Annotated in this window: 44 protein-coding genes, 1 other RNA gene and 2 pseudogenes; 24 read left to right on the forward strand and 23 right to left on the reverse strand. The window is 63.0% G+C overall.

The window, feature by feature from the left end:
- The 3 genes and pseudogenes from ACT5M9_RS00005 to ACT5M9_RS00015 all read left to right on the forward strand — a co-directional run bounded on the left by ACT5M9_RS00005 (position 1) and on the right by ACT5M9_RS00015 (position 3,136).
- Positions 1–1,815, forward strand: coding sequence for a terminase large subunit domain-containing protein (locus ACT5M9_RS00005; RefSeq protein ID WP_457978869.1), 1,815 nt, complete (start codon positions 1–3; stop codon positions 1,813–1,815).
- Complete coding sequence (locus tag ACT5M9_RS00010; protein ID WP_457978867.1) at positions 1,812–2,828, forward strand: phage portal protein; 1,017 nt, start codon at positions 1,812–1,814, stop codon at positions 2,826–2,828. Before ACT5M9_RS00005 ends, ACT5M9_RS00010 begins: the two co-directional genes overlap by 4 nt.
- A 60-nt stretch (positions 2,829–2,888) precedes the next feature.
- Positions 2,889–3,136, forward strand: a pseudogene (locus tag ACT5M9_RS00015) (ogr/Delta-like zinc finger family protein).
- Between the two features lie 115 nt (positions 3,137–3,251).
- Here the strand turns inward: ACT5M9_RS00015 and ACT5M9_RS00020 are convergent.
- The 3 genes and pseudogenes from ACT5M9_RS00020 to ACT5M9_RS00030 form a co-directional block, all read right to left on the reverse strand.
- Complete coding sequence (locus ACT5M9_RS00020) at positions 3,252–4,295, reverse strand: hypothetical protein (protein ID WP_457978866.1); 1,044 nt, start codon at positions 4,293–4,295, stop codon at positions 3,252–3,254.
- Positions 4,296–4,824: 529 nt separating this feature from the next.
- Entirely contained in the window at positions 4,825–5,547 is a 723-nt protein-coding gene (locus ACT5M9_RS00025; protein ID WP_457978865.1) for a hypothetical protein, read from the reverse strand.
- Between the two features lie 208 nt (positions 5,548–5,755).
- A pseudogene (locus ACT5M9_RS00030) lies at positions 5,756–7,024 on the reverse strand (replication endonuclease); the annotation flags it as partial.
- A gap of 303 nt (positions 7,025–7,327) precedes the next feature.
- On the opposite strand from ACT5M9_RS00030, the gene ACT5M9_RS00035 reads away from it, so the two are divergent.
- Complete coding sequence (locus tag ACT5M9_RS00035; RefSeq protein WP_457978863.1) at positions 7,328–8,401, forward strand: phage integrase; 1,074 nt, start codon at positions 7,328–7,330, stop codon at positions 8,399–8,401.
- Between the two features lie 181 nt (positions 8,402–8,582).
- Here ACT5M9_RS00035 and ACT5M9_RS00040 read toward each other — a convergent pair whose 3' ends face one another.
- Positions 8,583–10,076, reverse strand: coding sequence for an alanine/glycine:cation symporter family protein (locus ACT5M9_RS00040; RefSeq protein ID WP_457978862.1), 1,494 nt, complete (start codon positions 10,074–10,076; stop codon positions 8,583–8,585).
- A 334-nt stretch (positions 10,077–10,410) separates the two neighbouring features.
- Here ACT5M9_RS00040 and ACT5M9_RS00045 point away from each other — a divergent pair, with 334 nt between their 5' ends.
- A complete protein-coding gene (locus ACT5M9_RS00045; protein ID WP_457980566.1) occupies positions 10,411–10,848 on the forward strand; it encodes a GNAT family N-acetyltransferase in 438 nt (145 codons plus the stop codon).
- An 18-nt stretch (positions 10,849–10,866) separates the two neighbouring features.
- The gene (locus ACT5M9_RS00050; protein WP_457978861.1) at positions 10,867–11,682 is read left to right on the forward strand and encodes a M90 family metallopeptidase; all 816 of its coding nucleotides are present in this window, start codon (positions 10,867–10,869) and stop codon (positions 11,680–11,682) included.
- A gap of 87 nt (positions 11,683–11,769) precedes the next feature.
- Here the strand turns inward: ACT5M9_RS00050 and ACT5M9_RS00055 are convergent, their stop codons facing one another.
- From ACT5M9_RS00055 to ACT5M9_RS00090, 8 genes are all read right to left on the reverse strand, one after another.
- Positions 11,770–12,366, reverse strand: a complete 597-nt coding sequence (locus ACT5M9_RS00055) for an acetate uptake transporter (protein ID WP_438551232.1) — start codon at positions 12,364–12,366, stop codon at positions 11,770–11,772.
- 792 nt (positions 12,367–13,158) lie between these two features.
- The gene (locus tag ACT5M9_RS00060; RefSeq protein WP_457978858.1) at positions 13,159–16,107 is read right to left on the reverse strand and encodes a DUF748 domain-containing protein; all 2,949 of its coding nucleotides are present in this window, start codon (positions 16,105–16,107) and stop codon (positions 13,159–13,161) included.
- 264 nt (positions 16,108–16,371) lie between these two features.
- Complete coding sequence (locus tag ACT5M9_RS00065; RefSeq protein ID WP_438551230.1) at positions 16,372–16,785, reverse strand: MerR family transcriptional regulator; 414 nt, start codon at positions 16,783–16,785, stop codon at positions 16,372–16,374.
- Positions 16,775–17,767 carry a hydroxymethylglutaryl-CoA lyase gene (locus ACT5M9_RS00070; RefSeq protein ID WP_457978857.1) on the reverse strand — a complete coding sequence of 331 codons (993 nt, stop codon included), beginning with the start codon at positions 17,765–17,767 and terminating at the stop codon, positions 16,775–16,777. Before ACT5M9_RS00070 ends, ACT5M9_RS00065 begins: the two co-directional genes overlap by 11 nt.
- Entirely contained in the window at positions 17,764–19,740 is a 1,977-nt protein-coding gene (locus ACT5M9_RS00075; RefSeq protein ID WP_457978855.1) for an acetyl/propionyl/methylcrotonyl-CoA carboxylase subunit alpha, read from the reverse strand. The genes ACT5M9_RS00070 and ACT5M9_RS00075 overlap by 4 nt, the downstream gene beginning before the upstream one ends.
- Positions 19,741–19,840: 100 nt before the next feature.
- Positions 19,841–20,665, reverse strand: a complete 825-nt coding sequence (locus ACT5M9_RS00080) for an enoyl-CoA hydratase-related protein (protein WP_457978853.1) — start codon at positions 20,663–20,665, stop codon at positions 19,841–19,843.
- 10 nt (positions 20,666–20,675) lie between these two features.
- Positions 20,676–22,298, reverse strand: a complete 1,623-nt coding sequence (locus ACT5M9_RS00085) for a carboxyl transferase domain-containing protein (protein ID WP_457978851.1) — start codon at positions 22,296–22,298, stop codon at positions 20,676–20,678.
- A complete protein-coding gene (locus ACT5M9_RS00090) occupies positions 22,295–23,443 on the reverse strand; it encodes an isovaleryl-CoA dehydrogenase (RefSeq protein WP_457978849.1) in 1,149 nt (382 codons plus the stop codon). Before ACT5M9_RS00090 ends, ACT5M9_RS00085 begins: the two co-directional genes overlap by 4 nt.
- Before the next feature lie 288 nt (positions 23,444–23,731).
- Between ACT5M9_RS00090 and ACT5M9_RS00095 the strand changes: the two genes are divergently transcribed.
- From ACT5M9_RS00095 to ffs, 9 genes are all read left to right on the forward strand, one after another.
- Positions 23,732–25,255 (forward strand): CoA-acylating methylmalonate-semialdehyde dehydrogenase, encoded by a 1,524-nt coding sequence (locus ACT5M9_RS00095; protein ID WP_457978847.1) that lies wholly within the window; start codon positions 23,732–23,734, stop codon positions 25,253–25,255.
- A 38-nt stretch (positions 25,256–25,293) separates the two neighbouring features.
- Positions 25,294–26,451: an acyl-CoA dehydrogenase family protein gene (locus ACT5M9_RS00100; RefSeq protein ID WP_457978845.1), complete on the forward strand. Its 1,158-nt coding sequence runs from the start codon at positions 25,294–25,296 to the stop codon at positions 26,449–26,451.
- A 29-nt stretch (positions 26,452–26,480) separates the two neighbouring features.
- Complete coding sequence (locus tag ACT5M9_RS00105) at positions 26,481–27,287, forward strand: enoyl-CoA hydratase (protein WP_438551222.1); 807 nt, start codon at positions 26,481–26,483, stop codon at positions 27,285–27,287.
- 62 nt (positions 27,288–27,349) lie between these two features.
- Positions 27,350–28,468 (forward strand): enoyl-CoA hydratase/isomerase family protein, encoded by a 1,119-nt coding sequence (locus ACT5M9_RS00110; protein ID WP_457978842.1) that lies wholly within the window; start codon positions 27,350–27,352, stop codon positions 28,466–28,468.
- 63 nt (positions 28,469–28,531) lie between these two features.
- Positions 28,532–29,464, forward strand: a complete 933-nt coding sequence (gene mmsB, locus ACT5M9_RS00115) for a 3-hydroxyisobutyrate dehydrogenase (protein ID WP_457978840.1) — start codon at positions 28,532–28,534, stop codon at positions 29,462–29,464.
- A gap of 103 nt (positions 29,465–29,567) precedes the next feature.
- A complete protein-coding gene (locus tag ACT5M9_RS00120) occupies positions 29,568–30,329 on the forward strand; it encodes an SDR family oxidoreductase (RefSeq protein WP_457978839.1) in 762 nt (253 codons plus the stop codon).
- Positions 30,330–30,714: 385 nt separating this feature from the next.
- The gene (gene arcD / locus ACT5M9_RS00125; RefSeq protein ID WP_457978837.1) at positions 30,715–32,151 is read left to right on the forward strand and encodes an arginine-ornithine antiporter; all 1,437 of its coding nucleotides are present in this window, start codon (positions 30,715–30,717) and stop codon (positions 32,149–32,151) included.
- 92 nt (positions 32,152–32,243) lie between these two features.
- Positions 32,244–33,032 (forward strand): sulfite exporter TauE/SafE family protein, encoded by a 789-nt coding sequence (locus ACT5M9_RS00130; RefSeq protein ID WP_457978836.1) that lies wholly within the window; start codon positions 32,244–32,246, stop codon positions 33,030–33,032.
- Positions 33,033–33,133: 101 nt separating this feature from the next.
- Positions 33,134–33,230, forward strand: an RNA gene (ffs, locus tag ACT5M9_RS00135) — signal recognition particle sRNA small type.
- A 477-nt stretch (positions 33,231–33,707) separates the two neighbouring features.
- Here ffs and ACT5M9_RS00140 read toward each other — a convergent pair.
- The 4 genes from ACT5M9_RS00140 to ACT5M9_RS00155 all read right to left on the reverse strand — a co-directional run bounded on the left by ACT5M9_RS00140 (position 33,708) and on the right by ACT5M9_RS00155 (position 36,462).
- The gene (locus ACT5M9_RS00140) at positions 33,708–33,851 is read right to left on the reverse strand and encodes a hypothetical protein (RefSeq protein ID WP_457978834.1); all 144 of its coding nucleotides are present in this window, start codon (positions 33,849–33,851) and stop codon (positions 33,708–33,710) included.
- A gap of 19 nt (positions 33,852–33,870) precedes the next feature.
- Positions 33,871–34,767 carry a LysR family transcriptional regulator gene (locus tag ACT5M9_RS00145; RefSeq protein WP_457978832.1) on the reverse strand — a complete coding sequence of 299 codons (897 nt, stop codon included), beginning with the start codon at positions 34,765–34,767 and terminating at the stop codon, positions 33,871–33,873.
- Between the two features lie 362 nt (positions 34,768–35,129).
- Positions 35,130–35,894, reverse strand: coding sequence for a hypothetical protein (locus ACT5M9_RS00150; protein WP_457978830.1), 765 nt, complete (start codon positions 35,892–35,894; stop codon positions 35,130–35,132).
- A 355-nt stretch (positions 35,895–36,249) separates the two neighbouring features.
- A complete protein-coding gene (locus ACT5M9_RS00155) occupies positions 36,250–36,462 on the reverse strand; it encodes a hypothetical protein (protein ID WP_457978828.1) in 213 nt (70 codons plus the stop codon).
- A gap of 524 nt (positions 36,463–36,986) precedes the next feature.
- Between ACT5M9_RS00155 and ACT5M9_RS00160 the strand changes: the two genes are divergently transcribed.
- Positions 36,987–38,021: an MBL fold metallo-hydrolase gene (locus ACT5M9_RS00160; RefSeq protein WP_457978826.1), complete on the forward strand. Its 1,035-nt coding sequence runs from the start codon at positions 36,987–36,989 to the stop codon at positions 38,019–38,021.
- Between the two features lie 77 nt (positions 38,022–38,098).
- Here the strand turns inward: ACT5M9_RS00160 and ACT5M9_RS00165 are convergent, their stop codons facing one another.
- Positions 38,099–38,983, reverse strand: a complete 885-nt coding sequence (locus ACT5M9_RS00165) for a LysR substrate-binding domain-containing protein (RefSeq protein WP_457978824.1) — start codon at positions 38,981–38,983, stop codon at positions 38,099–38,101.
- A gap of 160 nt (positions 38,984–39,143) precedes the next feature.
- Here ACT5M9_RS00165 and ACT5M9_RS00170 point away from each other — a divergent pair, with 160 nt between their 5' ends.
- From ACT5M9_RS00170 to ACT5M9_RS00180, 3 genes are all read left to right on the forward strand, one after another.
- Complete coding sequence (locus tag ACT5M9_RS00170) at positions 39,144–39,920, forward strand: formate dehydrogenase accessory sulfurtransferase FdhD (RefSeq protein WP_457978822.1); 777 nt, start codon at positions 39,144–39,146, stop codon at positions 39,918–39,920.
- A complete protein-coding gene (locus tag ACT5M9_RS00175; protein WP_457978820.1) occupies positions 39,904–42,201 on the forward strand; it encodes an FdhF/YdeP family oxidoreductase in 2,298 nt (765 codons plus the stop codon). Before ACT5M9_RS00170 ends, ACT5M9_RS00175 begins: the two co-directional genes overlap by 17 nt.
- A gap of 252 nt (positions 42,202–42,453) precedes the next feature.
- Complete coding sequence (locus ACT5M9_RS00180; protein ID WP_457978819.1) at positions 42,454–43,587, forward strand: BamA/TamA family outer membrane protein; 1,134 nt, start codon at positions 42,454–42,456, stop codon at positions 43,585–43,587.
- Between the two features lie 29 nt (positions 43,588–43,616).
- On the opposite strand, the gene ACT5M9_RS00185 is transcribed toward ACT5M9_RS00180, so the two are convergent.
- The 3 genes from ACT5M9_RS00185 to ACT5M9_RS00195 form a co-directional block, all read right to left on the reverse strand.
- On the reverse strand, positions 43,617–45,197 hold the full coding sequence (locus ACT5M9_RS00185; protein ID WP_457978817.1) for a sensor domain-containing diguanylate cyclase: 1,581 nt from the start codon (positions 45,195–45,197) through the stop codon (positions 43,617–43,619).
- Positions 45,198–45,423: 226 nt separating this feature from the next.
- Entirely contained in the window at positions 45,424–46,479 is a 1,056-nt protein-coding gene (locus ACT5M9_RS00190) for an NAD(P)-dependent alcohol dehydrogenase (RefSeq protein WP_457978815.1), read from the reverse strand.
- Positions 46,480–46,657: 178 nt separating this feature from the next.
- Entirely contained in the window at positions 46,658–47,545 is an 888-nt protein-coding gene (locus ACT5M9_RS00195; protein ID WP_457978813.1) for a LysR family transcriptional regulator, read from the reverse strand.
- A 139-nt stretch (positions 47,546–47,684) separates the two neighbouring features.
- On the opposite strand from ACT5M9_RS00195, the gene ACT5M9_RS00200 reads away from it, so the two are divergent.
- The gene (locus ACT5M9_RS00200; protein WP_457978811.1) at positions 47,685–49,118 is read left to right on the forward strand and encodes a glycoside hydrolase family 1 protein; all 1,434 of its coding nucleotides are present in this window, start codon (positions 47,685–47,687) and stop codon (positions 49,116–49,118) included.
- A 99-nt stretch (positions 49,119–49,217) separates the two neighbouring features.
- Here ACT5M9_RS00200 and ACT5M9_RS00205 read toward each other — a convergent pair whose 3' ends face one another.
- The gene (locus tag ACT5M9_RS00205; protein WP_457978809.1) at positions 49,218–49,976 is read right to left on the reverse strand and encodes an SDR family NAD(P)-dependent oxidoreductase; all 759 of its coding nucleotides are present in this window, start codon (positions 49,974–49,976) and stop codon (positions 49,218–49,220) included.
- Between the two features lie 125 nt (positions 49,977–50,101).
- Between ACT5M9_RS00205 and ACT5M9_RS00210 the strand changes: the two genes are divergently transcribed.
- Positions 50,102–51,025 (forward strand): LysR family transcriptional regulator, encoded by a 924-nt coding sequence (locus ACT5M9_RS00210; protein ID WP_457978807.1) that lies wholly within the window; start codon positions 50,102–50,104, stop codon positions 51,023–51,025.
- On the opposite strand, the gene ACT5M9_RS00215 is transcribed toward ACT5M9_RS00210, so the two are convergent.
- Positions 51,005–52,015, reverse strand: coding sequence for a helix-turn-helix transcriptional regulator (locus ACT5M9_RS00215; RefSeq protein WP_457978805.1), 1,011 nt, complete (start codon positions 52,013–52,015; stop codon positions 51,005–51,007). The two genes, ACT5M9_RS00210 and ACT5M9_RS00215, sit on opposite strands and share 21 nt — an antisense overlap.
- Before the next feature lie 230 nt (positions 52,016–52,245).
- Between ACT5M9_RS00215 and ACT5M9_RS00220 the strand changes: the two genes are divergently transcribed.
- The 3 genes from ACT5M9_RS00220 to ACT5M9_RS00230 all read left to right on the forward strand — a co-directional run bounded on the left by ACT5M9_RS00220 (position 52,246) and on the right by ACT5M9_RS00230 (position 56,305).
- Positions 52,246–54,297 (forward strand): glycoside hydrolase family 3 protein, encoded by a 2,052-nt coding sequence (locus ACT5M9_RS00220; RefSeq protein ID WP_457978803.1) that lies wholly within the window; start codon positions 52,246–52,248, stop codon positions 54,295–54,297.
- 125 nt (positions 54,298–54,422) lie between these two features.
- Positions 54,423–55,268, forward strand: a complete 846-nt coding sequence (gene nfo, locus ACT5M9_RS00225; protein WP_457978801.1) for a deoxyribonuclease IV — start codon at positions 54,423–54,425, stop codon at positions 55,266–55,268.
- A 38-nt stretch (positions 55,269–55,306) separates the two neighbouring features.
- Positions 55,307–56,305: a Gfo/Idh/MocA family protein gene (locus ACT5M9_RS00230; protein ID WP_457978799.1), complete on the forward strand. Its 999-nt coding sequence runs from the start codon at positions 55,307–55,309 to the stop codon at positions 56,303–56,305.
- Between the two features lie 120 nt (positions 56,306–56,425).
- Here the strand turns inward: ACT5M9_RS00230 and ACT5M9_RS00235 are convergent, their stop codons facing one another.
- Complete coding sequence (locus ACT5M9_RS00235) at positions 56,426–57,325, reverse strand: LysR substrate-binding domain-containing protein (RefSeq protein ID WP_457978797.1); 900 nt, start codon at positions 57,323–57,325, stop codon at positions 56,426–56,428.
- Positions 57,326–57,408 lie beyond the last annotated feature (83 nt).

A 57,408-nucleotide genomic window follows, 5' to 3' on the forward strand; every position in this document is an offset into this window, starting at 1 on the left:
GTGGCGTACCCCGAAGAGATCCGCAATGCAGCGAAGGGACTCTACCTTAAACGATGGACACCCCAGGAGATCAAGGACGAACTGGGGCTCAACTCCTGTCGCATCATCTACTACTGGGCCGAAAAGCTCGGCTGGCGCGACCTGCTGACCGAGGACGCGGTCGAGGACGCCATCAATCGCCGGGTGCAGGTGTTGCTGCACCGGGAGAAGAAAACCCCGGGCGAGCTGGACGAACTGGACCGGCTCATCGGCCATCATGTCAGCCTCAAAGAGAAGGCCATCAAGTGGGCCGAGCGCGAGCAGGCGCTCAAGGCCCGAAGCGATGGCGACGAGCCGGCGGCAGAGCGCCCCCGTCGTGGTCGTGGCGCTCAGGAGGGCATCAGCAGGGGTAAGGGTGGCAAGAAGACGAAGAACGAGGTCGGGCACCTGACCGAGGCGGATTTCAGCGAGTGGCTGGGCACCCTGTTTGGCTACCAGCTGCGCTGCCGTGAGGCCAAGAACGACCTGGCCCTACCGCGCACCCGCAACATCCTCAAATCTCGCCAGATCGGCATGACCTACTACTTCGCCGGCGAGGCGTTGGAAGATGCGGTGCTGACCGGCGGCAACCATATATTCCTGTCCGCTACCCGGGCCCAGGCGGAGGTGTTTCGTTCCTACATCTGCAAGATTGCCCAGACCTTCCTCGGCGTCACCCTGACCGGTAACCCCATCGTCCTGTCGAACGGTGCAGAGCTGCATTTCTGTTCCACCAACTCCAACAGCGCCCAGTCCCGCTCCGGGAACGTCTACATCGACGAATATTTCTGGATCCCCAACTTCGAGAAGCTCTCGGATGTGGCCAGCGCCATGGCGACCCAGGCTCGCTGGCGCAAGACCTACTTCTCGACGCCATCCAGCAAGGTGCATGAGGCGTACCGGTTCTGGACCGGGGATCGCTGGAAGGGGCAGCGTCCGAGCCGGGTGGCCATCGACTTCCCGGGCGAAGAGGAGCTGCGCGACGGTGGCTGCGTCTGCCCGGACAGGCAGTGGCGCTACGTCATCACCATCGAGGACGCCATTCGCCTTGGCTGCCACCTCATCGACATCGAGGAGCTCAAGGACGAGTACCCGGAGGAGGTGTTCGACCGCCTCTACATGTGCCGCTTTATCGACGATGCGCTGTCGGTGTTCAAGTTCCAGGACATGGAGCGGGCAGGGGTGGACCCGACCCGATGGGAGGACTACAAGCCCGGTTGCCCCGATCCGTTTGGCCGGCGCGAGGTGTGGCTGGGTTATGACCCTAGCCGCACCCGCGACAACGCCACCCTGGTGGTGATCGCCCCGCCCACCGTCGCCGGCGAGCGCTTCCGGGTGCTGGAAAAGCACTACTGGCGCGGGCTCAACTTCCAGTTCCAAGCGCAGGAGATCACCCGTATCGCCAAGAAATTCCGGGTTACGTACCTCGGGGTCGACGTCTCCGGCATCGGCGCCGGGGTGTTTGACCTCTTGAAGCCGGTGTTCAAAGGGGTGTGTCACCCCATCAACTACAGCATCGAGAGCAAATCGCGGCTGGTGCTCAAGATGATCGACGTGGTGGAGGCGAACCGCATCGAGTGGGACAGCTCGGATCGGGACATTCCTCTCGCCTTCCTCGCCATCAAGCGCAGCACCACCGGCGGCGGCCAGATGACGTTCCGGGCCGCCCGGGACAATGTGACCGGACACGCCGACGTGTTTTTTGCCATCGCCCACGCCGTGGTCAATGAGCCGCTCGATACCCACCGCAAACGCAAATCCACCTGGGCAACCAGCCAGGAGAAGAAGGCAGCATGACCAAGCGACACAAATCCCAACCGGCCCAGGCGGTCGCCTCACCCAACCGCGGCGCTGTGGCTTTCAGCATGCCAGAGGCCATCGACCCCACGGCCTGGATGACCGATTACACCGGGGTGTTCTACAACCCCTATGGGGAATATTACCAGCCGCCCATCGAGCGCAAAGGGCTGGCCAAGGTAGCCCGGGCCAACGCCCACCACGGGGCCATCCTGATGGCGCGCCGCAACATGGTGGCGGGGCGCTTCACCAACCAGCGCGCCACCATCACAGCGTTCGTGCACAACTACCTGCAGTTCGGGGATGCGGGACTGCTCAAACTGCGCAACGGTTTTGGCCAGGTGGTGGGGTTGCACCCTCTCTCCAGCGTCTACCTGCGCCGGCGCGAGGATGGCTGCTTTATCTACCTGCAGCAGGGCAAGCCGAACCTGATTTACCGGCCGGAGGATGTGATCTGGCTGGCCCAGTACGATCCCGAGCAACAGGTCTATGGCATGCCCGATTACCTGGGTGGCCTGCAGTCGGCCCTGCTCAACCAGGACGCCACTCTGTTTCGGCGCAAATACTTCCTCAATGGCGCCCACATGGGGTTCATCTTCTACGCCACCGACCCGAATATGGATGACGACACCGAGGAGGAGATGAAGGAGATGATCGCGAGCAGCAAAGGGGTGGGGAATTTTCGCTCCATGTTCGTGAACATCCCGGACGGCAAGCCTGATGGCATCAAGTTGATTCCTGTGGGGGACATCGCGACCAAGGATGAGTTTGCTGCCATCAAGGGGATCACCGCCCAAGATGTATTGACCAGCCACCGCTTTCCGGCGGCGCTGGCCGGCATCATCCTGACCAATGGCGGGGGAGGGCTTGGGGATCCCGAGAAGTACGACGCCACCTATGCCAGGAACGAGGTGCTGCCGCTGTGTGAGTTGGTGCAGGACGCCATCAACAGTGCAGGACTCCCTCGATCCCTCTGGGTCGATTTTCGGGAGAATGTAGGCCCCACTGTGTAAACAAACAGTGATCGCTATGGCAAAATAGGCTGTTGATTTTTATGGGGAAGGGGGGACCTGATGAGGGGTTATTGCAAAGTGTGTGGCCAGCTGGGCCGCATAACCAAGACCAACCGACTGAGCGATGATGTCTCCGATCTCTATTGCCAGTGTACCGATGCCGAGTGTGGCCACAGCTGGGTGGCCACCTTGTCGTTCGCCCACACCCTAAGCCCCTCGGCCAAGACCACGAACCAGCTAGTGCTGAGCTTGATGGGCTCGTTGACGCCAGAGGGCGGCAGCTTATCTTAAAAGGACTAGGGGCGTAATAGCGCCTCTACTTGTTCGGTAGTGTGATATATTGCTATTCGTCTTTTCATTACCTGACTTGGATCTCACTGGACGATGCGCAACTTTTCTCGCGGTGTACAGTGGACCGCAGGGTTAGACATTCTGCTGTCCCGCGAGTGGGATGCGAAGAACAGTCTCATGCTGTTCAAATCGATATTCGGTGATTTCTGAAAGGATCATATCCTGTAAAATTGCAATCAGTGCAGCTATTGCTCGGACTAGAGGAATAAAGTACTGCTCGTGATATAGGGCTACCTCTGGATTTTGCTCATGGGAGGTGTGTTCTCGCAAAATCGGATATGATCCGTGCGCGATAGTACTTCTGAGATTGTAGAACTCCTTCACCCAGTTCTGTTGCTTCGGTGGTGCACCAATGATGTTTGCAATTCGTCGTCCCAGGGTTTGTTGTTTTTGCTCCTCTTTCTTAACCAATAGGCCGTCCAGGGCTTGAGAGATGAGTAGCACCTCAGCAATATTGAAGTCCTCGTAGCGGGTCATCTCAAGCAAGGAAAATAGAGCTCGCTGCACAGGGGTAGCTGCGATATCCAAATCATGAACGCCACAACCCATTAGCCACAGCCATGCATTTTTGAATGGGATTTGACTATATTTTGGCCATTTTTCGTCTCGTCCAAAGCGTGCACAGTCCTCGAAGTAGAAACAGTACAATGAAGGCGGTGGCGAATCTTCGCGGTCTAAATCAGTGACCTTGTAGAACTTGCATGAGGCGGGTAGGCATAAATTTGCGGCAATGAAAATCTCTTGAAGCAACAGGTCGACTAGTCGCCGTGGCGTGTAAGGGCAGTCGATTGCCGGTTTGTTTATCGGCCTAAGCCGAAACACCAGCGTTATGCCACGTTTGAGGTTGGAGTAAAACTTTTCGAACTGCTCTGCACGGTCGCCACTTGTCGTCTCGAACTCATGAAGAAGACGAAGATCCTTAATGACTTGTGACGCATCCATATCAACAAGGTACTCGGCCACCTTAGATATATCATGAGTGCGGACAGCTATCTTGTAGCTTGAGAAGAACTCGTTAATCTGCTCCCAAAGAGCAATGATCGGCTCAATTGGAGTCCGAGCGTCTTCTGGTGAGATATTTACGGGTCCAACGCGTATCAAGAGTTCGGGTGCCATGCGTGAATACCAAAATTTCTAACGCTGCCAACGCACGCAGCTTTGTAGTGGAGGCGATGGTACAACGGAACAGTTGTCGCTGTACTTGGCCTTGTTAACTGGGTACATCATTTGTTGACGGTTGGAGTTATGTGTAAACCTAGGTCGCTTAGAACCGACTCCTGATCTGAATTGCTTAGCAACTCGCAATTGCATGGGTTATTAGCCTCTTCAAGATCATCGTTCGAATACCCTAGGTATAGACGAAGTGATTTTACTGCATATTCAAACGCAGTCTTAGCGTCAGTAAATCGATACATGGGAGAAGAAAATTCCGAGTACATCCCAGCGTAAGTCCCGTCGGTAATAAGCTCTTGCAAGTGAACAAAGAAACCGTTTTGTTCCTGCCGAAGCATTATGCGCATCTTCTTGTTGTTTGATTTAAAATCGATGTCTTGTAAAGGACTCATAGATTCTCCTAGAAAGTTAACGCTTTGCTCACCGGAAAATTAGGCGCGTAGCGAGTGATTTTTCCGCGTGCAGCAACTTGTTATGTATTTTCTTCTGGAGCTGCAAGCTCCCAAGAAATTGCTCGCATAGTTCCATTGTCGTTCACAATCTCTAATTCTGGCGAGCTCACCAAGTTAATATCTCTTAATTTAAGATCAGATAAACTCATAAAGGAGGCATCTCGAGTGCGTCGTTCAATAAATCTCAACATATTTGATATGTACTCATTTTTATTAGAAGCCCACCTCTCTTTCGTTACATGAATACAAACGATATCCGTTTCAGTGTTAATTACCATGTCACGAAATCTGTCCCTTTTTATACCTGATTCTGTAAAGTGATCTGGGTGACCGTCATATTCCATTGCCCATATACCAATAACTACCGACTCAGTATTTTTATCAAAGATTTCTATAGCCAGATCAACATACCAGTAGTCTTGCCTCTTTAAATTTTCTCCATTAAGCCTCAAAGGTTTAGGCACCCGATATTGAGGGTGGATCAATACTGGGTGACCATCTTGAGTTTTAGCTCTCAATATAACTTTGTTTGGCACAGTTTTGAAAGCATATAGCTCTATACCATTGAATTGTTTGAGCAATGCAGAAACAACATGAATTTCGACATCTGAAGTTCTGCTACTACCGTAAAGTGCAGTTGAAACTAATAGCCCATTACTTTTAGATAAGCTCTTTACCTTTTTTCTTTTTTTATTACTGAGATTCTTACTGAACTGCTCTAAAAACCTTTGTTCTGCTGTCATTAAAGACTCCTACAGCAAAAAAATACATAACAGTGATTAGATGGAAGGCGGTTTTAATCCGTTAATATAAATATCTATACCGCACCGTATCACTTCGGTTACCACCATAAATAAATCATTTCAAAATCATAATATTACTATCACATGCCAAGTGTCCATGTATATTCGTATGACCCCCTTACTTTGAGGCTGACATTCTGCTTTCCGTTCATACCCACTCCTCGCTGTAGTCTTCCTGTTCCTGCATCCACTCCGGCGCATCCAGCCCTTCCAGCACGCGCCACATCTCGGACTGATAGGGCTCCGGCAGCATCTCTATCCAACTGCGGGTGCCAGCGTGGCCCTGTGCCTGGTAGACCTCACCGCAGAGCTCAACAAGCGCAGGCCAGTCCTGGTCACCATCTGGGATCGCGTATTCATCCCTATCGGCCTGTGGCTGGCCATTGGGCATCAAATCCGGCTCGCTCGGGATCGCTCGGCTCGACTGCACCTGCCCGTTCTCCAGCCAGAGGGTGAAACCGTCCGCTCTGACACTGGCGCCAGCCCGCAAGCGGTCGATGGAGAAGGGCGATAAACCCCATTGCTCTGCCATTATCTGGTCCGCGAAAGCCTCTGGATCCGGCTGCGTACAGCTATTGTCAGAGCTCCAAGGTGCCGGGCTGTCGCCCGTCTTAACCCCAACCCCGCAAGCCGAACCCTCGGCGGCCTTGGTGGCCTCGAAGGTACCGGCAGGAACCACTTCCCACCCGGTCAAACGGGTGCGTACTCCTAGGCGAGCGGTGTGCAGGCCCATCAGGCGCTTGATGTCTTCGCCGTAAGAGTTGGCCTGCTCCTCGATGAGGTGGGCCAACTTGATGGGGTGTTCGGCCCGGGTCGCCAGGGCGCCGCCCATGGCCTGCAGGTAGCAGCGGAAAATGCCGTTATCCGCGGCAAAGCGGGCAGCCTCAAAGCGGGGGTCTTGCAACACCGGCTTGGGTGGCCCCACCAGATCGCCATGCTTCTTGGCGTTGCTGATGCGGCGCAGCTCTCGCCAGACTCCGACAGGGGCACCGCCGCTCTGCTGGAAGGTGCGGATCCCCCACCAACTGGCCCAGGCGCATGCATGCTGGGCCCCTTGATCAGCCGGGGTGTCAGACTCCTGATCACCATTCACATGCTCGCCATCGATGTTCTTGGCGATATAGGCGGCGATGTAGCCGGTGGCGTCGCCCTTGGCCGGGTCTATCTCTTTCCAGTCAAAGCGGGGAGTGATGTCGGTGAAGGGCGGGCGCCCCTGGATATCGCGCACCAGCTCCTGATGATCATCGGTGAGGGCATAGCGTTGCAGGGTGCTGATCACCCGCCATTTGTTGGCAGGGCGCATAAAGAGCAGCATGTGCCAGTGCGGGGTGCCATCGTGATGTGGCTCGCACACCCGAAAGCCGTTGACGGGGGGATCTGCCCGCTTGAGCGCGGCCCGGGTCAGGCTCCACAACTGTCAAACATCCCGTTATCCATGGGAGGGGGAGGGCTCGAATCACCGGAGGATGCACAAGCGGCTAGCATCAGTTGTACCGCTATCAGGCAAATTTTCCAGAATTTCATGACTATGTCCTCTACTGCTTCGCCTTGCCCAGTCGCCTGGCTGAATGAGCCGACCAAGCTGGACAAGTCGATCTTGAGTTTAGCCCACCCTCATTTCTCCACTTCCGGCGGCCTCTATGTATGAGGAAACCTCTGTTAAACACTGCCATTGGTGAATAATTGCTGTATAAATAAACAGTGGTTTGGTGGAGGGACTATGAACGACAGGGAGCAGTGGTTGGGAGCTGTGCCGGTGTATTGGCAGCGGGGGTGGATGAGTGCCTTCCTTTATGGGGGGGGAGCGATGAGCATCAAGTCCACCCCCGAGGGGTACCTGGTTGATATCCGCCCCCAAGGGCGGGAGGGCAAGCGGATCCGCAAGCGCTTCAAGACCAGGGCGGAGGCCCAGCAGTTTGAGCGTTGGGTCATCGCCACCGAGCACAACAAAGAATGGGTGGATCGTCCGGCAGACAACCGGCCGCTTTCCGAGCTTATCGAACTCTGGTGGCGCTACCACGGCCAGACGCTGAAATCGGGGGAAAATGCCATTACCCAACTGCGCAAATTGGATGGGGCGTTGGGCTATCCCCAGGCCCGGCAAATAAACCGCCTGTTGTTTGCAGAGTATCGGGCGCAGCGCCTGCAAGCCGGTTGCCAACCCAGTACTCTCAACTGGGAGCAGGATAGGCTCAGCGGTGTCTTTTCCGTGTTGATTGCATTGGGGCACTACCACAACGAGCACCCGCTCAAGGGTTTGAAAAAGGTCAAACAGGTTGACCGCGCCATGGGGTATCTCACCCATGAGGAAATTCGTGGCCTGCTGGCGTTGCTGACCGGTGACAACCTGAAGGTGGTCAAGCTGTGTTTGGCCACTGGAGCCTGCTGGAGCGAGGCGACACGGCTGCGGCGGGATGATGTGATTGCGAGCCGGGTGACTTACATCAACACCAAGAACGGCAAGAACCGGACAGTGCCCATCTCGGCTGCCCTGGCGAAGAAGATAACCCAGGGTATTCGACGTGGCCCGTTATTTCAGGATGTTGACTATCTGCAGGTACGTGACCTGATCAAGCAAGTTGCCCCAGATCTGCCAGCAGGGCAGGCAGTTCATGTGCTGCGCCATACGTTCGCTTCTCACTTCATGATGGCGGGGGGAAATATCCTGGCGCTGCAAAAAATTCTCGGTCATCACAACATTCATCAGACGATGACCTATGCCCACTTCGCACCGGATTATCTTAACGATTCGGTCCGCTTCAACCCGCTGGAAAACCACCTTCAGCCGGCTTGATCTTCCCGAAAACGGGCGGGGGAAAGTGTCCACATTTTGCCAATTTTGGTGTCTTTCCTCGTCCCATAGCGTCCCTTTGAGTGGCACCTAACTTATTGTTTTTTCTGTAAGCAATTGATTTAAAAAATAAAAATGGCAGTCTGGGCTGCCATTTTTGATCATCTCTTAATGAAGTACGGGATCAGGAGGGGGTGCGATCCGCCTCGAAGGGGTGACCGGCCTGCTCCTGCTCCAGATTCTGCTCGGAGCGACGGCCCGTCCAGTAGTCGGCGTTCTTGATGCCGAGCTTCTCCGGGTGGAACACGGGATCCAGCCCTTGGGCCTTCTGCGCCTCATAGTCGCGCAGGCAGGCAAAGGCGGGCTTTTGCAGCAACAGGATGGCGCCTATGTTGAGCCAGGCCATCAGGCCGACGCCGATGTCACCGAGGCCCCAGGCCAGATCGGCGGTCTTTACGGTGCCGTAGACGGTGGAGGCCATCAGCGCGAGCTTCAGCACGAACATCAGCCAGGGCTGCTTCATCTTGCGGGTGATGAAGGCGATGTTGGTCTCGGCGATGTAGTAGTAGGCGACTATGGTGGTGAACGCGAAGAAGAAGAGCGCTATGGCCACGAACATGCTGCCAAAGCCCGGCATCATGCTCTCCATGGCGGTCTGTACATAGCCGGGGCCCGCGGCCACGCCGGCGATGCCGGTGTAGAGAGCGGCGCCATCCGGACCTTGTACGTTGTAGAGGCCGGTGATGAGCAGCATGAAGCCGGTGGCGGAGCAGACGAACAGGGTATCGATATAGACGGAGAACGCCTGTACCAGACCCTGCTTGGCCGGATGGCTCACGGCGGCGGCGGAGGAGGCGTGAGGACCGGTCCCCTGACCCGCTTCGTTGGAATAGACCCCGCGCTTGACCCCCCACATGATGGCCAGGCCCAGAATGGCACCGAAACCTGCTTCCATCCCGAAGGCGCTCTTCCAGATGAGCATCAGTACGCCCGGCAGTTGACCGATGTTGAGGGCGATGATGACGCAGGCGACGATGATGTAGCCCAGCGCCATGAAGGGCACGACCGTGCTGGCGAAGTTGGCGATGCGCTTCACGCCGCCGAAGATGATGAAGCCGAGCAGGATCGCCAGCCCCGCAGCGGTGACGTTGGGATCGATATCAAAGGCGGTCTGCAGGCTGGCACCGATGGAGTTGGCCTGTACCCCTGGCAGCAGCACGCCACAGGCGAAGATGGTGGCGATGGCGAAGGTCCAGGCGTACCACTTGATGCCGAGCCCTTTCTCGATATAGAAGGCCGGACCGCCGCGGTATTCGCCGTTGATCTTCTCCTTGTAGACCTGACCCAGGGTGGACTCCACGAAGGCGGAGCTGGCGCCGAGGAAGGCAACCATCCACATCCAGAACAGGGCGCCCGGGCCGCCGAAGGTGATGGCGGTGGCGACCCCGGCAATGTTGCCGGTACCGACCCGACCCGCCAGGGTCATGGCCAGGGCCTGGAAGGAAGAGACACCGGCATCGGTGCTCTTGCCATCAAACATCAACCGGATCATCTCCTTGATATGACGCAGTTGCAAAAAACGGCTGCGCAGGGAGAAGTAGAGGCCGACTCCCAGGCACAGATAGATGAGCGCAGGGCTCCAGATCACACCATTGATGGCATTGACGATCTCATTCATGTACAACAACTCCTTTGTTGCGCTGTCTTGACGAGGTCTGTGCCTCGTTCCCTAAAATTGAATAGTGGGTAACAAGTAGGGTCACACCGATGTAGACGGGACTTTCGACTGCCAAGTCCGCGGGTTTTAACATATCGATTTGTACCAGCGCTTCCTAGCGAAATATGTTGCCGCACTGTTAATTTGTGAATTGACAGTAACAATTGGCAGCCAGGGCTGGACAAGATCCGGCGCTTGCCCATAGGGCTGAATTTCACGTGTCGTCCGGCCATGGGTCTGCACCCGTTATGCCCCCGAGGACACCCAGACAAGGAGAGCAAATTTGAGGCCAGAAATGACAGTGGATGGGTTGTCGTGCGGCGTCCGTCTCGCCGGCCCCCTCGACGGTGCGGCGCTGGCGAGCCTGTTCGTACAACTTGGCTACCCTACCGAGGAGGCCGGGGTGAGCCTGAGGCTGGAGCAGTCCGATCCGGCGCGGGAGGTGTTGGTGGCTTGCCTCGGGGAAGCCGTGGCCGGGGTGCTGGTGTGGCATCGTCTGCAGCCGCTGCACCTTGCACCGGCCTGGGGCCTCATCTCGGCGCTGGTCGTCGATGAGGGGGCAAGGGGGAGTGGCGTCGGTGCCCGGCTGCTGGCGGTGGCCGAAGAGCGGGCCAGGGCGGTGGGTTGCAGTCAGCTGGAGCTCTCCAGCAGCCTCAAACGGGAGGGGGCACACCGCTTCTATCTGGCTCAGGGTTATCTCGAGCGCCCCAAGCGGTTCGTCAAAGTCATCTGAAGTGAAACAGGAGAGTCTGTGTTCTGGTCGAGGTTGAGAAGTGCATTCGGTCGCCCTGCCCGGCGGGAGGAAAATGGCCCCGGGGCCCTGGAGTGGCAGCAGGCCCTGGCCGCCGTGCCCATCTTGCAGGGTTTTTCCCCTGCGGACGAGCTGCGGCTGATCGCCCTGGCAAAGCAGTTTCTGGCTCGCAAGACCCTGACCCAGATCGGGGTCGAGCTGACGGCGCGTCAGCAGGCGGTGCTGGCCCTGCAGGCTGTGTTGCCCATCTTGCACCTGGGGATGGACTGGTATCGCGGTTTTCACGAGGTGATCATCATCCCCGAGCCCGTCACCCGTCGCCAGGAGGTGCAAGACGAGTTCGGGCTGGTGAGCGAGTGGGAGGAGGAGAACGCTGGCGAGTCCTGGCCCCAGGGCCCCCTGGTGCTGGCCTGGAGCGAGTTGCAACAGGACGGGGACTGGGATGGCTTCAACCTGGTGATCCACGAGCTGGCCCACAAGCTCGACATGCTGGGGGGAAATGCGGACGGGGCGCCGCCGCTGCCGTCAGGCATGAGCCAGCCGCAATGGACCCGGGCCCTGCAGAGCGCCTTCGATGCCATGCAGGGGCAGCTGGCTCGCCATGAGGTGACCGATATCGATCCCTATGCCGCCGAACATCCCGCCGAGTTCTTCGCGGTATGCAGCGAGAGCTTCTTCACCGATCCCCTGCGCCTGCGCGCCGTCTATCCCGCCGTCTACGAGCAGTTCGAGCACTTCTATGGTCAGCAGCCGGCGGCGCGCTTCCCCGCCACCCGCTTGTTGGCAGGGGAGGATGAGGGGGATATGCAGGTGTGAGAACACCTTTCGGCAAACGCCAGAGAAGCAAAAAGGCACCCCAATGGGTGCCTTTTTTCATCATGGCTTGCGCCTGCTCACCGCAAATTATGCGGCAGCCTTGAGCTGCACGGCGGCGGCTTTCTTGTGGTCACCGATGGGCAGTACGGTGCGGCCGAACTGTTCGTTGATCACGGTGGCCATGGCCAGGTAGATGGCGCTGGCGCCGCAGATGATGCCTTCGAAACCGGCGATGGTGCCGATCAGAGTGCTGCCGGTGAAGTCACGGGCGGCCAGCAGGAAGAAGAGCACGGTCAGGGAGGCGAACACGAACTGCTTCACACGGGGGAAGTTGACGGTGCCCACCAGCATGAAGAGGGTGAACATGCCCCACATCAGCAGATACCAGCCCATGTAGGCGTGGGGAGTGGCTTCGGCCAGACCCATGCCAGGCATCATCAGCAGGAACACCAGGCTCCACCAGAAGGTGCCGTAGGAGATGAAGGCGGTCACACCGAAGGTGTTGCCACGCTTGTACTCCATGATGCCGGCGATGATCTGGGCGAGACCGCCATAGCACAGGCCCATGGCCAGGATCATGGCGCTGATGGGGAAGAAGCCTGCGTTATGGATGTTCAGCAGAATGGTGGTCATACCGAAACCCATCAGACCCAGAGGGGCAGGGTTGGCCAATTTTTCGCTCACGTGTGTTCTCCAACGATAGAGGTGGGGGTTGATAAAAGACGCGCGATTTTAGGCAGGTGCCGACCCTCCGGCAAGGGGGGCGAGAGAATAAATAGTAAAAAAACGACACCCAATATTACCCGGCTCGATATTCGTGGCAACGAGGTAGAAAACTGGTAAATGACTCCAGTTAACAAGGTTGTTTTTTTGTGTAAATGACGGCGTGGTGAAAATAAATAACGAGCTGGGAGGGGTAGAGCAGAGACCCCTGGATCTCTCTCCAGCGGGCGACTGACCTTGGGGCGGCGCCGGCGGTCAGGATGATGTGGCGGCTAAAAATCACTCTCATATGCCATCAGACTAAGTTATCGCATCCCTGTTTCGGGTCCACCCATCAATTTCTCTCTGTATCGGTTTGGCTTGGGTGGAATAGGCCAATGAGGGTCTCCAGACTGGCAGTGAAAAATAGCGATGCAGCGGGTGTCTGGCCGCGTCGGGGCGAATGCCGGGACTGTCTGGTTCGAGGGGGCGGCGAGATCTCTGGCCAACGAGAGGCGCTGTACGAGTGCGAAGACGTATCCAAGGGCCGGCGCTGCGAGGAGTGAGTGGATGATGTTCAGGCCGGGCATACGGATTGAGAGGATCAGGGCAGCGTTTCAGGAGGGGATAAGGGCGTTAGGGAAGAGGGGCTGAGGGGGTTTGCGTGAAGGAGAGAAATAGAGAAGAAGCCCTATAAGGGCATAGGAAGGCAGAAGCGTGGCGGGATGGCGCCAGCCCATGAAAAACCGGGGCGGCCTGAGCCGCCCCACGGTGTCAGTTGTCCAGGGTCAGGACCACCTTGGCCTCCTTGTCCGTCTCCTTCACCTGGCTGTCCAGCACGAACAGACGCTCCGGCGTGATGCCCTGGCTGTCCACCAGAAACTCCTTGGTGTTCTGGGCCCGGCGCATGGCCAGACTGCGCAGGGACTTGGCGGTGATGAGTTGCTGGTCTCGCAGCAGGATCACCGCCTGGGCACGCAGGGCCGGGCTCTGCTCCGCTAGCTTCAGCCTGTCGGCCAGATCGCCGAGATCTTCGTTGAACTTGGCCTCATAGGCGTCGGCCAGGGCGGCTTGCAGGGCGGGGTCTTGCTCCAGCAGATTGAGATCCACCGGCGAACCGGTGATCTTGGCCAGCACCCGCTCCAGTTTCTGGCGCTGCAGGATGGGGCGCTCCTCGTTGAAGTTGACCTTGCCGCGGATGTTCATGCTGAGCTTGGGTCGCTCCTTGAGGGCCTGGGCCAGTTTGCCGAGTTTGGTCTGCTGGCTCGGGCTGAGATCCGGGCTCCCCGCCAGGAAGGGCAGCTCGTCGAGATCCTGGGTGCCGCCGGCGAGGGAGGCCAGCAGGGAGAAGGGGGAGCTGATGGCCTTGGTCAGGGTGTTGCCGAGCACGTCCCAGAAGATGTTGCCCAGGCTGAAGTTCGGCTGATCCAGGTTTCCCTTCACCTTGAGGTTCATCTTGATGACGCCGCTCGAGTCGCTCAGCAGGGCGATGGCGAGACCGAGGGGCAGATCCCTGGCCTGCTCGCTCTTGACCTTCTCACCGAGTTGCAGCTTCTTGATGGTGATGTCGTTGTCCCCCTCCAGCCGGTTGCCCTGCAGCTTGTAGTTGAGCTTCATGGAGAGCTGGCCCTTGTCGATGGCATAGCCCGCATAGGTACTGGAGTAGGGGGTGAAGGTGGTGAGCTCCAGGTTGTTGAAGGCCACGGCGACGTCGAGCACGGGATCCTCGATGAGCAGGTTGGTGCCGCCGCGTATGGTCACGGGGGCGTACCTGTCCACCTTGCCGTTGAAGGCGAGTTCGGAGCGCTGGCCCGGGACATTGCTGATATGGCGGCTCTGGCCCGCGAGGGAGGCGATGTCCACCACGAACTCCGGGCTCAGGCTGCGGTCGGCGAAGCGCAGGTTGCCCTGCTCGGTGCGCACCTGATCGATGAAGATGTGGGGGGCAGGCCCGCTGCCGGTGCCCTTGTCATCCGGCTGGGGCAGCAGCAGCTGTTGCACGTTGGTGATCCCCGTTTCGCTGATCTCGATGCGGGCGAAAGGTTGGCGCAGCAGGATGTCGGCGATCTTCAGCTGCTGGCTCATGCCGTCGTAGTGCAGCCCGGTCAGCTCGAGGCGGCCGATCTGCAGCAACCGCTGGTTGTCGGCGCGATCCAGCACATACAGCTTGTCGACATCGAGCCCCCCCTCCAGCTTCAACTGGCTCAGGGCTCCGTTGGCGTCGGTGGCCAGGATCAGCTTGGTACGGCTGCTGAGCAGGCCATCTTGCACCTTGATCCTGAGCAGATCCTGCAGATAGGGCTGGGCCAAGCCAAGGGGCAGCGCCTGCTGCTTGATGGTGCCGTTCAGGGCAAAAGGCGCAGGCGTGAGGCTGCCATCGAAACTGACGGGACTCTCCTTGTTGAGGGTGGCGCTAAGGGTCAGGGGGCTGGGTTTGTCGGCCGCACTGTCGAGGGGGCCCAGGCTGAGGCTGAGCCCCGACAGTTCCCGCTGCAGGGGTTTGCCACTGCTCGATTCGGTCAGATTGAGAGCGCCCTCGCTGATGCGGGTCTGCTTGAGCTGCCAACGCCAAGGCTGGGCGGTCTGGGTCGACTTGGCCTTCTTGGTGGGCTTGTTCGTGGCCTTGGGGGCGGACTGGGGGATCAGCAGATCGGCGAGATCCAGTTGCTGCTTGTCGTCGAGCACGGCGCTGAGGGCGGGGGACTTGAGGGCGGCGCTGCCTATGGTGAGGGACTGCTTGGCCCCATCGACGCTGATCCCGGTCAGGGCGAGCTGGTTGAAACGGGCAAACTCGTTCCCCTTGGCGCGTTTGAGCTGCCAGTTGTTCAGGAGCAGTTTGCCCTTGGAGAGTTGCCACCCCAGCCCCTGCTTGCCCTGCACCATGCGGTAATCCAGCGCGGCGCTGGCATCCCCTCTGGCGAGATCGATCCTGAGATAGGGCGTCCAGAGGGGGGCGAAGGGGGCGAGGGCCAGCTTGTCGAGGCTTATTTTCCCCTTGCCGCTGCCGGTCAGGATGTCGAGTTCCCCTTCGGCCTTGAGGGGACTCTTCCGGTTGAGGGTGGCGCTGAGCCGATAGGGACTCAGGTACCCCTCGGCGGTGGAAAGATTGGGCAGTTGCAGATCGAGCTTGTCGAGGGTGAGGCTAGGGATCCACTCGGGACTGCATGGCTTGCGGCTATCCAGATAGCGGATTTGGCCCTGCTCCAGCGCCAGCTGGTCGATCTGCAGGGGCAGCGGCTGTGCCGGATCCGCCGGGGTGGCCGGTTCCGTCGTCGTCAGGCTGTCGAGCAGGGGGGCCAGCGCCTCGGTCAGGTTGAACCTCGCCTCGGGCTGCTTGTCCGGGCCCTTGCCATCGGGGAGGCGCACCAGGTTGGCGACGGGCTTGCGGAGGCTGGCTTCGGCCAGCACCAGCCCCTCTTGCTGCCAGCTCTCTTTGATCTTTGGGATTATCTGGAGCTGCTCGAAGGCCAGCAGGGTCTGTTGCTGCGGGTCGAGCAGAACCGTGGGGCCCAGGGTGAGGGAGGGGGTCTGCAGGCTGACTCTGATCTCCCCCAGATTGAGCTGCAATCCATAGTGTTTGGCCAGCCAGCCGGGAAGATAGCGCTGGGTGAGACCGGGGGCCTGCCAGAGCAGGATGACGAAGGCGATGAGCAGGATGGCGCAGAGATAGAGGGCATAGCGCAACAGGCGAGCGGGCAGAGGCTTGGGCATGGCGGTCTCCATTTGATGCGCACATGGTAGCAATTAATCAGCGCACTATCATGATCTCTCCCCTGAGCTGCGCCGGACTCTGACCGGCATTGGTGGCCATCTGTGCAATGGGCTGCCATGGGTGCCGCCATGAACCAGGTTCGGCGAGGAAGGGGCAGGCAGGGGGGCCCTCCTTTCCCCAGCCATCCTCTCCGCATTTCTCTCTCTCCCAACATCACGCAGGTTGCGCAACTGAGGGGCCCTGATGGATAAGGTGGGGCGCCTGTCCCGCGCCCATTAGTCCGCCCCGGCTTTCAACTCGTTGAGGGAATGGATGCAGCGTTGCTCGGCCACCTCCAGTTCGGCCATCACCATCTGGATGTCTTCGAGCTGTTGGCGCAGGGAGTGGCGCCTCGCCTCGATGATCTGGATCATCGAGTGCAGCTGGGTCCGGCTGGTCTTGTCGGTGTCGTAGAGATCGAACAGCTCGCGGATCTCCGCCAGGCTGAAGCCGAGCCGCTTGCCCCTCAGGGTGAGCTTGAGGCGGATCTTGTCCTTGTGGCTGTAGATCCGGGTCTGCCCCTCCCGGGTCGGGGTGATCAGCCCCTCGTCCTCGTAGTAGCGGATGGTGCGGGGGGTGACGTCGAACTCCTGGGCCAGCTCGGAGATGCTGTAGGTCACCTCCTTGCTGGCGAAGCGGTTAGGGACCATGACAGGCTCCTTGTGTGATCTCGTCCCGTGTAGTCTGTGCTCGCCGGGCCAGGGCCCTGGCGTGCAGGGCCTGACCGACCCGGGAGCCGTTGGCCCGCCCCAGCTGCTCGCTCACCCACTGGCCGGTGGCGGCGAGCTTGTCCAAGTCCACCCCTGTGCTCATGCCGAGGCCGTGGAGCAGGTAGACCACCTCCTCGGAGGCGACGTTGCCGGAGGCGCCGGGGGCATAGGGGCAGCCGCCGAGCCCGGCCACCGAGCAGTCGATGGTACGGATGCCGCGCTCCAGCGCCGGCAGCAGGTTGGCCAGCCCCTGGCCATAGGTGTCGTGAAAGTGCACCGCGAGCCGCCCGGCCGGCACCTCGTGCAGCACGGCATCCAGCATGGGCGCGACGGTACCCGGGGTACCGACGCCTATGGTGTCGCCGAGCGAAATTTCGTGACAGCCGAGATCCAGCAGCCGCTCGGCCAGGGCCGCGACCCGCTTCGGCCGGGTGGGGCCTTCATAGGGGCAGGCGATGACGGTGGAGAGGTAGCCCCGCACCTTGATGCCGAGGCTGCGGGCCTCGGCCACCAGGGGGGCGAAGCGCACCAGTGACTCCTCCACGCCGATGCCGATATTGGCGCGAGTGAAACCGTCGGAGCAGGCGGTGAAGAGGCCTATCTCGTCGACCCGGGCACTGATGGCGGCCTGCAACCCCTGCAGGTTCGGCACCAGGGCGCCGTAACGCACCCTGTGATGCCCCACCTCGGCACGGCGGGGCAGGGCATCCAGCAGGGCGGCGGAGTCCGCCATCTGGGGTACCCGTTTGGGGGAGACGAAGGCCCCCACCTCGATGCGCTGCAGGCCGCTCTCGGCGAGCCGTGCTATCAACTCGAGCCGCTGGGCCAGGGGCAGTATGCGCGCCTCGTTTTGCAGACCGTCCCGCGGCCCCATCTCCACCAGGCTCACCCGATCGACGGGCCTTCCCTGTTCCTTGCTCATGATTTACCCGCCAGTATCTGTTGATCCACGTTTGGGGCGAGCTGCACCAGGACGCTGCCCTGGCTCACCTGCTCACCCTGCCGGCAGTGCAGGGTCTCGATCACCCCGTCCTGCTCGGCCCTGAGGTTGTGTTCCATCTTCATGGCCTCCAGCACCAGCAGGGGTTGCCCCTTGCTGATCCGCTGGCCTGCCTCCACCAGCAAGGCCACGACGATGCCGTGCATGGGGGCGCGTATGTCCCCCATGCCGCTCCCATGCTCGTGATCAGGCCGAGCTTGATGTAGGGGATCATCCTCGCAAAATGGCAGGCTTCGTCCCTGGATGCTCAGCACGAAATGCTGCCCCTCAGCCTTGACAGGATAGCGTTGCCAGATGTCGCCTTGCTTCAGGCGCAGATGATCCTGTCCCGCCTCATAGGTGAGGGGCATGCCCTGCCACTGGATCCTGCCGGCGGTCTCGATGAGCGTCAGTTTGCGACTCTCCCCTCCCATCCGCACCGCCGCGCGCCAGTGTCTGTGGCCGCCGAGGCGAAAGCCGTCAGACTGCTGCCAGGGACCGGCGCCTTGCATCTGCTGTCGACTGGCGAGCCAGAGGGTGGCCAGGGGCCAGGCGAGCTCAGGCACGGGCAGGGGAGCGGTGGGGATGGGCCACTGGGTGTGATGGCGCACCTCGAGCACATCCGGCTCCTGACACAGGCGCAGCAGCAGGGGGCCGTTGTGCACCAGGGGGCCGAGTGAGAGTGCCGCCAGCGCCTCGGCCAGCCTCGCAAAGGCCTCGGCGCGGCTCTGACCGTGGACGATGAGCTTGGCAATCATGGGGTCGTAATAGGGGCTCACGGCGTCACCGGCGCCGACGCCGGTATCGATGCGGATCCCGCCCGGCCAGTGCAGCCAGTCGATGGGACCGCTGGCGGGCAGGAAGCCCGCCTCCACATCCTCAGCGTAGAGCCGCGCCTCCACCGCGTGGCCGTGCAACACCACCTCTTCCTGTTTGAGGGGCAGGGGTTTGCCTTCGGCGACAGCGAGCTGCCAGGCCACCAGATCCTGGCCGGTGACGCACTCGGTGACCGGGTGCTCCACCTGCAGCCGGGTGTTCATCTCCATGAAGAAGAATTCCCCCCCGCACAGCAGGAATTCGATGGTGCCGGCGCCGCGATAATCGATGGCGCGGGCGGCGGCCACGGCGGCCTCCCCCATGGCCCGGCGCAAGGGGGCGGGGATGTCGGGGGCCGGGGCCTCTTCAATCACCTTCTGATGGCGGCGCTGCAAGGAGCAATCTCTGTCCCCGAGATAGATGGCGTTGCCGAGACTGTCGGCAAACACCTGCACCTCCACGTGGCGGGCGAGAGGCAGGTAACGCTCCAGCAGCACATGATCGTCCCCAAAGGCGGCCAGGGCCTCGCGCTTCACCGCCGCCAGGGCCGAGTCGAACTCGGCCAGGGTATCGACCCGGCGCATCCCCTTGCCGCCGCCGCCGCTGGCGGCCTTGATCAGCAGGGGGAAGCCCACCAAGCTCGCCTGATCGCGCAAAAAGTCGGGGCGCTGATCCGCGCCGTGATAGCCGGGTAGTACGGGTACCCCCGCGGCCTGCATCAGCGCCTTGGCGCCGGATTTGTCTCCCATGGCGAGGATGGCGGCGCCGCTCGGGCCGATAAAGCGGATGCCCTCTGCCTCACAGGCGCCGGCAAAGTCGCTGTTTTCCGACAGGAAGCCGTAGCCCGGGTGAATGGCATCGGCTTTGGCCTCACGGGCGATGGCGAGTACCTTGGCGCCGTCGAGGTAGCTCTCCCGCGCGGGCGCCGCTCCCAGATGCCAGGCCTCATCGGCACCGCGCACGTGCATGGCGCCAACGTCGGCATCGGAGTAGAGGGCTATGGTGTGGATGCCGAGGCGGCGGGCCGTCTTGATGATCCGCACCGCAATTTCACCGCGATTCGCTATCAACAGGCGCTGGATGGGGGGGCTGACAGTCATGGGTGTTCCTCGCCGGCGCTCTGGTGGGAGATGAGATGGAGAGCAGCACTCCGCCGAGCCTCGTCGAGGCTCGCTATGGATAAGCTGGTTATGGGTTTGATCATGTCTCGTCCTTGAAACGGGGGCGCCAGCTGGGGGGGCGCTTGTCGAAGAAGGCCTGCATCCCTTCCTGGGCTTCGAGACCGACCCTGACCCGGGCTATGGTCTCGACCGTGTGTTCTTCATGGTGGCGGCCGCCGTGCGCGTCTAGCTCGGCCAGCAGCCGTTTGGTCTCTTTCATCGCCTGAGGGCCGTTGCGACACAGGCGCAGGGCCTGACGACGCCCCTCGTTGAGCAGCTCGGCCGGGGTGGTCATCAGATGAACCAGGTTGAGGCGGCAGGCGGTGATGGCGTCGAAGGGTTCGGCGCTCAGCATATAGCGACGGGCCTGACGCATGCCCAGGGTGCGCACCACGTAGGGGCTGATCACCGCAGGCACCAGCCCCAGGCTCACCTCGGAGAGGCAGAAGCGGGCGTTGTCGGCGGCGAGCACGATATCGCAGGCGCAGATGAGGCCGAGTGCACCGCCATAGGCCGCCCCCTGCACCAGGGCCAGGGTGGGGAAGGGGAGCTCGTCCAGGGTCTGCATCAGCCGCGCCAGCAGCCGGGCGTCCTCACGGTTCTGCTCGAAATCCGCGTGGGCCAGGCTGCGCATCCAGTCGAGATCGGCGCCGGCGCAAAAATGCTTGCCCTCGGCCCGCAGGATCAGCACGTGGGGCCGGTCCGGGAGATGCACCAGTTCGTGGAGGCTGTCGAGCAGCCCCTGCATCAACTCGGCATCGAATGCGTTGTGACGGGCCGGGCGGGCCAGAATGAGCTCAGCCAGGGGGCCGTGACGCTCCAGCCGGTAACTGGCGGGAGGATCGCTAAAGAGAGGATCTGTCATGGTGCGCTCCTTACATCCGGAAGATGCCGTATTGCTCCGGCCCGGACTCTGCGCCCTGACAGGCGGCCAGGGCCAGGGCCAGCACGGTACGGCTCTGGGCGGGATCGATGACGCCGTCGTCCCAGAGACGGGCGCTGGCGTAGTAGGGGTGTCCCTGCCGCTCATATTGTTCTATCACGGGAGCACGGATGGCCGCAGCCTCCTGATCGCTCAAGATGTTGCCCTCGCTCGTCAGCTTGTCACGGCGCACCTGCACCAGGACGCCGGCGGCCTGCTCGCCCCCCATCACGGAGATGCGGCTGTTGGGCCAGCTGAACAGGAAGTCGGGCTCGTAGGCGCGGCCACACATGCCGTAGTTGCCGGCGCCGAAGCTGCCGCCGACGATCAGGGTGATCTTCGGCACCCGGCTGCAGGCCACGGCGGTGACCAGCTTGGCACCGTGCTTGGCGATCCCCTCCCGCTCGGCTTGGCTTCCCACCATAAACCCCGTGATGTTCTGCAGGAACAACAAAGGAATAGAGCGCTTGTTGCAGAGCTGGATGAAGTGAGCCCCCTTCTGGGCGCTGTCGCTGTGCAGCACGCCGTTGTTGGCGAGGAGCCCCACCTGCATGCCCTGGATGCGGGCAAAGCCGGTGACCAGGGTGGTACCGAACAGCGCCTTGAACTCGTCGAACGCCGAGCCGTCCACCAGGCGGGCGATGAGCTCCCGGGCATCGTAGGGGCGCTTGAGATTGGTGCCCACCAGGCCGTAGAGATCCTCGATGGGGTAGCAGGGCTCCTCGAAGGCCGGATGGGGTTGGGCTTCCTGATTGCCAGCCCCCGGGTTGCTGACTCCTAAGTTGCTGACCAAGGTGCGGGCGATGGCCAGCGCATGGGCATCGTCCTCGGCCAGGTGATCCGCCACCCCTGAGTGGGCGCAGTGCACCAGGGCGCCGCCCAGAGCCTCGGCGCTGATGCTCTCGCCGGTGGCGGCTTTGACCAGTGGGGGGCCCGCCAGGAAGATGGTGGCCTGATTCTTGACCATGATGGACTCGTCCGCCATGGCGGGCACATAGGCGCCGCCGGCGGTACACAGGCCCATCACCACGGCGAGCTGGGGGATGCCCTGGGCCGACAGGCGGGCCTGGTTGTAGAAGATGCGGCCGAAGTGCTCCCGGTCCGGGAAGACCTCGTCCTGCATGGGCAGGAAGGCGCCGCCGGAATCCACCAGATAGAGGCAGGGCAGGCGCAGCCGTTCGGCGATGGCCTGGGCCCTCAGGTGTTTCTTCACCGTGAGGGGGTAATAGGTCCCCCCCTTGACGGTGGCATCGTTCACCACCAGCAGGCAGAGCCGACCCGAGATACGGCCTAGCCCGGTGATGATGCCGGCGGCGGGCACAGCCTCGTCATAGACCTGCCAGGCGGCCAGGGCGGAGAGCTCGAGGAAGGGAGAGCCGGGGTCGAGCAGCTGATCGATGCGTTCGCGGGGCAGCAGCTTGCCCCTGTCCCGGTGGCGGGCCTGATTGGTGGCGCCGCCGCCAAGGGCAATCTCGTCCAGGCGGGCATGGAGATCCTTGACCAGGGCCGCCATGGCCGCGCGGTTCTCGGCAAATTCCGGGCTGGCCGTGTCGAGGCGGGAGAAAATTCGGCTCATGCCTGCTCTCCCATCAGCTCACGGCCGATGAGCCAGCGGCGGATCTCCGAGGTGCCGGCGCCTATCTCGTAGAGCTTGGCATCCCGCAGCAGGCGACCCGTGGGGTATTCGTTGATGTAGCCGTTGCCCCCGAGCAGCTGGATGGCATCGAGCGCCATCTGGGTGGCGTTCTCGGCGGCCAGCAGGATGGCGGCGGCGCAATCCTTGCGGCTGGTGTGGCCCGAATCGCAGGCCGCGGCCACCGAATAGACCAGGGCGCGGCTGCTGGCGAGGCGGGTATACATGTCGGCCAGCTTGCCCTGCACCAGCTGGAATTCACCGATGGCCTGGCCGAACTGCTTGCGCTCGCGCACATAGGGCAGCACCACGTCCATGCAGGCCTGCATGATACCGAGGGGCCCGGCCGCCAGCACGATGCGCTCGTAATCTAGCCCGCTCATCAGCACCTTGACCCCGCCGTGGAGGGGGCCGAGCAGATTCTCTTTGGGCACCTTGCAATCCTCGAACACCAGCTCGCAGGTGCTGGAGCCACGCATGCCGAGTTTGTCGAGCTTCTGGGCCGTGCTAAAGCCCGGTGTGCCCTTCTCCACGATGAAGGCGGAAATGCCCTTGGGGCCCGCCTTGGGATCCGTCTTGGCGTAGATGACGAAGGTGTCCGCGTCCGGTCCATTGGTGATCCACATCTTGTTGCCGCTCAGCAGGAAGTGATCGCCCCGATCTTCCGCGCTCAGGCGCATGGCGACCACGTCGGAGCCGGCCCCCGGCTCGCTCATGGCGAGTGCCCCCACGTGTTTGCCGCTGACGAGATCAGGGAGGTAGCGCGCCTTCTGATCAGGGGTGCCGTGGCGGTGGATCTGGTTGACGCAGAGGTTGGAGTGGGCGCCGTAGGAGAGGCCGACCGAGGCGCTGGCGCGGCTCACCTGCTCCATCACCAGCACGTGGGCGAGGTAGCCCAGGCTCACGCCGTCATAGGCCTCCGCCACCGTGATGCCGTGCAAGCCCAGCGCACCCATCTGGGGCCAGAGATCCCGGGGGAAGGCGTTGCTTCTGTCTATCTCCTCGGCGCGGGGGGCGATCACTTTCTGGCAGAAGGCCTCGACCTGTTCGGTCAGGGCCTGGAGGGTCTCATCCATCAGGGCATGCATCCTTGCTCTCCTTATCAAGCGGGTGATGGGGCGGACTGTCGCTCCCCGGGTTCATCTCAGAAAAGGGGGGGAAATACTGGTCAGTCCATCAATGAATCAAGTTTACGTTAGCGTAAACGTAAATGAATTGTTAGTCTAAGGTAAATTCGTTGGCCGCCAACCGCAAGGGGATATCCAGGGAGGCGGTCGAATCCAGGGAGTGAGCAAGATGATCCACAACTGCACCCAGCACGTCGCCCATGGAACCGGGCTCCATATCCAGATCGCCGTCAACGGGAGGAGGGCGTCATGACCAACCACAGCGGTCACCCGCAAACCCGGTTCGGGGATCTGCCCCTCCATATCGGGGGGGAGGCTTATCCATCCGCCAGCGAGCAGTGGATAGAGGTCACCAATCCGGCGGATCAGAGCCTGCTGGCGCGGGTACCCAAGGCCACCCCGGCCGAGATAGAGCACGCGGTGCGCACGGCCCACGACGCCTATCTACAGTGGCGAGAGGTACCCGCCTCCGAGCGGGCGCGCGTCATGTTCAACTACCAGCACCTGCTGAAAGTGCATCACGACGAGCTGGCGGCCCTGCTGGCCCAGGAGACCGGCAAGAACCTCGCGGATGCCAAGGGGGATGTGTGGCGCGGCATCGAGGTGGTGGAGCAGGCCTGCTCCATCGCGAGCCAGACTCTGGGGGAGACCATGGGCAACGTGGCGCGCCGGGTCGATGGCCACTCCTGGGTACAACCCCTGGGGGTGTGCGTGGGGATCACCCCGTTCAACTTCCCGGCCATGATCCCGCTCTGGATGTTTCCGCTGGCGGTGGCCTGCGGCAACGGCTTCGTGCTCAAGCCTTCGGAACAGGATCCCCTCACCCCCATGCGCCTGGCGGAGCTGTTCGCCGAGGCGGGGGCGCCCAAGGGCATCCTCTCCGTGGTGCACGGGGGCGCCGAGCAGGTGGATGCATTGCTCAACCATCCGGACGTGAAGGCGGTGAGCTTCGTGGGCTCGGCCAGGGTCGGCGCTCACGTCTATCGCACCGCTACCTCTCAACTCAAGCGGGCACAGTGCTTCGTCGGCGCCAAGAACCACATGGTGATCATGCCGGATGCCAACAAGGGCCAGGTGCTCGGCAACCTGGTAGGGGCCGGGGTGGGGGCCGCCGGCCAGCGCTGCATGGCCATCAGCGTGGCGGTATTCGTCGGAAGCGCGCGGGAGTGGATCCCGGCGCTCGCCGCCGAGTTCGCCAAGGTGAAACCGGGGATCTGGCACGATCCAGAGGCCGCCTATGGTCCCCTTATCAGCCCGGAGGCAAAAGTCAGGGTGGAAGGCCTCATCGAAGCGGGCATAAAAGAGGGGGCCGAGTGCCTGCTGGATGGCCGTTTCTGCGACGTGCCGGGCTACCCGGTGGGCAACTGGGTGGGACCCACCCTGTTTCGCGGCGTGACCCCGGAGATGCGCATCTATAAAGAGGAGATCTTCGGCCCCGTGCTGGTCTGCCTCGAGGTGGAGAGCCTGGACGAGGCGCTGACCCTCATCAACAACAACCCCTACGGCAACGGGACCTCCATCTTCACCGGTTGCGGCGCCGCGGCCCGCAAGTTCCGCCACGAGGTGGCGGTGGGCCAGGTGGGGATCAACGTGCCCATCCCGGTGCCGCTGCCGTTCTTCTCCTTCACCGGCTGGCGCGGCTCTTTCTACGGGGATCTGCACGCCTACGGCAAGCAGGCGGTGCGTTTCTACACCGAGACCAAGACGGTGACCGAGCGCTGGTTCGACGAAGACATTCCCGGCGGCCCCAACATGACCATCCACCTGCGTTAAGCGGTGTTCACGGCCAAGACAAGAAGGAAGCAAACAAGATGGATTTTACGTTGACCGCGGATCAACAGGCCTACATGGAGGCCGCCAGTGCCTTCGCCGAGGAGGCGCTCAAGCCCCATGCCGCCCGCTGGGACAGGGAGCACGAGTTTCCCGTCGCCACCATCAGGGAGGCGGCGGCGCTCGGCTTTTGCGGCCTCTATACCCCTGAGCAGTACGGCGGACTGGCCCTGCCGAGGCTGGATGCCTGCCTCATCTTCGAGCGCCTATCTATGGGCTGCACCTCCACCACGGCTTACTTGACCATCCACAACATGGTGAGCTGGATGCTGGGAACCTGGCTGCCGGAAGAGGTTGCCAGAGAATGGGTGCCGCGCCTCGCCAGCGGCGAGCTGCTGGGCTCCTACTGCCTCACCGAGCCGGGGGCCGGCTCGGACGCGGCGGCCCTCAAGACCCGCGCCCTGCGAGAGGGAGAGGATTACCTCATCGACGGCAGCAAGGTGTTCATCTCCGGGGCGGGCAGCACTCAGGTGCTGGTGGTGATGGCCCGCACCGGCGGCGAGGGAGCAAAAGGGATATCCGCCTTTATGGTGCCCGCAGACACGCCCGGGGTGAGCTATGGCAAGGCGGAGGAGAAGATGGGCTGGAACAGCCAGCCCACCCGGGAGGTGAACTTCAGCGGGGTGCGCATTCCCGCCTGTTACCGGCTGGGGGAGGAGGGGGAAGGCTTCAAGTTCGCCATGCAGGCCCTGGATGGGGGGCGCATCAACATCGCCACCTGCTCGGTGGGCACGGCCCAGCAGGCGCTGAACGATGCCCTGGCTCATGTGCAGCAGCGCCAGCAGTTTGGTCGCCCCATCGGCGAATTCCAGAGCGTGCAGTTTCGCCTCGCCGACATGGCCACCGAGCTCGCCGCCGCGCGGCTGCTGGTGCGTCAGGCCGCCGACAAGCTGGACAGGGGGAGCCCGGACAAGAGCGCCTGGTGCGCCATGGCCAAGCGTCTGGCGACGGACGTGGGCCACAGAGTGTGCGACGAAGCACTGCAACTCTTTGGCGGCTATGGTTATATCCGCGAATACCCGCTGGAGCGCTACCTTCGCGATACCCGGGTGCATCGCATCCTGGAAGGAACCAACGAGGTCATGCGACTCATCATCGCCCGCCGCCTGCTGGCCGATCCCGGCCTGACGCTGGAGTGACGGGCACAGTGACTGACAAGGACAAGACAATGACAAGGATCAGGCTCGAGTATCACGGTCACGTGGCCTATATCACCTTCGATCATCCCCCCGCCAACACCTGGACCCTGGCCAGCCTGCAGGCCCTGCTGCAGATGATGGTGGAGCTGGACAGCCGCCCCGACGTGGTGGCCCTGGTGATCCGCGGGGCGGGGCAGAAGTTCTTCTGCGCCGGCGCCGATCTCAAGATGTTTGCCGACGGCAACCCGGATCACGCCCGCGAGGTGGCTGAGGCCTTCGGCCGCGCCTTCGAGGCCCTTGCCCGCTTCCACGGCGTCAGCATCGCCGCCATCAATGGCTATGCCATGGGAGGCGGCCTGGAGGTGGCGCTGGCCTGTGACATCCGCATCGCCGAAGAGCAGGCCAAGATGGGTCTGCCGGAGGCCTCGGTGGGTCTGCTGCCCTGCGCCGGCGGCACCCAGCGCCTCACCGAACTGGTGGGACCGGGCTGGGCCAAACGGCTCATCCTCTGTGGCGAGAAGGTCACGGCCAGCCGGGCAAGGGAGATAGGCCTGGTGGAGGAGGTGGTCCCCGAGGGGCAGGCCTGGGCGGCGGCGGCGCAGATGGCCCAGCAGGTGGAGCGCCAGAGCCCGAGCGCCCTGCGCGCTTGCAAGAATCTCATCAATCAGGGTCGCACCGGCCCGCGGGATGCGGCCCTGCCGCTGGAGCGCAGCCTCTTCCTCGAGCTGTTTGCGGATGCGAACCAGCGCGAGGGGGTTACCGCCTTCCTGGAGAAGCGCCCGGCCCGCTGGCATTATGGCGCCACCCCCAAGACCAACGGGGCTCATCATGAGTGAGCCCGTCCCCGTTTTCTGCCATCCCGACCCGGGTGGCACTTCGTTTGAACTCGGTGTTGAACATGCATGAACCGGTAAGCACGACCCTGTATCCCACCCTCGACGGCCGCCAGATTGGGGTGCTGACCCTCGACAGTCCCGCCTCCCTCAACGCCCTGAGCCTGCCGATGATCCAGCGGCTGCAGGCCGCCCTCACCGAGTGGGAGCAGGATCCCGCCGTAGTCTGCGTTCTGCTGCAGGGGGCGGGGGAGAAGGCATTCTGCGCAGGGGGCGACATCCGCTCCTTCTATTACCAGAAGCAGGAGGTCGGTGAGCATGAGCTGTTCGCCTATGCCCGCGACTTCTTCGAGCAGGAATATCGGCTCGATCACCAGATCCATTGCTACAAGAAGCCCCTCGTCTGCGTGGCGGATGGCATCTGCATGGGGGGCGGCATCGGCCTCTTCGCCGGCGCCCAATTTCGGGTGGTGACCGAGAAGAGCCTGTTCGCCATGCCGGAGGTGACCATAGGCCTCTACCCGGATGTGGGGGCCAGCTGGTTCCTGAGCCGCATGCCGGGCCGGCTCGGGCTCTGGCTTGGCCTCACCGGTGCCCGTTTCAACGGGGCCGATGCCATCGGGCTCGGGCTCGCGGATCACCGGATGGAGAGCCATGAGCGGGCCGAGCTGCTGCCCCGGCTCGCCGGGATCAACTGGTCACAGGAGCCTGTCCAGCAGATAGATTGGCTGCTAAGGCATTTGCAGGCTGAGGTGGATGCTGATTTCCCGTCCCCTGTGTTCCTGCCTCATCAGGCGAGGATCGATGTCCTGCTGGCGGGGCGCTCTCTGGAAGGGGTGCTGGCCCAGCTGAGCGGCGCCCACTTTGAGGCCGAGCGGGAGGCGAGCCTGGCCCGGGCCAGGGAGACCTGCCTCACAGGCAGCCCCATCAGCCGCGCCATTCTCTGGCGCCAATACTGGCAGGCCCGTCGCCAGTCGCTGGCCGAGGTGTTTGCCGATGAGCTGGCCCTGTCGGTGAACTGCGTGCTCAAGGGGGACTTCGTGGAAGGGGTGAGGGCACTGCTCATCGACAAGGACCAGTCACCGCGCTGGCTGGCGCCCCAGCCTGGCGAGGAGTGGCTTGACGCATTCTACCGCTGGCCGGAAGGGGTGAACCCTCTGGTGAGCGACCCCCTCCAAGGGTGATCTATCGAGGCGGCTCGCGGATAGGCCAAGCCGCTATACAAGGAACAGGGCAAGGAGCAAAGCATGACAAGGATAGGGTTTATCGGACTCGGCAACATGGGGGGCCCCATGGCCGCCAACCTGGCCAAGGCGGGGCACACGGTGCAGGTGTTCGACCTGATGCCGGAGAGTGTGGAGAAGGCGATCGCGGCCGGCTGCATCGCCGCGGGCTACGCCCGCGAGGCGGTGAGCGGCTGTGATGTGGCCATCAGCATGCTGCCGGCGGGGGAGCATGTGCGCGGGCTCTGGCTCGGGGAGAGTGCCGGGGAGAGGGGCGGGCAGGATCTGCTGGCCGCCCTGCCGGCGGGCGCCCTGGTGATCGACTGCTCCACCATAGACGTGGCCTCGGCCCGTCAGGTGGGGGCGGCGGCGAAGGGGCGCGGCATTCGCTTCATCGATGCTCCGGTATCGGGGGGGGTGGCGGGGGCCACGGCGGGGACCCTCACCTTCATCGTCGGCGGCGAGGCGGCCGACTTCGAGGCGGCCAAGCCTATCTTGGCTCACATGGGGCAGAACCTGTTCCACGCCGGCGCCCTGGGGGCGGGCCAGATCGCCAAGATGTGCAACAACATGCTGCTGGCCATCCACATGGCGGGTACCGCCGAGGCGCTGGCCCTCGGGGTGAAGGAGGGGCTGGATCCGAGCGTCCTCTCCACCATCATGGGCAAGAGCTCGGGCAACAACTGGAGCCTGGAGCGCTACAACCCCTGGCCCGGGGTGATGGAGAATGCCCCCGCCTCGCGCGGCTATCAGGGGGGCTTCATGACCCGGCTGATGGTGAAAGACCTGGGGTTGGCCATGACGCTCGCCGAGCATGCCCACAGCGCCGTGCCCATGGGTTCCCTTGCCCGCAACCTGTTCAACCTGCATGCGGGCCAGGGTCAGGGGAGCAAGGACTTCTCCAGCATTCTCGAACTCTATCTGGAGAAGGCCCAGGACAAGCCCCAGCAGGGTTGAGCGGGCGTCTCCATCCCTTATTCGCGGCACTGACTGCATTCAATGGCCGCGCTGTTTTGTCGAACCCATTGCCATTCAATCTGCTCAAGCACGAGGATCACTTATGGATATCAACAACAGGGTCATCGCCATCACCGGGGCCGGGCGGGGGCTCGGCCGCGCCATCGCCCTCTGCCTCGCGGCGCAGGGAGCCGTACTGGCTCTCATCGACGTCAATCGCACGGATCTGGAGGTGACGGAAGCCGAGCTGCGCAGCCGGGACGGGCGCTGTGCGCTCTTTGTCTGCAACGTGGCTGATGAGGCCGAGGTGGAGGCGACCTTCACCGCCATCAGGGAGCAGTTTGGCACTCTGCATGGCCTCATCAACTGCGCCGGGATCCTGCGGGATGGCATGTTGATCAAGGTCAAAGAGGGCGAACTGGTGGAGAAGCTGAGCCTGGCCCAGTGGCAATCCGTCATCGACGTCAACCTTACCGGCACCTTCCTGTGCGGCCGGGAGGGGGCGGCCCTGATGGCCCAGGGGGGGCAGGGGGGCGTCATCATCAACATCTCCTCCATCGCCCGTGCCGGCAATATCGGTCAGAGCAACTATGCCGCCAGCAAGGCGGGGGTCGCCTCTCTGGTGGTGACCTGGGCGCGGGAGCTGGCCCGCCACCAGATCCGGGTGATGGGTATAGCCCCCGGGGTGTTCGCCACCGACATGACGGCGGCGATGAAACCCGAGGCCATGGCGCGCATGCAGCAGGCCATCCCGGTCGGCACCCTGGGGCAGGGGGCCCAGCTGGCCCAGACGGTGCAGTTCATCCTCGCCAACGACTACCTCTCCGGGCGGGTGATCGACTTGGACGGCGGCCTGCGGCTCTGAGCGCCCTGACTCATCCCCTTCACTGCGCCCCGCTTGCCGGGGCGTTTTTATGGAATATTCCCAATCGGGCTTCATATGTACCCATTCAGACGGCGTGAATAGCCATGCAGGTCCTTTTCCGGAAAATGGGGGCAACGTCATGGAAAAACGTGAAATATCAACGGGTCTCTCTTAATTTGAACCAGCTCACAGGCGTCGTGAGTGAGTGCTGTAGAATTGCGCGCGGTCAAGACGGTGCATGATTGGCGCTACGAAGGATTGCGGTCGGAATAGTCATGCAATATAGTTGCCGCCTTTTTCACGGGGTACGGACTCTTTGCCCCTCCCATGTCGCGCGTCGCATGAATACGGATGCTCTGCCAGCGCCTAATCAAACAGGATTGAGATGGACAAGAAACTGGGGCTAGGTGCCCTCATCTCGCTGGTGATCGGCTCCATGGTCGGCGCCGGGGTTTTCAGTCTGCCACAAAATATCGCGGCACATGCCAGCGCCGGGGCCGTCGCCCTGGGGTGGGCCATCACAGGGGTCGGCATGATCTGCCTCGCCCTGGTCTACCAGAACCTCTCCATGCGCCGCCCGGATCTCGACGGCGGTATCTTCAGCTACGCCAAGGCGGGCTTTGGCGATTTCATCGGCTTCAACGCCGCCTGGGGCTACTGGCTCTGCCAGCTGCTGGCCAACGTCTCCTACGCCATCGTCGTGTTCAGCGCCCTGAGCTACTTCTTCGACACCCCGGACAACGTCATCTTCGGTGACGGCAACACCCCGGTGGCCATCGCGCTCGCCTCCCTGCTCATCTGGTCGGTACACGCCCTGGTGCTGCGCGGGATCCAGGTCGCGGCCCTGGTGAACATAGTCACCACCATCGCCAAGATGGTGCCGCTCATCGTGTTCTGCGTCGCCATCCTGCTCGCCTTCAACATGCAGACCTTCACCCTGGACTTCTGGGGTCAGGGCAGTGGTGAACTGGGATCCGTGATGGATCAGGTCAAGTCCACCATGAAGGTGACGCTCTGGGTCTTCATCGGCATAGAGGGGGCCGTGGTGGTCTCCGCCCGCGCCCGTCATCGCAAGGATGTGGGGCGTGCCACCGTGCTGGCTCTGCTCGGCGCCCTGACGCTCTACGTGATGGTGACCCTGTTCTCCCTAGGTGTCATGAACCAGCCGCAACTGGCCGCCCTCAAGAATCCGTCCACCGCCATGATCCTGGAGGCCGTGGTCGGCCCATGGGGTGCCTGGCTCATCAACATCGGCCTGGTGATCTCCGTGATGGGGGCCCTGCTGAGCTGGACAGTGCTGGCGGCGGAAGTACCCTACATCGCCGGCAAGACCGGGGTCTTCCCGGCCTGGTTCGCCAAGGAGAACAAGAACGGCTCCCCCCAGGTGTCGCTCTGGTGCTCCACCTGTCTGGTGCAGATCTTCCTCATCATCATCTACTTCCAGAACAGCACCTACCTGGCCCTGGTGAACATCGCCACCTCGGCGGCCCTGGTGCCCTACGTCTTCTCCGGCGCCTATGGCCTCAAGCTGGCCCTGAGAGGGGAGACCTATGAGAACCAGCCCCATCAGCGCAAGCGCGACCTGCTGCTGGCGCTGGTGGCCACCGTCTACGGCTGCTGGTTGGTCTATGCCGCCGGGGTGGAATACCTGCTGCTGGTGGCGCTGCTCTACAGCCCGGGTATCTTCATCTACTGGAAGGCGCGCCAGCATCACGGCCTGCGCAGTCTCAACCGGCTGGAGCAGGGGATGACGGCGGCCCTGCTCGGTTGCGCCGTGCTGGCGTTCTACAAGGTGATGGACGGTACCATTCCCTTGCATTAATCGGCACAATGAAGAGATGGCCCGGGGCCATCTCTTTTTTTATGCGCGCAATAAGATAAAAACGCTGTCGCACCGATTGGGAAGGAATTTTTATGCTGTTTTTGGGGTATCTGGTGTTGGGGGCCTTCGCGGGCATATTGGCCGGTCTGTTCGGTATCGGCGGCGGGCTCATCATAGTGCCCGTACTGGTGCTGAGCTTCCATGCGCAAGGGGTGGCGCCTGAGATCGTCACCCATCTGGCGCTCGGCACCTCCTTGCCCACCATGATCTTCACCGGGATAAGCTCATTGCGGGCGCACCGGGAGGCGGGGGCGGTGGACTGGACCCTGATCCGCCGGCTCGGGGCCGGCATGCTGATCGGTGCCTGGCTCGGCGGCATGACCGCCAACCTGCTGAGCGCCAGCACCCTCAACATCATCATCGGCTGCTTCGCCTGGACCATGGCGCTGCAGATGGGGCTAAACCTCAGGCCCAAGGCGGAGCGCACCCTGCCAGGCCCCGCCGGCACCGGCATCGCGGGCACCATCATCGGCTGGCTGTCGGCGCTCTTTGGCATCGGTGGCGGCTCCATGACGGTGCCCTACCTGACCTGGAACAGCGTGCCGATGCGCAGCGCCGTGGCAGCCTCCGCCGCCTGCAGCATCCCCATCGCCCTGGCGGGCAGCCTCAGCTATCTCTACGCCGGCTGGGGTCATGCCGACTTGCCCGAGTGGAGCCTGGGGTTTGTTTACCTGCCGGCCCTGCTCGGCATCATACTCACCAGCACCCAGTTCGCCCGCCTCGGTGCCAGGCTGGCTCACCGCCTCTCCCCCCAGCGGCTCAAGCAGGCCTTCGCCCTGCTGATGCTGGTGGTGGGGGCGAAATTCATGCTATTTAGCTGATTTATTGGCAAATTGCCGAAAAAGCAGGCGAACGGTTCGGCCCTAGGCAGAAAGCCGTTGCATTGACCGGCCAGTTTGCCTATTCTCCTCGCCGGTGGTCCTATTGGTCCTCTCGCATTGATAACCCGTCGACCTGGTCAGGACCGGAAGGTAGCAGCCAAGGCGGGGGACTCGAGTGCCGGGATGTGGCTGGTAGGGCCACCACTTGTTTCTGTAGATCAATCATTTACCTCCTCTCATTCCTCCGTTTTATTCTCCAGACCTCTTGGTCATCCACTCCTTGTGGATAGCTCGGCGTCTTCATCGTGATCTCAGGTCCTCTCTCCAAGGGATCGGGTATTGCCGAATCGTCTCCCTGATACCCAGTACTCACAGTGAAGGGGTAGAGTCACCCTCGTATACGAAGTACAGTCCCTGCCATCAAGCACCTTGTATCTGCATGCGTTGCTAGGCCTCCGCCTGAAAGCCCGAATAATATCCTTATCCCGGCGGATGCAGCTCCCATAACGCGGATGGTTCACGCTGCCTTGCAACCCCGGCCTTGCATAAGGGCGATGGGGCACGGATGCCGCACCTGAGCGGATTGCGGGGGAGGAAAGTGCGGGGAGGCTCGCCATCAGGAGCGGTGAGGGGAGGGAGGCGATGCAGTTGATGATGTGGTCACATCGGGTGACGTCATGTCGATCGGCATCTATCCAGGGGTTGCCCCTCCGTGCTGGCGACCATCCTGCCATAGCCATAGCCATAGCCATAGCCATAGCCATAGCCATAGCCATAGCCATAGCCATAGCGGCAGGCATCCAAAGAGAGCGCGTTCACGGAGTGACGCTGGCCAGGGTCACCGTGACTGAAGCGCCTTAGCGATAAAGTCGATGAAGAGCCGCACCTTCTGGGACTGCTCCTTATGAAACGGGTATACAGCGAACAGTGCGTGGGTATCCGGTCGCCACTCGGGGATCAGCTCGACCAGGGCGCCGTCCGTGAGCTCCGCCGAGACGAATTCGGCCGGTACTAGGATCACCCCAAGCCCCTGAACGGCCGCCTGTTTCAGGGCCAGGCCATTGTTTGCGGAAAACGTGGCCGGGCGCAATTCCACCATCGTGCTCTCCTCACCCCGGCTAAAGAACCACTTGCGGGGTGAGGATGACAGGCTGTAGACCAGACAGTTGTGTGCCTTGAGATCCTCCGGCTGTCTTGGCTGGCCCGCCTTCGCCAGGTAGTCGGGGGCCGCGCACAGCACCCGCCGCACCTCGCACAGTGGTCTGGAGCGCATGGTGGAGTCGTCCAGTGCGCCAGCCCCCCGGATCACCACATCGATCCCCTGATCAATCAGATCCACATAGGTGTCGCTCAGGATCACCTCGATGCTGATCTCCGGGTAGCGGCCTTTGAACGCGCAGATAAGCGGGTTGATGGTGATAAGCCCATAGGACATGGGGACGCTGATCCTCAGCCTGCCTTTGGGGGTGAAGGAGGAGGCCATGATGGATTGATCGGCGGCGTCCAGGTTGTCCAGTACGCTGCAGATCTGGCCGTAATAGACCATGCCGGCTTCGGTCACACTCATCCGCCGCGTGGTGCGGTTGATCAGCGCGATGCCGAGGAACTCTTCCAGCTCGTTGATGTTCTTGCTGACCGCGGCCTGAGAGAGGCTGAGATCATCCGCGGCTGCCTTGAAGGTGCCCATCTCCACCACCCTGCGAAAGACGTTCAGCGCCGTGATCTTGTTCATCATCCACCCTCATTCATTCACTGTTGGTAAATTATCATAACCATTGCGCCGGCTTTGTTCACCATAATATGAGCTTCAAGAGGGACCATTTCCGTTCGCCATGAGTGGATGGCCGCTATAAGGCGATATGTTGCGAGGAGAGCCGGCAGCAGAGCTTGGGCACGCCAGCCGATCCCGGCGGGATCTGATTTGTCGCCGGGATACTCAAGCTTCTCTTTCGATGAGCGCAACCTGACTTCGCCGGGTGGCCAAGGCGGGGGCGGGTGTTCTCAGTCCTGGCGCAGAAGGAGGGACTGGCGCTCGGAAGGCGGACATAAAAAAGGCGGCAAGGCCTGAGCCTGACCGCCAACGCGCAGTGAGGGGGACTATTGCACCTTGTCCAGCTCATGGGCCCAGGGGTTGGTGCCGAGCAGTTCGGCGTGAGGTACGTCGGCCTCATAACGCATGGTGAACGCCTTCGGACCATGGGCGAAGGCAACCATCAGCCCTTGCCTGGCGTCCATGAGTCCGGCATGCATGCCGAGTCCGTGATAACTGACTCGGACGGCCTTGTCCGCCAGCCCCACTCGTTCAATCTGGAAGCGCGCAATGCTGCCGTCTTTGAGGGTGAAGCCCCAGCGGAAGGGCCCGCCGTTGACGACCGTCATCACCTCGTCGATATCGGTGCCATCCTCTGCGGAGTTGACATGCATGCGGCCATATTTTTCCAGCACGGCGCTGCGGGTTGTGTCGTCCAGCGCCTTCATGTCATAGACCTTGGGATAGGGGCCAACACCGGTCTCCTCGGTCATGACGCCGCCGCCTTTCACCGCGGGTTCACGGCCTGCCAGTCTGGCTTGCTCGAGGAGCTGTGACTGGCTCAGGTTGAACGTCTTGATCAGGAAGTCGTGTTCCGCCCTGGTCAATGCCCGGGTCTCCGAGCTCTTCAGCAGCGGCTGCGCCACATCAGGTATGTCGATGGTGACGACGTTGACGCCGATGGGGTTCAGCACCGCATTGACGGCTTCCACCCCTCTTATTTCGGCGCGGCCATCGCTGAATTGCAGTGAGACGACATCCTTTGCAAACCCGTTGGCAGAGACAACGGAGGCGATGGCCGAGGCCAGGAGAGCGATTTTGGTGAATTTCATATGAGACTCCTCGTTAAGGTTCGATGAGCAGTCTAGGGGCAAGGTTACTTCACTGAAATATCGGTAATCTGATATCAAAGTTCACCCATGGTGAACAATTCCATGGAAAAGGGCTGATATACGCCGGGGAGCGGCCGTCGTGGTCCCTGTTTATTGGGGGTCGATTGCCGTGACCCGTTATTGACCGGGTTGAGGGATCATCACACAGGCAAGTCGGGCCGACGGTCGGTGCAGGGAAAGGGTCGGGCGAACCGGAACCGGGCACCAGGCTCTGTGGCCGATGCGGGTCGAGCGGTTGACATGCAGCATGGGAGGGCAGTGAGAAGGCCCTGGGGAAGCAGCCAGGGCAGTGCACTTAATCTGTTAAAGCGTCCATGTTCTGTGGGTGATGCAGCGGCAGGGTAGCGGCAAAGTTATTGCGGCCCCCTCCTTTGCCATAAGGATGGTCCCCAGCCGATGGGGGCTCACCGCCTGCGGCGGGCGGTTCTCCGGGGATGACATCCGAGGAGGAACAGGACGCGAGCAATAGCGGTGCGGCTATCAGCAGCGCAAGTTTCAACGTCTTCATGACTACTTCCTCTGTCCAGCTAACGGGCTGGACTTGCGGATAGTCAGTTTAGTTCAGCGGGTCGGGGCGCAAAGGGGTGAGGCCGATGGGAGCCGTAGCCATAGGAGGCCGGTTGGCGGAAATCTGCCACCAATTCAACCATGTTGCCTTTTGATTAATTTTAAAAAAAGATTGTCAATCCAGTGCCAGGGGGATCCTGCCGCCTCGGCGGCTTGTTCACAACATCGGGTTGTGACTCATACATCCTGCCTTCATCTAGATAGGGATATCTTTCCCCTCTATAGTCCAACCGCCGAGACCCCTGCCATCGAGAGTTCAGCCATCGAGCCTGCCGGGCCTTGTGCTAGCAGGGGCAGTGGTCTGGCCCTGCGGCATGTGCTGGCAAGGGTGCCAGCGGATTGGTAGCAAGCCCGCAGATGGAGAGAGGGGGCTGGCGAGGAAGGGGATGGATGCACTCATCATCGGTTTATTCAAACAAGCCCTGGCTGCGCCTGGGATGTCTGTTACTGCTAATAGGGGTCATGATGGCCGGTATCGTTTCGTATGTACTCAAACCCGCGCTGCCCGCCTACGGCGATTCGGCGCAATACAGGGATGGGCGCTTTGGCAATGCCAGGACCTGGCCCGCGCGTGGCTTCTGGGAAGGGGTGGGGCTTTGGCGGGATTTTCTGTTCAACAAGCCGGCGGATACCGTGCCCGATAGAGCCATCCCGGTACAGGCGATGAGCCTGGCGAGCCTGCTGGCGGTTCCCGACAACAGCGTGTGGCGTCTGGGTCACTCCAGCCTGCTGCTCAAGCTCGCCGGGAAGTTCTGGCTGACCGATCCCGTGTTTGGTGAGCGCGCCTCCCTGGTCTCCTGGTTTGGCCCCAAGCGCTGGCATGCGCCTCCCATCGCGCTCGATGAGCTACCCCCCATAGAGGCGGTGATCCTCTCCCATGATCACTACGATCACCTCGACCACGGCACAATGCTGGCCCTGCAAGAGAAGGCTGGGCAGTTTATCGCGCCGCTCGGGGTGGGGGCCCGGCTCATCGCCTGGGGCGTGCCGGCGCAGAAAGTCACTGAGCTGGACTGGTGGCAGCAATACCGGGTCGGCGCCGTCGAGTTCATCGCCACCCCGGCCCAGCACTTCTCCGGCCGGGGCCTCGGGGATGGCAACCAGACCCTGTGGGCCTCCTGGGTGATCCGAAGCGAGGAGGTCAATATTTTCTTCAGCGGTGACAGCGGCTACTTTGATGGCTTCAAGACCATAGGGGAGCGGTTCGGCCCCTTTGATGTGGCCTTCGTCGAAACCGGTGCCTACAACAAACGCTGGGAACATGTGCACATGATGCCGGAGCAGACGGCTAGGGCGTTTCACGACCTGCGCGGTAAATGGCTCTATCCCATCCACAACGGCACCTTCGATCTGGCGATGCACCGCTGGGACGATCCCTTGGAGCAGATAAGCCGCCTGGCCGCCGAGCAGCAGATCTCGCTGACCACCCCCCTCATGGGAGAGCCGCTGGCGATGCTGGCCCCCCACCAGGGCAGCTCCTGGTGGCGAGAATCCTTGTAGCGGGGGCTGGTCGCTGGAGTTGGCTCGCGTCAGGTGAGAGGCCAGGCCGGTCGGCGAGGGCCTTGCTGGATTGCCGCTCAGATCAGGGGGAGGGCGAGAAAGGCGCGTATGGCGGGGGTGACGCTGTGTTTGCGGGTGATGAAGGCGGTGGTGCCGGCCGCCGCGTCTGCCAGGGGGCGCCAGGGTAGCTGAAACAGTCGCAGGGCGGTGGCGGCTATGCTGGCGCTGACCACGGCGTAGCCGAGCCCGTGACTCACCCCGTTGGCCAGGTGGAACAGGGAGTCGGTCTCCAGCACTACCCTGAAACTCAGCTGCTGGCGGGCGGCGGCCTCGTCGAAGTAGCGGCGAAACTGCATGGTGCTGCTCGGCAGGATCAGGGGGATCCCCTGCAAGTCCGCCAGTTGCAGGGGCTCGTCCTGAGGACGCTCATCATGGCCGGGCAAGGGGCCCAGCAGCGCCATGGGGTTGGGGTGAGGCTGTTGCACCGCGAGGTTGCGGCGCTGGTGGTCGGTGAGCAATTCGTCGAAACCGAGTCCCAGATCGATCTGGTGCAGGTCCAGTTGCTCGAGCAGGGTCTCGTGGGTCATCACAGACAGCCTCAGTCCGACCCTGGGGTAGGCCTCGTTGAAGCCCTTGAGCAGGGGCATGATGTCGATGCTCGACTGAGGCACCATGCCGATGCGCAGGGTACCGGAGAGTTCGCCGCCAAACAGGCTGAGCTCCTGGTGCATCGCATCCTGCTCTTGCAGCATGCGTTCGGCGTGGCGCAGCACTATCTCGCCCGCCTGGGTCAGGGCCACAAACTGGCTGTTGCGTACCACCAGCTCGGTGCCGAGGGATTTTTCCAGCGACGTGATGCTGGCGGACAGGGTGGGCTGGGTGATGAAGCAGGCCTTGGCCGCCTTGGCGAAGTGCCGATGCTGGGCCAACTCGTAAAAATAGTGCAACTGTTTGATATTCATCGGGAGCCTCAGTGGTATGGCCGAAATGAGTGACAAATTTAATCAATCAATATACTTGTGGCAATAGAACTCTTCTATTGATGTATAGATTTGTTTCATTGGTTTTGACGCGCGGGGTTATCTAAACTTGAGGCCCGAATACATTTTATAAGCGCTTCGCATGGACCCGCACAACTCGTGGTTGCCGAGGATGGACGAACTGGTGGAAGAGGCCGCCATCTCCATCAATATCAACGGCATCAGCCACGCCGTCATGATGGCTACCCCGGATGATCTCGACGACTTCGCCATCGGTTTTCTGTATGGAGAGGGGATCATCGGGGGCAATCATGATGTACACGACATCCAGCTTGTCCCCTCCGAGCAGGGCATGGTGCTCGACGTCACCATCGCCAACCGCTGCCTCGCCGAGCTCAGCCGTCGCAAGCGCCGTCTCACCGGGGCGAGCGGCTGTGGCATCTGCGGGGTCGAGGCCATCGAACATGCGCTGCCGGCCCTGACCCCCTTGACACCAAGCGCACCTCCCGCTGCCGGCAGCCTGCTCAATCTGCGCGAGCGCATCGCCCCCTGGCAGAGCAAGGCCCGCCAGAGCGGGGGGCTTCATGCCGCCCTGGCACTCGGGGAAGAGGGCGAGATCCTGGCCTGCCGGGAAGACATAGGCCGCCACAATGCGCTGGACAAGCTCATCGGCATGCAGCTGCGCCAGCCAGATCGCTGCCACACCCTGGTCATCACCAGTCGCTGCGGCAGCGAACTCATTCACAAGGCGGTGCAATTTGGTGCCGCGCACCTCATCAGCCTCGCTTCCCCCAGCCAGCTCGCCGTGCGACTGGCCTTGAAGTACCACCTGAACCTTATCCACGTGCCCAGATCCGACGCGCCTGTCTACTACAGCGCCTGGGATCAGATCGGAGAACGCAATGTCCAGCCATATTGAGAAACCGGCGAAGGCCGGCGGTTTTTCCTCCCTGCAGTCCACCTTCAAGCAGGTGCTGCGCAGCCAGAAGACCCGGCAGAACATCAAGAACCTGCTGCGGGTCAACCAGACCGATGGCTTCGACTGCCCGGGCTGCGCCTGGGGGGACAACAAGCAGGGGGCCTTCCAGTTCTGCGAGAACGGCGCCAAGGCGGTGGCCTGGGAGTCTACCGGCAAGACGGTGGGGGCGGACTTCTTCGCCGAACACTCGGTGCGCCGTCTCGCCACCCAGAGCGACTACTGGCTGGAATACCAGGGGCGGCTGACCGAGCCCCTGCGCTACAACCCGGCGAGCGATCACTACGAGCCGGTGAGTTGGGACGAGGCCTTCGGGATCATCGCCGCCAAGCTCAAGAGCCTCTCTAGCCCGGATGAGGTGGAGTTCTACACCTCGGGCCGCGCCAGCAACGAGGCCTCCTACCTCTATCAGCTGTTTGGCCGCCTCTATGGCACCAACAACTTCCCCGACTGCTCCAACATGTGCCATGAGGCGAGCGGAGTGGGGCTCATCCAGTCCGTCGGGATCGGCAAAGGCACAGTGGTGCTGGAGGACTTCGACGCCGCCAAGGCCATCTTCGTGTTCGGCCAGAACCCGGGCACCAACCACCCGCGCATGATGAACGCCCTGCGCAAGGCGGCGCGTCTTGGCTGCCAGATCGTCTCCTTCAACAACTTGAAGGAGGTGGCCCTGGAGCGCTTCGCCAGCCCCCAGAGCCCGGCGGAGCTCTTGACACCGGCCGCCACCCGCATCAGCCACCAGTACCTCACCCCCAAGCTCGGCGGCGACATGGCGGCCATCCGCGGCATGGCGAAATACATAGTGGAAGAGGAGGGGAGCCGCCTCGATCTCGCCTTTATCGAGCAGCACACGGTGCACTTTGATCACTATCTGGCCGAGGTGAAGGCGACGGAGTGGTCACGGATCGAGGCCCAGTCAGGCCTCAGCCGTGAGGAGATCACCCAGGCTGCCAAGATCTTTGCCCGGAGCGAGAGCGTGATCAGCTGCTGGGCCATGGGGATCACCCAGCACAAGCATTCGGTCGATACCATACGGGAAATCGTCAACCTGCATCTGATGTGCGGCCAGCTTGGCAAACCGGGGGCGGGCCTGTGTCCGGTGCGCGGCCACAGCAACGTGCAGGGCAACCGCACCATGGGGATCAACGAGAAACCCAATGCCGCCTTCATCGATCGACTGGAGCGCCGCTTCCCGGTGGGGCTCAAGCGTACGCCGGGCCACAACGTCTATGAGGCCCTCAAGGCCCTGCACGCGGGCAAGAGCAAGATGCTGGTGTGCCTGGGGGGCAACCTGGCCGCCGCCGCGCCGGACACGGACTTCACCTATGAGGCGCTGCGCAGGAGCGAGCTCAACGTGCAGATCAGCACCAAGCTCAACCGCAGCCATCTGATGGTCACGCAAGACGCGCTGATCCTGCCCTGCCTCGGCCGCACCGAGCTGGATGTGCAGCGCGCCGGCATCCAGAAGATCACGGTGGAGGACACCTTCAGCATGGTGCACGCCTCCACCGGCATGAACGAGCCTGTCTCCCCCCTCTGCCTGTCCGAAATCGACATAGTGGCGCGCATGGCGGAGGCCACCCTTGGCAACGAACACCTCGACTGGCTGGCCCTGCGGGACGACTACGGCGTGCTGCGGGATCTGATCGCCCAGACCATTGCGGGGTTCGATGACTTCAATCGCCGCATCGAGGAGCCGTGTGGCTTCCACCTCGACAACAGCGCGGCCCTGCTGCGCTGGAACACCCCGAGCGGGCGCGCCGAGTTCAGGGCGAGCCGTTTGCCGGACTCCATCTTGCCGGAGTGCACCCGTCACGCCGAAGAGATGGTGGGGGAGCCGGTCCTGTTGCTGCAGAGCCTGCGCTCCCACGATCAGTACAACACCACGATTTACGGCATGGACGATCGCTACCGCGGCATCAAGGGGCGGCGCAACGTGGTGTTTATGAATGAGGAGGATGCCCGCATGCTGGGGCTCGCCGAGGAGCAGCAAGTGGACATGAGCGCCATCTGCAACGATGGCCGCGAGCGCAAGGTGAGCGGTTTCAGCGTGATCTTCTACGAGATCCCGCGGGGCAATATCGCCGCCTACTACCCGGAGACCAATCCCCTGGTGGCCATCGACAGCATAGGGGAGGGCTCTTTCACCCCCACCTCCAAGTCCATCCCCGTGCTGGTGGCCCCGAGCCAGGCCGTGATGACGAGCCTCGCCGTCAATCTGTAAGCCGGTCGTCGTCTCTGCCCGGACCCCTGCCTCTGGCAGGGGTCTTTTTTTGTAATCACCTCACTCGGAACTCATGGCTGGCCAAGCTGTATGTCCCTTGTATGGCTAACCATCTTTAGGTAGCTGACTCCCATGCTTGCCCCTATGCTGGCACCCTTTCGGCCAAGGGCGCCCCTGTGCGGCCAGCCGGCGACCCACAACGCGCGTGCGGCAGGGCCAGGCCCGGGTACGCACTCACAACGGATCCTACTGATGTTCAAAGCCTGTTTCCCCCATCTGGCCAGCGTTGGCCTGCTGCTGGCCACTCCCCTGGTCTATGGTGCCCCCGTGGAGACGGCAGAAGTGAGGGAGACCGGCCGGGATGACAAGGAGGGCGCCGAGCCAGGCAAGGCGCAAGGCGAGCGCTCCCCCTGGCTGTTTGTGCCGCTGCTGAGTTCCAGCCCCAAGCTGGATACGGCGGCTGGCCTGATGGTGGGCTATCTGCACCAGTTCGACGAGGAGTCCCGTCCCTCGCTCTTCACCGTCTCGGCCAAGTACACCACCTCGGAATCCCTCATCACCAGCGCCTTCGCCAAGACGTCGTTCGGGGCGGATCACCACCGCATCGTCGGCGGCCTCATCGCCGGCGACATCAACAACGACTACGCGGACTACCTCGGCAGCGGCCGCCCCCTCGAGACCAACGACAACTTCCGCTCCGCCTTCCTGCGCTACCTCTATCGGGTGGAGGGGGATTGGTTCGTCGGTGGCCTCGCGGCCTATTCCAACTACGAGATGACGGGGCGGGACTTCCAGTCCCAGCAGATCCTGGACGATCTGGGGCTGGAGGGCTTCACCTCGGGAGGCCTGGGGCTGGCGTTGCAGCACGACTCCCGGGACAGCGACTTCAGCGCGACCAGGGGCTGGTATCTCAACGTCAACAACCTGGCCTATCGAGAGGCGCTGGGGGGTGAGGAGAACTTCGACATCTACCGGGTGGATTATCGCGGCTACTGGGGCCACGGGGACGGTCACGTGCTCGCCTGGCGCAGCCGCAACCAGTTCTCCCACAACGCGCCGAGCGGCTCCTATTCGCCCATCTACCTGCGGGGCTACACCCCGGGGGAGTACCTGGGGCAGCACATGTCTGCCGTCGAGGTAGAGGAGCGCTACAAACTGGCCGAGCGCTGGACCGCCACGGCCTTTGCCGGCGTCGCCTGCCTCTATGGGGATGGGGTGAACGGGGAATCCCTCGGCTGCGGCGACAGGGACAACGTCTATCCGGCCTGGGGGATGGGCGTCCAGTACCTGCTCAAGCCCGAGGCGGGCATAGTCGCCAACCTCGAATACGCCATGGGGAAGGACGACAACTCGGGCATCTACCTGAAGATGGGTTACAGCTTCTGATGTAACACGGCCCCTCATGGGGCCGTATTTCAATCCACTTCTGCGACCACCACGCGATTGCGACCCTGGTGCTTGGCCTGGTACAGGGCCTGATCGGCCCGCTTGAGCACGGCGTCCAGATCCTGGCTGCCGTGGCCGGGCCAATGGGCGACCCCCAGCGAGATGGTGATGCACCCCGCCGTCGCCATCTCATGGCTCTCGACCTTGAGTCGCAGCCGCTCGGCGACCCCCTGGGCCTGGGCCAGGCTGACGTCCGGCAGCAACAGCAGGAACTCTTCGCCACCGCTGCGGCAGAGGGAGGCTCCGGTTCGGATCTCCTGTTGCATCAGGGCGGCCAGGGCGATGATCACCTCGTCCCCGACGTCGTGGCCGAAGCTGTCGTTGATCTTCTTGAAGTGATCGATGTCGAGGGCGATGACAGAGAGGGGTTTTGGCTCCAGCAGATACTCGTCCAGCAGCCGCTGGATCGCCCGCCGGTTGAACAGCCCCGTCATGGGATCCGTGTGGCTGTCGTTGTGCAGCTGGTCGATCTTGGTGTTGAGCAGGCCCAGCCCCTTGAGGATGGCCTGCTTCAACTGGGCCGCCTCGAAGTACCAGGCGCGGATGCCGGCGATGTTGGAAAAGGCCCCTTGCTGATCCATCAGGCTGGCCCGATTGGCCAACTGGCGCAGGGGGCGGGAGATGAAGGTGGCGGAGAGCCAGATGATGAAGAGGATGAGGGCCGTGGTGGGGACCATCTGCATCAGCACCCCGGACATGTGCTCATCGAGCCCTTCCAGGGTGGCGCTGCGGGGGCGCTGGGCCACCACGCCCCAGCCCGCACTGCTGACCGGGGCGAAGCCGCTCAGCATATCGACGCCACGGGCATTGACCATGTCGAGGGCGCCGCTGTCCCCGTCCAGCACCTCATCCACGGCCGGGTTGCCGCTGATCCTCTGGCCTATCCGGGCCGGATCCGGGTGGTAGATCAGGGTCTTCTCCCGATCCACCACGTAGAGGTAGGAGCCATCCTGGTAGTAGTGCTGGCCCAACAGGTTCGAGAGCACGCTGGTGGACTGCAGATAGATGGTGCCCGCGACATAGCCCAGATAGCGCTTGTCGGCGGAGAAGACGGGGTAGGAGAGGCTGATGAGGTAGTTGCCGGTCAGGGAGACGAAGGGATCCGTGATCTGTGGCTGCTGGCTCTTGATGGCCTCCATCGACGTCGGAGAGCCGAGCTTGGCCCCCTTCACCTGCAGGGTCTCGGGGGAGACGGCGACTATGGTGCCCTCGCGATTGACGATCACCACAGAGTTGAAGGTACTGGTCTGCAGACGCAGGCGATCCACCTCGGCGTCGAGGGCCTTGGCATCACCGTTGTGCAACAGGGAGCCCAGCAGGCTGGCGCTGTAGGCCAGTTGACCCTGGGCCGACTTGAGCATGCTGTCGGCCGAGTTCGCCAGCTTGGTGGCATAGACGCGGTTGGATTCCAGGGTATTGGCGATCAGCAGCTGTCGCTGGGCCTGATAGATGGCGTAGAAGCTATTGCCAAAGGTTGCGAGAACGCCCAGTACGGCCAGGGCCAGGATGAGACGATGCAGATCAAACTTCAGCAGCCAGTGAGGTTGCATGGGGTGAGGGGGTCCTTGTCAAACAGCGAGTCGCTGGGGTCCATCGGGGGATTTTAATGGGGTTGACGGCGCAAAAGCTACCTCATATTGGGCCGATGACGCCGCGACCCGGCGAGGGAGCCCTGGCGCTCGCATTCGGGGGCCCGGGGTGCTCGTCCAAGTGGCCTGAGGGTTGACACGCAACGACAGAGAATAAGGGGGAAGCCCGCTTCCCCCCGAGCGAGCCTCAGCCCTTGAGGGAGGCCATGTCGATGACGAAGCGGTACTTGACGTCGCTTTTCAGCATGCGCTCGTAGGCGTCGTTGATCTCCTGGATGGCGATGGTCTCCACATCCGAGGTGATGCCGTGCCGGCCGCAGAAATCCAGCATCTCCTGGGTCTCCTTGACGCCGCCGATGAGGGAGCCCGCCACCGACTTACGCCCCATGACGAGGGGAACCGTGTTCAGCAGGAGATCGAGCTCGCCGAGATAACCCACCAGCACCAGAGTGCCGTCGATGGCCAGGGTCGGCAGATAGGGGTTGAGGTCGTGGACATAGGGCACGGTGTCGATGATGAGATCGAATCTGCCCTTCACCTCCTTCATCTGTGCCTCCTGGCCGGAGAGGACCACATGATGGGCCCCGAGCCGATAGGCGTCATCCTCCTTGCCGGGGGATCGGGTAAAGAGGGTGACCTCGGCCCCCAGTGCATTGGCCAGTTTCAAGGCCATGTGGCCGAGCCCGCCGAGGCCGACGACGGCCACCTGCTTGCCCGGCCCCGCCTGCCAGTGGCGCAGGGGGGACCAGGTGGTGATGCCGGCGCACAGCAGAGGGGCTGCTCCCGCGAGGCTGAGGCCATCCGGGATGTGCAGCACGAACCGGTCGCGGGTGACGATCTGCTCCGAGTAGCCGCCGAAGGTGGGGCTGCTATCCTGCCGGTCGACGCCATTGTAGGTGAGGGTGGGGAACTCGTCGCAAAATTGCTCCAGCCCTCGCTCGCAGGGGCGGCAGTGCTGGCAGGAGTCGACCATGCAGCCGACACCCACCCTGTCTCCCGGTTTGAAGCGGGTCACGGCGCTGCCGACCCGGCTCACCCGGCCGATGATCTCGTGGCCCGGCACCAGGGGATAGTGGCTGTTGCCCCAGTCGTTGCGGGCGTTGTGCAGATCCGAGTGGCAGACCCCGCAATACTGGATATCGATCACCACATCGTCGGCGCGGGGGGCCCGACGCTCGAAATGGAAGGGGGCCAATGGCGCCTGGGCCGACTGGGCGGCGTAACCGAGCACTTTTATCGTCATGCTGTTCTCCCTCGTTGCAGGGCCTGATGCCCGTTTGAAGATGCGAACGGCCGGCCCTGCTCTCGCCTTGCCCGTGCCGCCAGCGGTGCCCATGGAGTGTTGACCCCAGGGCCGGATCCCTCAAGGGGAGTGGCTGATTATCTGCCCTGCAGCCATGGGCAAGGCGCCCGGTCCGCGGCTATTTGGCCTGCAAGGGGGGGAGATCCGGATCCCGCAGCGCCGCCACCGTCTGCCAGAACGCATCGATGAGGGGAGAGTCGCCGTGGGGCGGGCGGGTGAGGCCGATGATCCAGCTTGCCTCGGGCTCGGTGAGGGGCAGGGAGATGACGTCCGGGTGCTCTATGGTGGTGGAGGAGGGGACCAGGGTCCAGGCGATGCCCGCCGCCGCGGTGGCGACCCCGGCGGCGAAGTCATTCACGTACTGGATGTCCTGAAAGCGCAGCCCGCTCTGGGCCAGGTAGTGGACGAACTGATCGTGAAAGGAGGGGGCCTTGTCCCGGCGCAGTATGGCGAGCGGCTTGTCCACCAGATCCTTGAGGCCGCTCACCCCGGCGTAGCTCGCGGGCAGCACGGCGATGAAATGGGCGCGCACCACGGGCAGGAAGTGCCACCCCTTGGGGGCGGGCAGGCGGCAGAAGCCGAGATCGAGCCGCCCCTCGGCGAGCGCCAGCAGCTGATGGTGGGTGGAGAGATCGTTGAGCTCGATATTGACCCTAGGGCGCTCGGCGCGAAAGCGCGCGATGGCGGCGGGCACCAGCAGCTTGGTGGCGACCCCGAAGCCGATGCGCAGGGTGCCGCCATTGCCCGCCAGCACGTCCCGGGCGGTGCGACCGAGCTGCTCGCTCCGGGCCACCAGGGCGCAGGCGTCCGGGTAGAGGGCGCGACCGAGCCCGGTGAGCCGGGTGCTGCTGGCGCTGCGCTCGAACAGCTCGCCCCCCCACTCGGCCTCCAGCCGTTTGATCTGCTTGCTCAGGGCCGACTGGGTGATGTGCTGGCGGGCCGCCGCCTGGCCGAAGTGCAGCACCTCCCCTAACGTGACGAAGGCCTTCAGGTCTCTCAGTTCCATCGCTGCTCCATCATTCCTTCACGGAATCCTGAATGGTCAAAAATGTCATTGGACGGAATTCTAGATCTGTTCGATGCTGATGCCAATTTATTCGGGTGCAGATTGAACGCCCATCCTCTAGCAGAAGGAGACAAACCAGATGCATCACGCCAAGTACAAAGCATTCCCCGCCGACTTCCTCTGGGGAGCCGCCTCCGCCGCCTATCAGGTGGAAGGGGCCTGGAATGCCGACGGCAAGGGCCCCTCGGTGTGGGACAGCTTCACCAAGCTGCCGGGCAAGACCTTCCAGGGCAGCAACGGCGACGTGGCGGTGGATCACTACCATCGCGTCGAAGAAGACGTGGCGCTGATGGCGGAGATGGGGCTCAAGGCCTATCGCTTCTCCGTGAGCTGGCCGCGCATCTTCCCAAGCGGCCGCGGCGAGGTGAACGAGGCGGGGCTCGCCTTCTATGACAGGCTCATCGACAGCCTGCTGGCCCACGGCATCGAACCCGTGCTGACCCTCTATCACTGGGATCTGCCCCAGGCGCTACAGGACGAGTACGGCGGCTGGGAAGACAGGCGCATCATCGACGACTTCGAGCACTACTGCGTCACCCTCTACCGGCGCTTCGCCGGCAAGGTGAAGTACTGGGTGTCGCTGAACGAGCAGAACTATAACCTGACCAATGCCTATCAGTTGGGGACTCACCCGCCCGCGGTGCAGGACAGGAAGCGCTTCTTCGCCGCCAACCACATCGCCTTCCTGGCCAACGCTAGGGTCATCAAGGCGTTCCGCCAGCACGTGCCGGATGGCCTCATCGGCCCGAGCTTCGCCTACTCCCCGGCCTATCCCGCCTCCTGTGCCCCGAGCGACATGCTGGCGTTCGAGAATGCGGAGGAGTTCACCAACCTCTGGTGGCTGGATGCCTACTGCTTCGGCCGCTACCCCCAGGCGGCGCTCGCCTACCTGAGAGAGACTGGCGAGGCCCCGGAGATCCTGCCAGGGGATCTGGCGCTCTTGCGCGAAGGCACCCCGGACTACATAGGGGTGAACTACTACTACACCCTGACCTTCACCGACAACCCCATCGGCGGTCAGACCATGCAGCGCATCAACACCACGGGCCAGAAGGGCACCACCCCCTCCAGCGGTGTGCCGGGTCTCTACCGGACCACCCCGAACCCGCACCTCGAGACCAGCAACTGGGACTGGGCCATCGATCCCACCGGGATGCGCATCGCCCTTCGCCGCCTCTCGTCCCGCTACGGCCTGCCGCTGATGATCACCGAGAACGGCCTCGGCGAGTTCGACAAGCTGACCGCGGACGGCCGGGTGCAGGATGACTACCGCATCGCCTACCTGCAGAGCCACCTGAAGGCCTGCCAGGAGGCGCTGCAGGACGGGGTAGATCTGCTCGGCTACTGCGCCTGGTCCTTCACCGACATCCTGAGCTGGCTCAACGGCTACCAGAAGCGCTACGGCTTCGTCTATGTGGACAGGGACGAGCAGGGTGGGTCGCTGCGCCGCATCAAGAAGGAGAGCTTCCACTGGTATCAGTCGGTAATAGCGAGCGGTGGCAAGACGCTGTAACGTCCCTACTCAGGGACGCTAGGATAGCGTTTCATATAATAAGGCCCCTGTTGGGGCCTTTTTCGTCACTGGTGGATAGCACTCTGGCAGGTTCGCTCGCTAGATAAACATGCCGCCTGAGGCCTCGATGCGCTGGGCGTTGATCCAGCGGCTGTCCGGGGAGAGCAGGGCGGCGATGACGCCGCCGATGTCATCGGGCTGGCCGGCGCGGCCGAGGGCGGTCTGGCTCGCCACGAAGTCGTTGAGGGCCGGGTTGTCACGCACGGCGCCGCCGCCAAAGTCGGTCTCGATGGCGCCGGGGGCCAGCACGTTGACCGCGATGCGCCGTGGGCCCAGCTCTTTCGCCAGATAGTGGCTCAGCACCTCTATGCCTCCCTTCATGGCCGCGTAGGCGGCATAACCCGGCAGGGCGAAGCGGGTGAGGCCGGTGGAGAGGTTGAGGATGCGCCCGCCATCCGCGATCAAGGGCAACAGCTTCTGGGTCAGGAAGAAGGTGCCCTTCAGGTGGATGTTGAGCAGGGTGTCGAACTGCTGCTCCGTGGTCTGCTCGAAGCTGGCGTGGATGCCGATGCCGGCGTTGTTGACCAGGAAATCGAACTGGCTTCGTTGCCACTCCCGGGAGAGCAGCAGGCTGACTTCATCGGCGAAGGCCGCGAAGCTGGCACTGTCCCCCACATCCAGCGCCAGCGCCTGGGCCTGCACCCCGAGGGCCCGGGCCTTGGCCACCACCTCGGCCGCTTCCCCGGCCTGGCTGCGGTAGGTGATGATGAGATCGACGCCTTTGGCGGCGAGGGCCAGGGCCCCGTGCTTGCCGAGGCCGCGGCTGCCCCCCGTGATGAGGGCGATGGGTCTGGTCATGGTATGGCTCCTGTCTGGACGATAAAGGGCTCATGACGAGCCGACCCCTTCACTCTATTTGTGCTTCCACGCTGGATAAAGATAACGATAATGAATGCACTGTTCCGATTTGGATAACAATGGCCATGGATCAACTGGATGGGATGAGGATGTTCGTGCGGGTCGCGGAACTCGAGAGCTTCAGCCGCTGCGCCGAGCAGCTCGGGATCCCCAAGGCGACCCTCTCCGCCGCCATCCGGCGACTGGAGGAGCACATGGGCACCCGGTTGCTGCAGCGCACCACCAGGCGGGTGCAGCTCACCACGGATGGCCAGCTCTGCTACGCCCGCTGCCAGGATCTGCTGGCGGACATGGAGGAGTTTGACGGCCTGTTCCGCCAGGCGGGGCAGATCGCGGGCCAGTTGCGGGTGGACATGCCGAGCCGGATGGCCCGCCATCTGGTGATCCCGGCGCTGCCGGCGTTTCTGGCGGCCCATCCCGATTTGCAGCTGATGCTGAGCAGCACCGACAGGCGGGTGGATCTGGTGCGCGAGGGGTTTGATTGCGTGGTGCGGGTGGGGGCCCTCGAGCCCTCCAGCCTGGTGGCGCGCCCCCTGGGTCACTATCGCCAGATCAACTGCGCCAGTGCAGGCTACCTGGCCGTCCATGGGGTGCCGCAGAGCCTGGCTGACCTGGCAAGACACAGATTGGTTCATTACGGCTCCGGGCAGGGGCGCGGCGAGCCCGGCTTTGAGTATCTCGGGGAGGATGGCCGTCCCGCCACCCTGCCCATGGGGGCGAGCCTCACGGTGAACGACAGCGAATCCTACCTCGCCGCGGCGCGGGCCGGGCTTGGCATCATACAGATGCCGCGGGTCGGGGTGGAGGCGCTGCTGGCGAGCGGCGAGCTGGTGAGCATCTTGCCCGCCTGGCAGGCACCGCCCCTGCCGATCCACGCCCTCTATGCCCATCGCCGCCAGCTGGCCCCCAGGGTGCAGACCTTCATCCACTGGCTGGGAGCGCTGCTGACGGATGCCCTTGGCGACGCGTCAGGCCCGGCTGCGCCTTGAGCGGTACTGGCTGGGGGACTGGGCGAACGCCTCCTTGAAGAAGCGGGTGAAGCTGCTCTGACTGGCGAAGCCGAGCCGCCCGCCCACCTCCTGCAGCCGCAGACTGGGGTCTTGCAGCAAGCGGCAGGCCTCCTCCCGCCGCACCTGCTCCAAGAGGGCCGAGAAGTGGCACCCCTCCTCCCGAAGATGGCGGTGCAGGGTCCAGCGGGTCAGCCGCAGGGCCTCGCAGACGCAGGCCAGCAGGGTGCGAGGATCCGCCCCCTGTTGCCAAAGCTGATGGCGAATGAGGCCGATCACCTGTTCTCGATAATGGGGACTTGGGCGCAGCCGCTGCATCTGGGTATCCAGCTCCCCCAGCAGCAGGGGTTGCAGGGGGGCGTTATGGCCCTCATAGGCCTCATCCAGCAGCCGGGCGGGGAAGCAGAGGCGATAGCCATCTCCGAGCCGCAGCCGCCCCCCGAGCCAGGCCGCCAGCTCGCGCCACAACTTGGGGCGTACCGGGGTCGGCAACTCCAGCTGGCCCGCCCCCGGGTGGTAGAACTGGAGCAGGGCATAGAGGTGGCAGAGGTTGGCCAGGCTGCTCATGGCGATCACGTCCGGGTGATCGGACTCCGAGTGGTAGCTGAGGCGGGCTAGCTCGTCCCCCTCCTGCAAGGTGATGCGATCGCACTCGCCGATGAGGGGGCGAAAGGAGAGGAAGAAGTGCAGCGCCTGGCGCCAGCTGGCGGCGTTGCAGCAGAGGCTCGCCAGCGGCAGGTAGTCGCTGAAGAGCCCGGTGAGGGAGGGGGGCGCCCAGTTGCGGGCCAGATCCATGTGGGGGGCGACCTGGGCCAGCAGTCGAAAGTGGCGCGGCGCATCTATCCGTCCATGGGGAAGGAGCAGCTCCTCCCTGGCGATGCCGGCCCCCTGCAGCAGCTGGCCCGGATCCCGTCCCTGCCGCTGCCAGTGATGGAGGCAGTGCAGGGCGATCCGATTTGAGACAGTTTTCACGGCGAAATCCTTGTCGACGATGGCCCATCATCATCGGCCAGCCGCTGAAAATTGCTGTGAGCCAGCTTCCCCTTAATGTTTCAACTCTGTAACCAAGAGTAATCCTGCAACCCTTTTCACAATTTTGAACTCTGCTCCGAATCGTCAACTTCCTGCACCCTGAGGGCAAGTGGGGCGGGTCCGTTTTGCATAGAGTGGCCGGACCTACACACACAAGGAAGAGAACAATAATGAAACACCATCGTCTCGCGTTGACCCCGCTCGCCCTGAGCCGCCTCGCCCTGAGCATAGGGGCCCTGCTGTTGGCAGGGTGCAATGACAACGACTCTACCCCCAAGCCGGCGCAGCCCACCCTGGGCCATCGCACCGCCAGCCTGATCGAACAAGATGGGCTGCAGTTCAAGGATCTGGACGGCAGCGGCACCCTGACCCCCTATGAAGACTGGCGCCTCGGCGCCGCCGAGCGGGCGCAGGATCTGGTGGGTCGCCTCACCCTGGCCCAGAAGGCGGGGCTGATGATGCACGGCACCCTGGTGCTGGACGAGGAGGGGCGCGTCAACCTTGGCGCCATGGACAAGATGCTCAAGACCGATGGGGTGAACACCTTCATCACCCGCATGGCGGGGGATCCGGCGGCCATCGCCGAGGACAACAACCGGATCCAGGCCCTGCTGGAAGGGGTGGGGCTCGGCATTCCCATGACCGTCAGCACGGATCCCCGCAACCACTTCACCAACGATCCCAAGGCCACCAGCGTCGCCGCCGGGGCCTTCTCCCAATGGCCGGAGACCCTCGGCTTCGCCGCCATCGGCGATGCCGAGCTGGTGCGCCGCTTCGCCGATATTGCCCGTCAGGAGTACAGGGCGGTGGGCATCCAGGAGGCCCTCTCTCCCCAGGCGGATCTCGCCACCGAGCCGCGCTGGGGCCGCATCAACGGCACCTTCGGCGAGAACAACCAGGCCGCCAAGTCCCTGGTCAAGGCCTATATCGAGGGGTTCCAGCAGGGGGACGGCGGCATAGGCCCGGAGAGCGTGATCACCGTGGTGAAGCACTTCGCCGGGGCCGGTCCCCAGAAGGACGGGCTGGATGCCCACAACCCCTGGGGCAAGGAGCAGGTCTATCCGGGCAACAACTTCGCCTATCACCTGGTGCCCTTCGAGGGGGCCTTCGAGGCCAGGGTGGGGGCCGTCATGCCCTATTACGCCCTGCCGGAGGGGCTGACCTATGAGGGCCAGGCCATCGAGGAGGTGGGCTTTGGTTTCAATCGCCAGATCCTGACGGGCCTCTTGCGCGGTCACTTCGGCTTTGAGGGGGTGGTGCTGAGCGACTGGGGCATCATCAACGACTGCAACACACGCTGTGAGGAGGGGCTGAGCCAGGCCGAGGTGGATGCGGGTGTCAGCCCCTGGTCTGTGCCCTTTGGCATGTCCTGGGGGGTAGAGAACCTGACCAAGGCCCAGCGCTACGCCAAGGCCATCGGCGCCGGGGTGGATCAATTCGGCGGGGTGGAGGATCCAGCGCCGCTGCTGGAGGCGGTGCAGGCCGGCCTGGTGAGCGAGGCGCAGCTCTCCACCGCCGCCCGCCGCATCCTGGAGCAGAAGTTCGAATTGGGGCTCTTTGAAGACCCCTATGTGGATACCGCGGCCGCCGTCGCCCTGGTGGGCAAGGCCGAGTTCCAGCAGGAGGCTCAGGCCGCCCAGGCCGCGGCCCACGTGCTGCTCAAGAACGAGGGCTCCCTGCTGCCCATGCAGGCTGAGGGCAAGCGAGTCTACCTCTATCAGGTCAATGCCGAGGTGGCCAAGGCCAACGGCTATACGGTGGTGACCGATCTGGCCCAGGCGGATCTCGCCATCGCCCGGGTCAACACCCCGAGCGAGCAGGATGCGCGCTTCCCGTTCGGGACCATCCCCTTCGGCCAGCTCGGCTTCGCCAGCGCCGATCAGGTGGTGCAGGAGACGGCCCACGAGGGCAGCTATCACGGCAGCGACGAGCTGGCGGTCATCCAAGCCATCCAGCAAGCCGGGGTGCCCCTGGTGCTGTCTGTCTATCTGGACAGGCCAGCCATCCTGACCGAGGTGGCGCCGGCGGCCCAGGTGCTGCTCGCCAACTTCGGCGCCCTGGATCAGGCGCTGTTCGATGTGATGAGCGGCAAGGCCAAGGCCCGCGGCAAGCTGCCCTTCGAGCTCCCTTCCAGCTGGCAGGCGGTGCTGGCCCAGGACTCGGACGTGGCGAGTGACTCCCAGAGCCCGCTCTTCGCCTATGGCGCCGGTCTCGCCTACTGAGTGGTGAGTGAGAAAGTACGATGAACAAGGCGCCTGGGGGCGCCTTTTCTATGGGGGCCATCTAAGATCCCGGTTTGGCGCCGGGGCAGGGCTTGGGCATAATGGCGCCCCAAAGAGGAGATCCTATGAAATTTATCGGTGCCCACGTCAGTGCGGCCGGCGGGGTGGAGAACTGCATCGCCCGAGCCCAGGCCATCGGGGCCAATGCCTTCGCCCTGTTCACCAAGAACCAGCGCCAGTGGCAGGCGGCGCCCCTCTCGGACGCCAGCATCCGCGCCTTCAAGTCTGCCTGCGAGAAGGCGGGGTTTCGCCCGGAGCAGATCCTGCCCCACGACAGCTACCTCATCAACCTGGGCCACCCGGATCCCGACGGCCTCGCCAAGTCCCGTGATGCCTTCCTCGATGAGATGAAACGTTGCGAGCAGCTCGGGCTCTGTTACCTCAACTTCCACCCCGGCAGCCACTTGAAGCAGATCCCGGAGGCCGCCAGCCTGAAGCTCGTGAGCGAGTCCATCAACTGGGCGCTGGAACGCAGTGAAGGGGTGACCGCCGTGATCGAGAATACCGCCGGTCAGGGCACCAACCTCGGCTGGTCGTTCGAGCACCTCGCCACCATCATCGACGGGGTGGAGGACAAGAGCCGGGTCGGGGTCTGTTTTGACACCTGCCACGCCTTCGCCGCGGGCTACGATCTGCGCAGCGCCGAGAGCTGCGCCGCGGTGTTCGCCGATTTCGATCGCATCGTCGGCTTTGAGTACCTCAAGGGGATGCATATCAACGGCGCCAAGTGCACCTTCGGCAGCCGGGTGGATCGCCACCACAGCCTGCAGCAGGGCAACCTCGGCGAGGCGGTGTTCCACCACATCATGAACGACGCGCGTTTCGACAACATCCCCCTCATCCTCGAGACCATTGACGAGTCCATCTGGGGGGATGAGATTCGCTGGCTGCGCAGCCTGGCCAAGGCGTAACGGCCGCCGTCAGAGTCAACAACGAAGCAGGAGAGAAGATGCAAGCACAGGGAGAGGCAGCGCCACTGCGCTGGGGGATTGCCGGCGCCGGGGCCATCGCCCGGCGTTTTTGCCGCGACGTCAATCAGCACGCCAGCCTGGGGCGGGTGGTGGCCATCGCCGCCCGGGCTCAGGGGCGGGCCGATGAGTTTGCCCAGGAGCTGGCGCTGCCGCTCGCCTTTGGCAGCTATCGGGCGCTGGCACAGAGCTCGGAGGTGGACGCCGTCTATGTGGCGGTGATCCACCCGGAGCATGCCGCCCTGATCAAAGAGATACTGCTGGCGGGCAAGCACGTGCTGGTGGAAAAACCGGCCGTGACCCGGCAGAAGGATTGGGATGAACTGGTGGCGCTCGCCCGGCAGCGCAACGTGTTGCTGCTCGAAGCCATGAAGGTGATGTGCTTCCCCGCCATGCGCACCCTGCTCGCACGTCTGCCCGGCCTGCCGGGGCCCCTGTCCCTGCGGGCGGCCTTCGGCTCGGTGCAGGCTCCTGAGGGCAAGCTGTTCGATCCTGCCCTGGACGGGGGCGCGAGCTGGGATGTGGGAGTCTATCCGCTCTGGCTCTACGCCGCCTGCTGCAGGCAGCTGGGGCTGGATGCGGGGGAACCCGAGGTGCGATTGCAGCGTGCCCCCGGGGAGGTGGACCTGAGCGCCCGGTTCAGCTTCGACGGGGGGATCCGGGCCGAGCTGGGGGCCTCCATCGTCGAGGATCTCGACAAGGCCGCTTGCCTCGCTGGCGATGGCTGGACCCTGATCATCGAGGGCAAGTGGTGGAACCCGCAAGGGGTGCGCTTGCAAGGAAAAATCCCCTTTGCAGGTTGGCCTGAAGATATCGATCAGCCGGTGGACGGGGGAGGCATGCAGCACGAGGCGGATCACTTCGCCCGCTGCGTGCAGGAGGGCTTGCTGGACTCCCCCTGGCTGCCCCAGGCCCTGACCCGGCAGGTGCTGGGCTGGGTCGAGGGTGGGCTGGCGTCTGCTTCCGACGAAAGGGCGTGATCACTCGAGGTCACCTTGTCTTGATCAACAGAGGGCGCCGCGGCGCCCTCTGTCATTGCGGCACCCGTCATTGCAGTACTGCGATCTGCTCCCCGAGGCGTGCACTGCCCCTCGCCGGCATCAGCGCTCGCGAGGGGCGGGGAGTTGCTGGGCGCGGCAGAATGCCAGGAAGCGGCGCAGGGTGGCGGAGTGGTATTTTTGCTTGTGCCAGACCAGGGAGAGCTGGCGCGGGAAGCGGCGACTTGGGGTGAGAGCCACCAGGCGGCCGCTCGCGAGGCGGTCCGAGACCGCGAGGCGGGAGATAAAGGAGAGGCCAAGGCCGTGCTCCACCGCCAGCATCACCGCCTCCAGGGTGTTGAGCTCCAGCCCCGCCTGCCAGCGCGGCAGCCTGGGCTGGAGCTGCTGCTCGAACTGCTCGCGGCTGCCGGACTGGGGCTCGCGCAGCACCCAGGTCTCGCCACCAAGCTGGCCGAGGGGCAGCTCCAGCCGTCCGGCCAGGGGGTGATGGGGGGGCGCGACGATCAGCATCTCGTCCTCCAGCCAGGGTTCGCTCACCAATTCAGGGTGATGGTTCTCCCCCTCGATGAGGGCAAGATCCAGTTCGAAGTGGGCGAGGGCGTGGCACAGCAGGTGGGTGTTGGCGATGGTCACCCTGGGGGGGAGCCCCAGCTCCTTGGCGCTCTCTGCCAAGAGGCTCGGCAGCAGGTAGTTGCCTATGGTCTGGCTGGCGCCGAGGCGCAGCTGGCTGGCGGGCTCGGCGTCGGGGCTAAACAGCTGCTCTATCTCCTGCATCCGGGTCAGCAGCTCCTCGGCGGCCGGTTGCAGCAAGAGCCCCTCGCTGTTGAGCTGCAACCTGGGGTGGACACGGTCAAACAGCGGGGTGGCGAGCTGGCGCTCTAGCTCCTGCAACGACTGGGAGACGGCCCCCTTGCTGAGGCAAAGCTCGTTGGCCGCGAGCCCCAGATTGCCGTGGCGGGCTATGGTGGCGAACACCTTGAGTTGTTGCAGGGTGAGCTTCATGTTGTTTGGTTTTCCTGAACGCTTGATTCAATTCATTTAGATATCGTAAACGATCCCGCCCCTTTATCCTATGGACATCACCA

The sequence above is a fragment of the Aeromonas sp. AE23HZ002T15 genome (assembly GCF_054165525.2).

Excerpts from the sequence above, each read along its gene's own strand:
- nfo (WP_457978801.1), top strand. The coding sequence starts at position 54,423 with ATGAAATTTATCGGTGCCCACGTCAGTGCGGCCGGCGGGGTGGAGAAC.
- ACT5M9_RS00035 (WP_457978863.1), top strand. The coding sequence starts at position 7,328 with ATGAACGACAGGGAGCAGTGGTTGGGAGCTGTGCCGGTGTATTGGCAG.
- ACT5M9_RS00105 (WP_438551222.1), top strand. The coding sequence starts at position 26,481 with ATGACAAGGATCAGGCTCGAGTATCACGGTCACGTGGCCTATATCACC.
- ACT5M9_RS00235 (WP_457978797.1), bottom strand. The coding sequence starts at position 57,325 with ATGAAGCTCACCCTGCAACAACTCAAGGTGTTCGCCACCATAGCCCGC.
- ACT5M9_RS00160 (WP_457978826.1), top strand. The coding sequence starts at position 36,987 with ATGGCCGGTATCGTTTCGTATGTACTCAAACCCGCGCTGCCCGCCTAC.
- ACT5M9_RS00200 (WP_457978811.1), top strand. The coding sequence starts at position 47,685 with ATGCATCACGCCAAGTACAAAGCATTCCCCGCCGACTTCCTCTGGGGA.
- ACT5M9_RS00090 (WP_457978849.1), bottom strand. The coding sequence starts at position 23,443 with ATGCATGCCCTGATGGATGAGACCCTCCAGGCCCTGACCGAACAGGTC.
- ACT5M9_RS00120 (WP_457978839.1), top strand. The coding sequence starts at position 29,568 with ATGGATATCAACAACAGGGTCATCGCCATCACCGGGGCCGGGCGGGGG.
- ACT5M9_RS00195 (WP_457978813.1), bottom strand. The coding sequence starts at position 47,545 with ATGGAACTGAGAGACCTGAAGGCCTTCGTCACGTTAGGGGAGGTGCTG.
- arcD (WP_457978837.1), top strand. The coding sequence starts at position 30,715 with ATGGACAAGAAACTGGGGCTAGGTGCCCTCATCTCGCTGGTGATCGGC.
- ACT5M9_RS00070 (WP_457978857.1), bottom strand. The coding sequence starts at position 17,767 with ATGAGCAAGGAACAGGGAAGGCCCGTCGATCGGGTGAGCCTGGTGGAG.
- ACT5M9_RS00150 (WP_457978830.1), bottom strand. The coding sequence starts at position 35,894 with ATGAAATTCACCAAAATCGCTCTCCTGGCCTCGGCCATCGCCTCCGTT.
- ACT5M9_RS00025 (WP_457978865.1), bottom strand. The coding sequence starts at position 5,547 with ATGACAGCAGAACAAAGGTTTTTAGAGCAGTTCAGTAAGAATCTCAGT.
- ACT5M9_RS00185 (WP_457978817.1), bottom strand. The coding sequence starts at position 45,197 with ATGCAACCTCACTGGCTGCTGAAGTTTGATCTGCATCGTCTCATCCTG.
- ACT5M9_RS00110 (WP_457978842.1), top strand. The coding sequence starts at position 27,350 with ATGCATGAACCGGTAAGCACGACCCTGTATCCCACCCTCGACGGCCGC.
- ACT5M9_RS00020 (WP_457978866.1), bottom strand. The coding sequence starts at position 4,295 with ATGGCACCCGAACTCTTGATACGCGTTGGACCCGTAAATATCTCACCA.
- mmsB (WP_457978840.1), top strand. The coding sequence starts at position 28,532 with ATGACAAGGATAGGGTTTATCGGACTCGGCAACATGGGGGGCCCCATG.
- ACT5M9_RS00190 (WP_457978815.1), bottom strand. The coding sequence starts at position 46,479 with ATGACGATAAAAGTGCTCGGTTACGCCGCCCAGTCGGCCCAGGCGCCA.
- ACT5M9_RS00060 (WP_457978858.1), bottom strand. The coding sequence starts at position 16,107 with ATGGAGACCGCCATGCCCAAGCCTCTGCCCGCTCGCCTGTTGCGCTAT.
- ACT5M9_RS00155 (WP_457978828.1), bottom strand. The coding sequence starts at position 36,462 with ATGAAGACGTTGAAACTTGCGCTGCTGATAGCCGCACCGCTATTGCTC.
- ACT5M9_RS00085 (WP_457978851.1), bottom strand. The coding sequence starts at position 22,298 with ATGAGCCGAATTTTCTCCCGCCTCGACACGGCCAGCCCGGAATTTGCC.
- ACT5M9_RS00180 (WP_457978819.1), top strand. The coding sequence starts at position 42,454 with ATGTTCAAAGCCTGTTTCCCCCATCTGGCCAGCGTTGGCCTGCTGCTG.
- ACT5M9_RS00045 (WP_457980566.1), top strand. The coding sequence starts at position 10,411 with ATGACAGTGGATGGGTTGTCGTGCGGCGTCCGTCTCGCCGGCCCCCTC.
- ACT5M9_RS00220 (WP_457978803.1), top strand. The coding sequence starts at position 52,246 with ATGAAACACCATCGTCTCGCGTTGACCCCGCTCGCCCTGAGCCGCCTC.
- ACT5M9_RS00230 (WP_457978799.1), top strand. The coding sequence starts at position 55,307 with ATGCAAGCACAGGGAGAGGCAGCGCCACTGCGCTGGGGGATTGCCGGC.
- ACT5M9_RS00040 (WP_457978862.1), bottom strand. The coding sequence starts at position 10,076 with ATGAATGAGATCGTCAATGCCATCAATGGTGTGATCTGGAGCCCTGCG.
- ACT5M9_RS00170 (WP_457978822.1), top strand. The coding sequence starts at position 39,144 with ATGGACCCGCACAACTCGTGGTTGCCGAGGATGGACGAACTGGTGGAA.
- ACT5M9_RS00100 (WP_457978845.1), top strand. The coding sequence starts at position 25,294 with ATGGATTTTACGTTGACCGCGGATCAACAGGCCTACATGGAGGCCGCC.
- ACT5M9_RS00175 (WP_457978820.1), top strand. The coding sequence starts at position 39,904 with ATGTCCAGCCATATTGAGAAACCGGCGAAGGCCGGCGGTTTTTCCTCC.
- ACT5M9_RS00145 (WP_457978832.1), bottom strand. The coding sequence starts at position 34,767 with ATGATGAACAAGATCACGGCGCTGAACGTCTTTCGCAGGGTGGTGGAG.
- ACT5M9_RS00205 (WP_457978809.1), bottom strand. The coding sequence starts at position 49,976 with ATGACCAGACCCATCGCCCTCATCACGGGGGGCAGCCGCGGCCTCGGC.
- ACT5M9_RS00165 (WP_457978824.1), bottom strand. The coding sequence starts at position 38,983 with ATGAATATCAAACAGTTGCACTATTTTTACGAGTTGGCCCAGCATCGG.
- ACT5M9_RS00065 (WP_438551230.1), bottom strand. The coding sequence starts at position 16,785 with ATGGTCCCTAACCGCTTCGCCAGCAAGGAGGTGACCTACAGCATCTCC.
- ACT5M9_RS00075 (WP_457978855.1), bottom strand. The coding sequence starts at position 19,740 with ATGACTGTCAGCCCCCCCATCCAGCGCCTGTTGATAGCGAATCGCGGT.
- ACT5M9_RS00080 (WP_457978853.1), bottom strand. The coding sequence starts at position 20,665 with ATGACAGATCCTCTCTTTAGCGATCCTCCCGCCAGTTACCGGCTGGAG.
- ACT5M9_RS00095 (WP_457978847.1), top strand. The coding sequence starts at position 23,732 with ATGACCAACCACAGCGGTCACCCGCAAACCCGGTTCGGGGATCTGCCC.
- ACT5M9_RS00130 (WP_457978836.1), top strand. The coding sequence starts at position 32,244 with ATGCTGTTTTTGGGGTATCTGGTGTTGGGGGCCTTCGCGGGCATATTG.
- ACT5M9_RS00210 (WP_457978807.1), top strand. The coding sequence starts at position 50,102 with ATGGATCAACTGGATGGGATGAGGATGTTCGTGCGGGTCGCGGAACTC.
- ACT5M9_RS00010 (WP_457978867.1), top strand. The coding sequence starts at position 1,812 with ATGACCAAGCGACACAAATCCCAACCGGCCCAGGCGGTCGCCTCACCC.